This is a genomic window from Jiangella sp. DSM 45060, assembly GCF_900105175.1.
GTDB lineage: Bacteria > Actinomycetota > Actinomycetes > Jiangellales > Jiangellaceae > Jiangella.
In genome coordinates, this window is record NZ_LT629771.1 from 740379 (window position 1) to 797468 (window position 57090).

At 74.3% G+C, this 57090-nt stretch carries 52 protein-coding genes (2 of these 52 running past the window's edge); 31 read left to right on the plus strand and 21 right to left on the minus strand.

Annotated elements, in window-relative coordinates; genetic code table 11:
- The 3 genes in view from dhaM to dhaK are tightly spaced (at most 2 nt apart) and all read right to left on the minus strand, a layout consistent with a single transcriptional unit that may run on beyond the window.
- Positions 1–377: the 5' portion of a dihydroxyacetone kinase phosphoryl donor subunit DhaM gene (dhaM, locus tag BLU82_RS03250; RefSeq protein WP_092615550.1), read on the minus strand. 22 nt of this gene lie to the left of the window's left edge; 377 of the gene's 399 nt are visible here — the first part of the coding sequence; it begins with the start codon at positions 375–377; the stop codon falls past the left edge of the window.
- Complete coding sequence (gene dhaL / locus BLU82_RS03255) at positions 374–1003, minus strand: dihydroxyacetone kinase subunit DhaL (protein ID WP_092615553.1); 630 nt, start codon at positions 1001–1003, stop codon at positions 374–376. The genes dhaM and dhaL overlap by 4 nt, the downstream gene beginning before the upstream one ends.
- 2 nt (positions 1004–1005) lie before the next feature.
- Positions 1006–1998 (minus strand): dihydroxyacetone kinase subunit DhaK, encoded by a 993-nt coding sequence (gene dhaK / locus BLU82_RS03260; RefSeq protein WP_092615556.1) that lies wholly within the window; start codon positions 1996–1998, stop codon positions 1006–1008.
- A 90-nt stretch (positions 1999–2088) separates the two neighbouring features.
- Between dhaK and BLU82_RS03265 the strand changes: the two genes are divergently transcribed.
- Positions 2089–2730, plus strand: a complete 642-nt coding sequence (locus BLU82_RS03265; RefSeq protein ID WP_370246305.1) for an IclR family transcriptional regulator — start codon at positions 2089–2091, stop codon at positions 2728–2730.
- Between the two features lie 6 nt (positions 2731–2736).
- Here the strand turns inward: BLU82_RS03265 and BLU82_RS03270 are convergent, their stop codons facing one another.
- Both BLU82_RS03270 and BLU82_RS03275 read right to left on the minus strand, forming a co-directional pair.
- Positions 2737–4569, minus strand: a complete 1833-nt coding sequence (locus BLU82_RS03270) for a hypothetical protein (protein WP_092615559.1) — start codon at positions 4567–4569, stop codon at positions 2737–2739.
- 37 nt (positions 4570–4606) lie between these two features.
- Positions 4607–5101 (minus strand): hypothetical protein, encoded by a 495-nt coding sequence (locus BLU82_RS03275; RefSeq protein WP_092615562.1) that lies wholly within the window; start codon positions 5099–5101, stop codon positions 4607–4609.
- Between the two features lie 158 nt (positions 5102–5259).
- Between BLU82_RS03275 and BLU82_RS03280 the strand changes: the two genes are divergently transcribed.
- Positions 5260–6723, plus strand: a complete 1464-nt coding sequence (locus BLU82_RS03280) for an FAD-dependent oxidoreductase (protein ID WP_092615565.1) — start codon at positions 5260–5262, stop codon at positions 6721–6723.
- Here BLU82_RS03280 and BLU82_RS03285 read toward each other — a convergent pair.
- Positions 6720–7181, minus strand: a complete 462-nt coding sequence (locus tag BLU82_RS03285; protein WP_092615568.1) for an Lrp/AsnC family transcriptional regulator — start codon at positions 7179–7181, stop codon at positions 6720–6722. The two genes, BLU82_RS03280 and BLU82_RS03285, sit on opposite strands and share 4 nt — an antisense overlap.
- Positions 7182–7303: 122 nt before the next feature.
- Here BLU82_RS03285 and hppD point away from each other — a divergent pair, with 122 nt between their 5' ends.
- Positions 7304–8512, plus strand: a complete 1209-nt coding sequence (hppD, locus tag BLU82_RS03290) for a 4-hydroxyphenylpyruvate dioxygenase (protein ID WP_092615571.1) — start codon at positions 7304–7306, stop codon at positions 8510–8512.
- Here hppD and BLU82_RS03295 read toward each other — a convergent pair.
- Complete coding sequence (locus BLU82_RS03295) at positions 8457–9065, minus strand: hypothetical protein (RefSeq protein ID WP_092625371.1); 609 nt, start codon at positions 9063–9065, stop codon at positions 8457–8459. The genes hppD and BLU82_RS03295 overlap by 56 nt on opposite strands.
- A gap of 91 nt (positions 9066–9156) precedes the next feature.
- On the opposite strand from BLU82_RS03295, the gene BLU82_RS03300 reads away from it, so the two are divergent.
- Complete coding sequence (locus BLU82_RS03300; RefSeq protein ID WP_157740533.1) at positions 9157–11442, plus strand: NB-ARC domain-containing protein; 2286 nt, start codon at positions 9157–9159, stop codon at positions 11440–11442.
- A gap of 7 nt (positions 11443–11449) precedes the next feature.
- Here the strand turns inward: BLU82_RS03300 and BLU82_RS03305 are convergent, their stop codons facing one another.
- Positions 11450–13651 carry a DEAD/DEAH box helicase gene (locus BLU82_RS03305; protein ID WP_197682711.1) on the minus strand — a complete coding sequence of 734 codons (2202 nt, stop codon included), beginning with the start codon at positions 13649–13651 and terminating at the stop codon, positions 11450–11452.
- 103 nt (positions 13652–13754) lie between these two features.
- On the opposite strand from BLU82_RS03305, the gene BLU82_RS03310 reads away from it, so the two are divergent.
- The 4 genes from BLU82_RS03310 (at position 13755) to BLU82_RS03325 (ending at position 17643) form a co-directional block, all read left to right on the plus strand.
- On the plus strand, positions 13755–15170 hold the full coding sequence (locus BLU82_RS03310; RefSeq protein WP_092615577.1) for a M1 family metallopeptidase: 1416 nt from the start codon (positions 13755–13757) through the stop codon (positions 15168–15170).
- 33 nt (positions 15171–15203) lie between these two features.
- Positions 15204–15638 (plus strand): helix-turn-helix transcriptional regulator, encoded by a 435-nt coding sequence (locus BLU82_RS03315; RefSeq protein WP_092615581.1) that lies wholly within the window; start codon positions 15204–15206, stop codon positions 15636–15638.
- Complete coding sequence (locus tag BLU82_RS03320; protein ID WP_092615584.1) at positions 15638–16570, plus strand: cation diffusion facilitator family transporter; 933 nt, start codon at positions 15638–15640, stop codon at positions 16568–16570. Before BLU82_RS03315 ends, BLU82_RS03320 begins: the two co-directional genes overlap by 1 nt.
- Before the next feature lie 122 nt (positions 16571–16692).
- Complete coding sequence (locus BLU82_RS03325; protein ID WP_197682712.1) at positions 16693–17643, plus strand: type IV toxin-antitoxin system AbiEi family antitoxin domain-containing protein; 951 nt, start codon at positions 16693–16695, stop codon at positions 17641–17643.
- Positions 17644–17677: 34 nt separating this feature from the next.
- Here the strand turns inward: BLU82_RS03325 and fahA are convergent, their stop codons facing one another.
- The gene (gene fahA, locus BLU82_RS35445; RefSeq protein WP_231947695.1) at positions 17678–18868 is read right to left on the minus strand and encodes a fumarylacetoacetase; all 1191 of its coding nucleotides are present in this window, start codon (positions 18866–18868) and stop codon (positions 17678–17680) included.
- Positions 18865–19692 (minus strand): hypothetical protein, encoded by an 828-nt coding sequence (locus tag BLU82_RS35450; protein ID WP_231947696.1) that lies wholly within the window; start codon positions 19690–19692, stop codon positions 18865–18867. Before BLU82_RS35450 ends, fahA begins: the two co-directional genes overlap by 4 nt.
- Positions 19693–19797: 105 nt before the next feature.
- On the opposite strand from BLU82_RS35450, the gene BLU82_RS03335 reads away from it, so the two are divergent.
- The 5 genes from BLU82_RS03335 to BLU82_RS03355 all read left to right on the plus strand — a co-directional run bounded on the left by BLU82_RS03335 (position 19798) and on the right by BLU82_RS03355 (position 29064).
- A complete protein-coding gene (locus BLU82_RS03335) occupies positions 19798–21000 on the plus strand; it encodes a homogentisate 1,2-dioxygenase (RefSeq protein ID WP_069113056.1) in 1203 nt (400 codons plus the stop codon).
- Between the two features lie 81 nt (positions 21001–21081).
- Entirely contained in the window at positions 21082–22071 is a 990-nt protein-coding gene (locus BLU82_RS03340; protein WP_092615587.1) for a DUF6263 family protein, read from the plus strand.
- An 88-nt stretch (positions 22072–22159) separates the two neighbouring features.
- Positions 22160–25330: a hypothetical protein gene (locus BLU82_RS03345; RefSeq protein ID WP_092615590.1), complete on the plus strand. Its 3171-nt coding sequence runs from the start codon at positions 22160–22162 to the stop codon at positions 25328–25330.
- Complete coding sequence (locus tag BLU82_RS03350; protein ID WP_092615594.1) at positions 25327–25797, plus strand: hypothetical protein; 471 nt, start codon at positions 25327–25329, stop codon at positions 25795–25797. The genes BLU82_RS03345 and BLU82_RS03350 overlap by 4 nt, the downstream gene beginning before the upstream one ends.
- Positions 25798–25860: 63 nt before the next feature.
- Positions 25861–29064, plus strand: coding sequence for a hypothetical protein (locus BLU82_RS03355; RefSeq protein ID WP_157740535.1), 3204 nt, complete (start codon positions 25861–25863; stop codon positions 29062–29064).
- 51 nt (positions 29065–29115) lie between these two features.
- On the opposite strand, the gene BLU82_RS03360 is transcribed toward BLU82_RS03355, so the two are convergent.
- From BLU82_RS03360 to BLU82_RS03375, 4 genes are all read right to left on the minus strand, one after another.
- Positions 29116–29610 carry a hypothetical protein gene (locus BLU82_RS03360; protein ID WP_092615600.1) on the minus strand — a complete coding sequence of 165 codons (495 nt, stop codon included), beginning with the start codon at positions 29608–29610 and terminating at the stop codon, positions 29116–29118.
- 638 nt (positions 29611–30248) lie between these two features.
- A complete protein-coding gene (locus BLU82_RS03365) occupies positions 30249–33074 on the minus strand; it encodes a BTAD domain-containing putative transcriptional regulator (protein ID WP_092615603.1) in 2826 nt (941 codons plus the stop codon).
- Between the two features lie 373 nt (positions 33075–33447).
- Entirely contained in the window at positions 33448–34371 is a 924-nt protein-coding gene (locus BLU82_RS03370; protein ID WP_231947697.1) for a hypothetical protein, read from the minus strand.
- Complete coding sequence (locus BLU82_RS03375) at positions 34368–35273, minus strand: ATP-binding cassette domain-containing protein (protein WP_092615606.1); 906 nt, start codon at positions 35271–35273, stop codon at positions 34368–34370. Before BLU82_RS03375 ends, BLU82_RS03370 begins: the two co-directional genes overlap by 4 nt.
- A 134-nt stretch (positions 35274–35407) precedes the next feature.
- Here BLU82_RS03375 and BLU82_RS03380 point away from each other — a divergent pair, with 134 nt between their 5' ends.
- The 5 genes from BLU82_RS03380 (at position 35408) to BLU82_RS03400 (ending at position 39048) form a co-directional block, all read left to right on the plus strand.
- Positions 35408–36640: a sensor histidine kinase gene (locus BLU82_RS03380; RefSeq protein ID WP_092615610.1), complete on the plus strand. Its 1233-nt coding sequence runs from the start codon at positions 35408–35410 to the stop codon at positions 36638–36640.
- Positions 36637–37293 (plus strand): response regulator transcription factor, encoded by a 657-nt coding sequence (locus BLU82_RS03385; RefSeq protein ID WP_092615613.1) that lies wholly within the window; start codon positions 36637–36639, stop codon positions 37291–37293. The genes BLU82_RS03380 and BLU82_RS03385 overlap by 4 nt, the downstream gene beginning before the upstream one ends.
- A complete protein-coding gene (locus tag BLU82_RS03390; RefSeq protein ID WP_092615616.1) occupies positions 37290–38072 on the plus strand; it encodes an HAD family hydrolase in 783 nt (260 codons plus the stop codon). Before BLU82_RS03385 ends, BLU82_RS03390 begins: the two co-directional genes overlap by 4 nt.
- Before the next feature lie 92 nt (positions 38073–38164).
- Positions 38165–38560 carry a RidA family protein gene (locus BLU82_RS03395; protein WP_092615620.1) on the plus strand — a complete coding sequence of 132 codons (396 nt, stop codon included), beginning with the start codon at positions 38165–38167 and terminating at the stop codon, positions 38558–38560.
- Positions 38561–38565: 5 nt separating this feature from the next.
- Positions 38566–39048, plus strand: a complete 483-nt coding sequence (locus BLU82_RS03400) for a DUF488 domain-containing protein (protein WP_092625381.1) — start codon at positions 38566–38568, stop codon at positions 39046–39048.
- An 807-nt stretch (positions 39049–39855) separates the two neighbouring features.
- Here the strand turns inward: BLU82_RS03400 and BLU82_RS03405 are convergent.
- A complete protein-coding gene (locus BLU82_RS03405; RefSeq protein WP_197682714.1) occupies positions 39856–40422 on the minus strand; it encodes an AAA family ATPase in 567 nt (188 codons plus the stop codon).
- Positions 40423–40433: 11 nt separating this feature from the next.
- Positions 40434–41063 (minus strand): NAD(P)-dependent oxidoreductase, encoded by a 630-nt coding sequence (locus BLU82_RS03410; RefSeq protein ID WP_092615623.1) that lies wholly within the window; start codon positions 41061–41063, stop codon positions 40434–40436.
- Between the two features lie 65 nt (positions 41064–41128).
- Here BLU82_RS03410 and BLU82_RS03415 point away from each other — a divergent pair, with 65 nt between their 5' ends.
- Positions 41129–41500 (plus strand): helix-turn-helix domain-containing protein, encoded by a 372-nt coding sequence (locus tag BLU82_RS03415; RefSeq protein WP_092615627.1) that lies wholly within the window; start codon positions 41129–41131, stop codon positions 41498–41500.
- Here the strand turns inward: BLU82_RS03415 and BLU82_RS03420 are convergent, their stop codons facing one another.
- Both BLU82_RS03420 and BLU82_RS03425 read right to left on the minus strand, forming a co-directional pair.
- Positions 41501–42094 (minus strand): isochorismatase family protein, encoded by a 594-nt coding sequence (locus BLU82_RS03420; RefSeq protein WP_092615630.1) that lies wholly within the window; start codon positions 42092–42094, stop codon positions 41501–41503.
- Positions 42094–43389 (minus strand): nicotinate phosphoribosyltransferase, encoded by a 1296-nt coding sequence (locus BLU82_RS03425; protein ID WP_092615633.1) that lies wholly within the window; start codon positions 43387–43389, stop codon positions 42094–42096. The genes BLU82_RS03420 and BLU82_RS03425 overlap by 1 nt, the downstream gene beginning before the upstream one ends.
- 156 nt (positions 43390–43545) lie before the next feature.
- Between BLU82_RS03425 and clpS the strand changes: the two genes are divergently transcribed.
- The 9 genes from clpS to BLU82_RS03470 all read left to right on the plus strand — a co-directional run bounded on the left by clpS (position 43546) and on the right by BLU82_RS03470 (position 49798).
- Positions 43546–43854 carry an ATP-dependent Clp protease adapter ClpS gene (gene clpS, locus BLU82_RS34940; RefSeq protein WP_092615636.1) on the plus strand — a complete coding sequence of 103 codons (309 nt, stop codon included), beginning with the start codon at positions 43546–43548 and terminating at the stop codon, positions 43852–43854.
- Positions 43818–44444, plus strand: coding sequence for a DUF2017 domain-containing protein (locus BLU82_RS03435; RefSeq protein WP_197682716.1), 627 nt, complete (start codon positions 43818–43820; stop codon positions 44442–44444). Before clpS ends, BLU82_RS03435 begins: the two co-directional genes overlap by 37 nt.
- Before the next feature lie 562 nt (positions 44445–45006).
- Positions 45007–45420 carry a Mov34/MPN/PAD-1 family protein gene (locus BLU82_RS03440; RefSeq protein ID WP_092615640.1) on the plus strand — a complete coding sequence of 138 codons (414 nt, stop codon included), beginning with the start codon at positions 45007–45009 and terminating at the stop codon, positions 45418–45420.
- A gap of 58 nt (positions 45421–45478) precedes the next feature.
- Complete coding sequence (locus BLU82_RS03445; RefSeq protein ID WP_092615643.1) at positions 45479–45757, plus strand: MoaD/ThiS family protein; 279 nt, start codon at positions 45479–45481, stop codon at positions 45755–45757.
- A gap of 8 nt (positions 45758–45765) precedes the next feature.
- On the plus strand, positions 45766–46713 hold the full coding sequence (locus BLU82_RS03450; protein ID WP_092615646.1) for a PLP-dependent cysteine synthase family protein: 948 nt from the start codon (positions 45766–45768) through the stop codon (positions 46711–46713).
- A gap of 14 nt (positions 46714–46727) precedes the next feature.
- On the plus strand, positions 46728–47303 hold the full coding sequence (locus BLU82_RS03455; RefSeq protein WP_092615649.1) for a dihydrofolate reductase family protein: 576 nt from the start codon (positions 46728–46730) through the stop codon (positions 47301–47303).
- A gap of 127 nt (positions 47304–47430) precedes the next feature.
- Positions 47431–48264 carry a glutamate racemase gene (gene murI, locus BLU82_RS03460; protein WP_092615652.1) on the plus strand — a complete coding sequence of 278 codons (834 nt, stop codon included), beginning with the start codon at positions 47431–47433 and terminating at the stop codon, positions 48262–48264.
- Complete coding sequence (locus BLU82_RS03465) at positions 48261–49013, plus strand: MBL fold metallo-hydrolase (protein WP_092615655.1); 753 nt, start codon at positions 48261–48263, stop codon at positions 49011–49013. Before murI ends, BLU82_RS03465 begins: the two co-directional genes overlap by 4 nt.
- Positions 49013–49798, plus strand: coding sequence for a PIG-L deacetylase family protein (locus tag BLU82_RS03470; protein WP_092615660.1), 786 nt, complete (start codon positions 49013–49015; stop codon positions 49796–49798). The genes BLU82_RS03465 and BLU82_RS03470 overlap by 1 nt, the downstream gene beginning before the upstream one ends.
- Positions 49799–49884: 86 nt before the next feature.
- On the opposite strand, the gene BLU82_RS03475 is transcribed toward BLU82_RS03470, so the two are convergent.
- Positions 49885–50634: a class E sortase gene (locus BLU82_RS03475; RefSeq protein ID WP_157740537.1), complete on the minus strand. Its 750-nt coding sequence runs from the start codon at positions 50632–50634 to the stop codon at positions 49885–49887.
- 100 nt (positions 50635–50734) lie between these two features.
- Between BLU82_RS03475 and rph the strand changes: the two genes are divergently transcribed.
- The 3 genes from rph (at position 50735) to BLU82_RS03490 (ending at position 53699) form a co-directional block, all read left to right on the plus strand.
- Complete coding sequence (rph, locus tag BLU82_RS03480; RefSeq protein WP_092615666.1) at positions 50735–51460, plus strand: ribonuclease PH; 726 nt, start codon at positions 50735–50737, stop codon at positions 51458–51460.
- The gene (gene rdgB / locus BLU82_RS03485) at positions 51457–52062 is read left to right on the plus strand and encodes an RdgB/HAM1 family non-canonical purine NTP pyrophosphatase (RefSeq protein WP_092615669.1); all 606 of its coding nucleotides are present in this window, start codon (positions 51457–51459) and stop codon (positions 52060–52062) included. Before rph ends, rdgB begins: the two co-directional genes overlap by 4 nt.
- A 68-nt stretch (positions 52063–52130) precedes the next feature.
- Positions 52131–53699 carry a molybdopterin-dependent oxidoreductase gene (locus tag BLU82_RS03490; protein WP_197682717.1) on the plus strand — a complete coding sequence of 523 codons (1569 nt, stop codon included), beginning with the start codon at positions 52131–52133 and terminating at the stop codon, positions 53697–53699.
- A gap of 163 nt (positions 53700–53862) precedes the next feature.
- Here the strand turns inward: BLU82_RS03490 and BLU82_RS03495 are convergent, their stop codons facing one another.
- Both BLU82_RS03495 and BLU82_RS03500 read right to left on the minus strand, forming a co-directional pair.
- Entirely contained in the window at positions 53863–54858 is a 996-nt protein-coding gene (locus tag BLU82_RS03495; protein ID WP_172885524.1) for a glycoside hydrolase family 43 protein, read from the minus strand.
- On the minus strand, positions 54855–57090 hold the 3' portion of the coding sequence (locus tag BLU82_RS03500) for a family 43 glycosylhydrolase (RefSeq protein ID WP_092615674.1). 41 nt of this gene lie beyond the right edge of the window; the window shows 2236 of its 2277 coding nt (coding positions 42–2277); its start codon lies off the right edge, out of view; it ends in the stop codon at positions 54855–54857. Before BLU82_RS03500 ends, BLU82_RS03495 begins: the two co-directional genes overlap by 4 nt.

Sequence of the window (57090 nt, forward strand, 5' to 3'; positions counted from 1 at the left end):
GCCTGTTCGGCTGAACCGACCACCGTGTCGAGGTCCTGGCCGGTCGAGGCGAGCACCGCCGCCGCCACCGCGCCCTCGGTGAACGGGGCGTCGGCGAGGCGGACGAGGGGACCGTCGCCGTCGTCCTCGAGGTCTTCGAGCAGGGTCTTCGCCGTCAGCACCGAACTACCCATGTCCATGAGGACGCAGACGCCGTCACCGGTGTCGGCCGCCTTCACGGCCGCCGCGATGAGGTCGATGCTGGTGCCGAACCGCCCGTCGTCGGTGCCGCCGGCGGGGCGGATGGCGACCGACGGGCCGGCGAGCTCCGCCGCCATCTCGGCGACGGAGCCGGCGACCGCAGGACTGTGGGAGACGAGCACGATGCCGACCGTCACGCCACGACCTCCGCCAGTGCCCGCAGGATCAACGCCGTCGACGCGGCGCCGGGGTCCTCGTGGCCGACGCTGCGCGGACCGAGATAGCTGGCCCGGCCCTTGCGCGCCTGCATCGGGACGGTCGCGGCCAGCCCCTGCTCGGCGCCGTCGGCGGCCGCAGCGGCCGCCGCGGCGAGCGGTCCGCCGTCGGCCGCCACCGCCTGGAACGCGGCGACCGCGGGCGCGAGCGCGTCGATCATGGTCTTGTCGCCCTCGTTGGCGCCGCCCAGCTCCTTGATGGCGGTCAGGGCGGCCTCGAGCGCCGCGCCGAGCTCGTCGGCGGAGGCCGAGGCGGTGTCGCCGAGGGCCTTGCCGGCCCGGCGGAACGCGCTGCCGTACAACGGACCGGACGCCCCGCCGGTCTTCGCGACGATGCCACGGCCCGCAGCGACGAGGACGTCGCCCGGGGTGGAGGGTGCGCGTTCGGCGATGTTGGTCAGCGCGGCGGCGAGCCCGCGGGCCATGTTGGCGCCGTGGTCGCCGTCGCCGATGGCGGCGTCGAGGCCGGTCAGCCGTGCCTCGTCGGCCTTGACGGCGGCCTCGGCCGCGGTGATCCAGGCCGTCGCCGTCTGTGCGTCGAACGCCATGCTCACCGTCCCCACCGCAGCGCGGGCGTCTCGACCGGCGCGTCCCACAACCGCAGCAGGTCGTCGTCGAGCGACATGACCGAGATCGAGAAGCCCTGCTGGTCGAGGCTGGTGATGTAGTTGCCGACCAGGCTGCGCGCGACCCGTGCGCCGTGTCCCTCGATCCAGGCGACGGCTTCGGCGAACGCGCCGTACAACTCGATCAGCGGGCTGCCGCCCTGGCCGTTGACCATGACCAGGACGTCGCCGGAGACCGGCCGGTCGGCGTGGATGACGTCGAGCGAGTAGCCGACGAGGTCGTGGATCGGCGCCATCGTGCCGCGCTCGCGGCCCGGTTCGCCGTGGATGCCGACGCCCAGCTCGACCTCGTCGTCGGCGAGGTCGAAGCCCGGCTTGCCGGCGGCCGGGACGGTGCCGGCGTGCAGCGCTATGGCGAACGACCGGGTGACCTCGTTGACGTGGGAGGCGATGCCGGCGACGGTGTCGAGGTCGGCGCCCTCCTCGGCGGCGGCGCCGGCGATCTTCTCGACGAACACCGTGCCGCCGACGCCGCGGCGCCCGGCCGTGAAGGTGGAGTCCTCGACGGCGGCGTCGTCGTTGGTGACGACACTGGCGACGCGGATGTCCTCGTCGTCGGCCAGCTCGGCCGCCATGCGGAAGTTGAGCACGTCGCCGGTGTAGTTCTTGACGATGTGCAGCACGCCGGCACCGCCGTCGGCGGCCTTCGTGGCGGCCAGGATCTGGTCGGGCACGGGTGAGGTGTACACCTCGCCCGGAGCGGCGGCGCTGAGCATGCCGTGGCCGACGTACCCGCCGTGCAGTGGTTCGTGCCCGGAGCCCCCGCCCGAGACCAGTCCCACCCTGCCCTGCGTCGCGCCGCCCGCTCGCGAGATGACCCGGTTCTCCAGGTCGACGGCGAGCGACGGATGGGCGGCGGCCATGCCGCGCAGTGCGTCGGCGATGACCGAGTCGGGGGAGTTGATCAGCTTCTTCATCGACGGACCGACCTTTCCGTGATGCGGATGTCATCTGCGTGCCACAGTACGCGTGAAACCGCCCGCCGGACCGGGGAGCGGCGAACCTCTATCGTTGTCGCCGTGGTGGAGATCTCGCAGACGCTCGATCGCGGCCTTCGCCTGCTCGAGGTGCTGTCCGGGTCCAGCGACGGCCTCACCGTCGCCGAGGCGTCCACCGTCCTCGGCGTCAACCGCACCATCGTCTACCGCCTGCTGGCGACGCTCGAGCAGCACGGCCTGGTGCGCCGGGTCGCGGGCGGCCGGTTCAGCGTCGGGTTCGGGGTGCTGACGCTGGCCGGCAGCGTGCAGCCGTCGCTGCGGCAGGTGGCGCAGCCGGTGCTGCGGGCGCTCGCCGACGACGTCGGGGCCACGGCGCACCTCACCATCGCCGACGGCGCCGAGGCGCTGGCCGTCGCCGTCGTCGAGCCGACCCGCACCGACTACCACGTCGCCTACCGGGTCGGCTCGCGGCACCCGCTGGAGCGCGGCGCCGCCGGGCGGGCCGTCCTCGGCGGCCGGGAGGGGTCGGCGGCGTTCGTGAGCACGGTGGGCGAGCTGCAGACCGGGGCCAGCGGGGTGGCCGCGCCGGTCATCGGGGTGCCGGGGGTCGAGGCCAGCGTCGGCGTCATCGCCCTGTCCGCGCTGGACGACGACACCGTCGGGCCGCGGGTGGTCGCGGCGGCGGCGCAACTGGGCGAGCGGCTCGGCTGAGGGCGCTCAGCCGCTGACCCTGACCTCGATCTCGTTCGAGACCATCTCCGGGTCGTCGACGTTGACCAGGCGGAACAGGTTCGGGCCGGGTGCGTCGGTGGCGACGGAGCCGCTGAACGTGCCGTCGGCGCGGGTGGTCAGTGTGATCGGGCGGCTGGCGGGGTAGTCCTGCCACTCGCCGTCGCCGACCTTGTGCTGCAGCGACACCCGGATACCGCCCTCGACCGGCGCCAGTGTGCCGGTCAGCGCGATGAGGTCGTTCGGCGCGACCTCGGCGGGGTCGGCGGTGAGGCGCAGGCCCTCCTCGGCGGCGGGCTCACCCGGGACCGACGTGCCCGGGTCCTGGCTGGCGGCGTCGTCGGGCTGGCCGTCGTCGCGGGAGCCGACCCAGGCGCCGCCGGCGAACCCGATGACCGCCGCGACGGCGAGGCAGGCGGCCAGCGCGCCGGTCGTGGCCTGGCCGGGCGGGCCGGTGGGGGCGGCAGTACGGGTGGCGGTGCGGGAGCTGGTGCGGCGGGATGCGGTGCGGGTGGTGGTGCGGTCACGGGCGGTGCGGGGGCTGCGTGCGTGGCCCGGCGCGTGGTCCAGGTCGTTCAGGTCGTCGTGGTCGCCCGGGTCGTCCGGTTCGGCGTCGGGAAGTGCGGGGGCGCGCCGGGTCTCGGGAGCGTGCCGGGCCTCGGGCGTACCCGGGCCGAAGGCGGCGGCGAAGCCGGGACCGGGCTCGTACGCCTTGGTCTCCGCCAGCGCGGCGACGGCGGTGGGCGCGGCCTCGGGTTCCGGCTTGGCGCGGCGCGCGGCGGCTCGGCGGCCGCCGGTGGACCGGGACGTGGTCCGCTCCGGCGCGGCAGGCGCTGCGAGCGCGGCAGGCGCCGCGGGCACGGCGGTCGCCTCGGGCGAGGCGACGGTGCCGGCGTCGTCGTTCTCGGCGCCGAAGTCGGCCCAGAACGCGGCGTGGGCGTCCTGGGTGGCGGCGGGCTCTGGGGATGCGCCGGCGGGCTGGTCGCCGGGCGGCGCCGGGTCGGGATCCTGGTGGCCGGAGCCGGCGCCGCGGCCGGCGCTGCGGGTGGACCTGGTCTCCCGGGCGGCGGGTCGGGCGGTGTCGGCGAGGGGGTCCGGTTCGGGTGCGGCGCTGAGACCGAGCGGGTCGTCCGGCTCGATCCGGATGCGCCCCGACGCCGACCGGCGTCCCTCCTGCGGCGCGGACTCGGGCGCGTCGATGTGGCCGGACCGGGATCGGCGGCCGGCCTGCGGCGTGGCCTCGGCGGCCGGCGGATCGGCGGGCGGTGTGGCCGCGGGCGCGGCGGTGTCGATGCGCCCCGATCGCGCCCGGCGGCCGGGCCGCGGCGTGGCCTCGGAGGTGTCGGTGGCCGGGGCGTCGCCGGTGGCCGGAGCGTCGCCGGTGGCCGGAGCGTCGTCGGCGGGCGGTGTCGACGCGGGCGGGGTGGTGTCGATGCGGCCGGACCGGGAGCGGCGGCCGGGTTGAGACGGGCCTGCCGGCGGCACCGTCTCGATGCGACCCGACCGGCGGCCGCGCTGCGGCGTGGCCTTCGCGGTGCCGGACGCGCCGTTCCCCTCCGGCCACAGCGGTGCGCCGAGCTCGGCGCTCAGGGGCGCCAGCAGCGGCCCGGTCTCGTGCGGCGCCACCGTGCCGGACTCGAGCCAGGACGCGATGCCGAGGTCATCCGCGGAAGCGGCCTCGGCGCCGGCGTCGGACGCGGCCTCGGTGCCGGCCTCGGAACCAGCGTCAGACGCAGCGTCGCCGGAGCCGCGGCCCGCGGCTCGGCGGCCGCCGGCGGCGTGCTTGGCGGCTCGCGCGTCGCCTGTGGCTGGTCGGGACATCGTCGCCTATTGAAGCATCCGCCACCGACGTTCCGCCTCAGCCGACCGTGACCTGGACTTCGTTCGACACGACGGAATCGTCGTCCGCACGGACCAGGCGGAAGGCGTTGGTGCCGGTCTGGCTGGTCGAGGCGTAGGTGCTGAAGGCGCCGTCGGCGTTGGTGACGGGCTGGTTGTTCAGCGGGAACGTCTCCCAGTCGCCGCCGTCGACGCTGCGTTCGAGGCGCAGCTGGATGCCCTCTTCGGGCGGGTCGATGGCGCCGGTGAAGTCGATCTGGCCGCCGGGGGCGATGGAGGTCTGGCCGGCGCTCAGGGTGAGCGCGCCGTCGCCGGACGGGGCCTCGGTCTCGGCCGGGGTCTCGTCGCCGGGGGTCTCGCCGACAGGGGTGGTGTCGTCGGGCGCGTTCGTCTCGGACGCGGACGGCGAGTCGCCGCCGGACTGCGAGCCGAAGTAGCCGCCGCCGGCGAACCCGACGATGGCCGCGGTGATGAGGCAGGCGGCGAGCGCGCCGCCCGAGGCTCGACTGGACATCGGAGACATTCAACCCTGACACCCGGGGGGCGAGGCAAGTCGGCAGGACCGCGACGTCGGACATGACCAGGGGTGACGCAGAGTGTGATGAAGCTGGCGGATACGAAACGTGTCCGGGCGGGTACCGTGCCGACAGGCCGACGAGCCGGGAGGGATCGATGAGTGAGACGGACGTCGTCGTGGTCGGGGGCGGCCCGGCCGGGCTGCTGCTGGCCGGCGACCTCGCGGGCGCCGGCATCGGCTGCACACTGCTCGAACGGCGCACCGGCCGCTCGCCGCTGACCCGCGCGTTCGCCGTCCACGCCCGCACCCTGGAGGTGTTCGACGCCCGCGGCATCGCCGACGAGCTCATCGGGACGGGGACGCGAGTGGCCGGGCTCAGCCTGTTCGGCAGCATCGAGGTCGACCTCTCCGACCTGCCGACCCGGTTCCCGTTCGTGCTCGTCACGCCGCAGTACAACGTCGAGGACGTGTTGGCGGCGCGGGCCCGCGAGGCCGGCGCCACGCTCGTCGAGGGCGCCGAGGTGACCGGTCTGGACCAGGACGGCGACGGCGTCACCGTGCGGGTCGACGGCGGGCCGTCGGTCCGCGCGGCGTACGCGGTCGGCGCCGACGGCGTGGGCAGCACGCTCCGCGAGGCGCTCGGGCTGCCGTTCCCCGGCGAGGCGGTCGTGGAGTCGGTGATGCTGGCCGACGTCCGGCTGGCCGATCCGCCCGACGAGGTGCTGGTGGCCAACGCGGGCGACGACGGGTTCGCGTTCGTGGCCCCGTTCGGCGACGGCTGGTTCCGCGTCATCGCGTGGGACCGCAAGGCGCTGCGGCCCGACGACGACCCCGTCGAGCTGGACGAGATCCGCGACGTCGCCACCCGGGTCCTCGGCACCGACTACGGCATGCACGACGCCCGCTGGGTGTCGCGGTTCCACAGCGACGAGCGGCTGGTCCCGAGCTACCGGAAGGGCCGGACGTTCCTCGCCGGCGACGCCGCGCACGTCCACTCGCCGGCCGGCGGCCAGGGCATGAACACCGGTCTGCAGGACTCCGCGAACCTGGGCTGGAAGCTCGCCGCCGCCCTGCACGGCTGGGCCCCGCCCGGGCTGTTGGACAGCTACGACACCGAGCGCCGCGCCGTCGGGGCCAGCGTCGTGCAGGGGAGCGGGACGCTGCTGCGCCTGGCGCTGACGGGGTCGGCGCCGCTGCGCGCCGTCCGCAACGTCGCCGGCGCCGTCGCCGCGAGCATCGGCCCGGTGCAGCGCAAGGCCGGCGAGTTCGTGTCCGGGCTGGCCATCGGCTACAGCCGGTCCCGCGGCGACCACCCGCTGGTCGGCAAGCGGGTGCCGGACGTCTCCGTCGTCACCGAGTCCGGCACGAAGACCCGGCTCTACGAGGCGCTGCGCGGCGGCCGATTCGTGCTGCTGACCGGCCAGGACCACCACGGGCTGGTGAACCCGTGGGCCGGGCGGGTCGACCTCGTCACGACGGTCGACCGCTCGCACGGCCTGACGCTGGTCCGCCCCGACGGCTACGTGGCCTGGGCCACCGACACCCGCCCGATGCTCCGCCGCGACGCCGAGCTGCGGGCCGCGCTGATCGCCTGGTGCGGCGAGCCCGGCGCGGCTTAGGCGACCGCCGACGCGACGAGGGGGAGGATCCGCGGCGCGACGACGGTCGACAGCGCGATCAGCGTGGTGGTGCGGACGATGTCGTCGTCGCCCACGAGGTCGTCGATGACGCGCTGCAGGTCGTCGTTGTCGCGGGCGACGATGCGGCAGAGCAGGTCGCCCTGGCCGGTGATGGTGTGCACTTCCAGCACCTCGGGGATGCGGCTCAGGTGCGCGGCGACGGACTCGCGGGCGCCCTGGCGGATGTCGAGCGAGGCGAACGCCGTGACCCGGAACCCGAGCGCGGCGGGGTCGACCGTCGGCGCGAAGCCGGCGATGACCCCGGTGTCGCGCAGCCGGTCGAGCCGGGCCTGCACCGTGCCGCGGGCCACCTGCAGCCGTCGCGACGCCTCCAGCACGCCGATGCGCGGCTCGCGCGTGAACAACTCCAGGATCCGGGCGTCGAGGGCGTCGATCATGCGAGCTCCTGACTGGACAGTCTGCACAGTGATTCAGCAGAAACAGTGTCCACACCGTACACCCTGATCAGCGCCTCAGTGGCCTCTTGCACACCCGAGAGCGGCCCCGGCAGAGTCCTGTCATGACGGCCACCGACCACACTCTGACGCCCGAAGAACGCGACGCCGACCTCGATCTCGAGCAGCTCAAGCAGCTCGTCGGACTCGTCGAGTACGACGAGAGCAAGGACCCGTTCCCGGTCACGGCGATGGACGCGGTGGTGTTCGTCGCCGGCAACGCCACGCAGGCCGCGCACTTCTACCAGTCGGCCTTCGGCATGGAGCTGGTCGCCTACGCCGGCCCCGAGACCGGTCAGCGCGACCACAAGTCGTTCGTGCTCAAGAGCGGCTCGGCCCGCTTCGTCATCAACGGCGGCGTGGCGCCGGACAGCCCGCTGCTGGACCACCACCGGCGCCACGGCGACGGCGTCGCCGATCTCGCCCTGGAGGTCCCCGACGTCGACAAGTGCGTCGCGCACGCGCGGGCCCAGGGCGCCACCGTCCTGGACGAGCCGCACGACGTCAGCGACGAGCACGGCACCGTCCGCATGGCCGCCATCGCGACGTACGGCGAGACCCGGCACTCGCTGGTCGACCGGTCCCGCTACTCCGGGCCGTACCTTCCCGGCTACGTCGCGCGGACGTCCACCCACGTCAAGCGCGAGGGCGCGCCGAAGCGTATGTTCCAGGCCGTCGACCACTGCGTCGGCAACGTCGAGCTGGGCAGGATGGACTACTGGGTCGACTGGTACCGCAAGGTCATGGGCTTCATGAACATGGCCGAGTTCGTCGGCGACGACATCGCCACCGAGTACTCCGCGCTGATGTCGAAGGTCGTCGCCAACGGCAACCACCGGGTGAAGTTCCCGCTCAACGAGCCGGCCATCGCGAAGAAGAAGTCGCAGATCGACGAGTACCTGGAGTTCTACGGCGAGGCCGGCTGCCAGCACATCGCTCTGGCCACCGGCGACATCCTGCGCACCGTCGACCTCATGCGCGCCGAGGGCGTCGAGTTCCTGGACACCCCCGACGCCTACTACGACGACCCCGAGCTGCGGGCCCGCATCGGCACCGTCCGGGTCCCGGTCGAGGAGCTGAAGAAGCGCGGCATCCTGGTCGACCGCGACGAGGACGGCTACCTGCTGCAGATCTTCACCAAGCCCATCGGCGACCGCCCGACGGTGTTCTACGAGCTGATCGAGCGGCACGGCTCGCTGGGCTTCGGCAAGGGCAACTTCAAGGCGCTGTTCGAGTCGATCGAGCGCGAGCAGGAGAAGCGCGGAAATCTCTGACCTCGGTCGTCTGCACCAGCCCGTACACGAACCGGGCCAGCCGTCCCGAGCCGGTGGGCGTCGTGAACACGACGTGCCACCGGCTCGGCGCGTCGCCCTCCAGATGCTTGACGTCGGCGTAGGTGCGCTCGACGTCGCCGATGACGCACGACCACGGCTCGAGGTCGCCGTCGGCGGGCAGCTCGGGGACCGCGCCGCCCTGCTCGCGGGCCAGCCAGCCGTTGACGACGCTGCCGGTGGCGCTGGTCAGCAGCTCCCAGCGCAGGTCCGGCCAGAGCGGCAGGTACCAGTGGAACAGCCGGCACTTCACGTCGCCGATGCTCACCTCGCTCTCGCCGACCGGCGCGCCGAGCACGACGCGGTAGCGGTCCAGCCCGCGCGGCGCCGTGCGGGACCGCTCGACCGTCTGCCAGAACGCGTTGGCCTTGCGCGCGTCGGAGCGGGTGACGCCGAGCCGCTCCCACGCGGCCTCGACCAGCTCCGGCTGGTAGTCCTGCATGCGCCGCAGCAGGACCAGCTGGAACTCGGTGACGCCGAAGCCGCTCAGTGCCATCGGTCCAGTCTGGCAGCGTGACGCTGGACGTCCGGCGCCGGGATCGGGAAGGATGATCGCCACTCTGCCCGACGGCGAAGGGTGCCGCAGCGTGGATGGTCTGGTCCTCGTCCTCGCACAGGAGCTCGGTCTCACCGCCGGGCGCCGCGCGGTCCGCGCGATCCGCGACCCACCCGAGGTGCGGGCGCTGCGCAAGGTCGTCAAGGCGGCCCTGGACGCGCCCGACCTCGCCGCCCTGGTCGTGCCGGACCAGCGCGACGGGTTCCTGGCAGCACTGCGCGACCGTCTCGGCGACGACCCGCCGGACCGGCCGCGGTACGGACGGCCGGAGGTCAGCGAGGCGACGCTGCGCCGGCTGGTGGGCGACTGGGTGGCGCCGCTGACGCGCCCGGCGCCGCCGTCCGGCGACAGCTTCCTCGCCACCCTCGGTATCGAGCCGGAGCACCTGCGCGAGCTGCTCTACGAGCTGATCCGCTTCGGCATCCGGGCCGACGCGGTGGCCGGCGGGCCGCTCAAGCCGCTGGACGACGTGCTGCGGCACGAGCACACGAGCGGCCGGCTGGCCGCGATCACGCCGCGGGAAGCGATCCCGCCGGGCGCCGTGGTGACGGCCGGCGTCGCGGTGGCCGACGCGTTCACGGGACGCGACGCGGAGCTGGCCGAGTTGGCCGCGCGGCTCACCGGGCCGCCGCCCGGCGTGGTGCCGGTGCTGGCCGTCCACGGCCCGCCCGGTGTCGGGAAGAGCGCACTGGCCGGCACGTTGGGCCGGCAGCCCGACGTCGTGGCGCACTTTCCGGACGGGGTGCTGCTGGTCGACCTGCTCGGCTGGACCGACGGCATGGAGCCGCTGGGCATCGGCCCGGTGCTCGCGCACCTGCTCGGCCGGGCCGGCGTCCCGGCGCCGGATGACGGCGGCGTCGAGGATCTGGTGCAGGCGTGGCGCGGCTGGCTGACCGGCCGCCGCGTCCTCGTCGTCCTCGACAACGCCCGCGACGAGCCCCAGGTGCGGCACCTGGTGCCCGACCAGCCGGGCTGCGCTCTGGTGGTGACCAGCCGGGAACGGCTGGGCCACCTGGCCGGGGCCACCGTGGTCCGGCTGGGCGCCCTGGCCGAGACCGACGCGGCCGAGCTACTGCGCACGCTGGCCGGTCCCGAGCGGCTGGACGACGAGGAGGCGACGGCACGCATCCTGGCGCTGTGCGGTGGCTGGCCGCTGGCGCTCCGGCTGGCCGCCGGGATCTTCCGCAACGAGCCTGACGCCACGGCCGCCGAGGTCGCGCAGGCGCTGGCCGACGCGAGGGCCGTCGAACTGGATCCGATGACGGCCCGGCTGCGGGTGTCGTACGAACGTCTCGACGACGAGCTCCGGCACGCGTTCCGCTGGCTGGCGTCATGGGACGGCCCGGCCCTGACGCCGTTCGTCGCCGGCCTGCTGCTCGGCGATCCCGAGTGGGACGCGGTGGTCGCGCTGCGGCGGCTGGCGCGGGCCGAGCTGTTGCTGAGCGCCGGGCCCTCGCGCTGGCGGCCGCACGACCTCGTCCGGTCGTTCGCCGGCGGGCTCAACGGCGACGACCCGTGGGAGGAGCACTACCGCACGTCGCACCGGCTGCTCGACGGGTACCTCGCCAAGATCGAGGACGAGGATCAGGCCTGGGATCGGCTGGCCGACGAGGGCGAGAACGTCGCGATCGCCGCCCGCGGCGCCGTCATCGCGGCACTGGTGGTACTCGGCGACCCGCCGGACGAGACGGCCCGGGCCGAGCAGAACGCCCGGCTCGCCCGCCGGCTGGGGCTCGACGACGCGGGTGCGCTCGCCGATGACGCCGTCCGGCTGCACGCGGGCGGCGTCCGGCTGGCCGAGGAAGGCAGCCGCCTGCTGGGCCTGATCGGTCACACGAGCGCCGCCCTGAACTGCGCCGCGCTGCTCAACTACGCGGTGCCGGACGGCTCCGACCGGTTCGGCCGGCTCCTGGAGCGCGACGTCGTCTACCCGCAGTTCACCGCGCTGTTGCGCCAGCAGATCGCCGAGCTGCGGGAGGCCGGCGACGAGCGGAACGCGGGCCGGATGCTGCTCGCCCTCGCCGCCATGCAGGCCGACCGCGGCGACACCGAGCAGGCGGAGTCGTCCCTGCGGGCCGGGCTGCGCAGCGCGCGGATGGCCGGCGACCCGTGGGCGGAGGCCCGCGGCTTGGCGGCGCTCGCGCGGCTGGAGGCCGGCCGAGGCGCGGTGAATGACGCACGCGAGCACCTGACCCGGTCGCTGGACCGCTACGAGGAGCTCGGGCCGTCCTACGTCGACCCGGTCACCGGCAACCCGCTCGCTCCGGCGGACGCCGACGACGTGCGGGAGCGGTTGCGCGCGCTCGACGACGGCTGAGGGGTGGTCAGCCGGCGGCCGGGCGGTCGTCGGCGCCAGGGCGGCCGCGGCGGAGGATGCCGCGCAGGAAGCGGTCCAGGGGCGAGCCGAACGGGTCGTCGCGGACGACGTAGGTCCAGGTGGCCGACGGGCGGCCGAGGCCCAGCTCGGCGGCGTCGGTGAGGTCCGGGTGGGCGGCCAGGAACGCGTCGGCGTCACGCTCAGCGTCCTGGAGCAGCGGCTCGAAGGCGCGGACGGCCTCGGCGTTGAACTCCACCACCGGCGCCTTCCCGGACAGCGACCGCAGCGGCGTGGCCTCGCGCACCTGCGCCAGGTGGGCGAGGTGGTCGGCCCACGCGCGGTCCAGGAAATGCAGCCGCACGCCGCGCTCGGGCTCGGGCCGGGCCAGCAGCTCCTCGCGGCGGGCCAGGACGTGCTCGCGCTGGCGGCGCGGCACTTCGGCGTAGGAGTGGGTGTTGGCGTAGATCCGCAGCGCGAGGCCCTCGGCGACGCGTTGCGCGTGCTCGGCCTGTGCGCGGGCACCGGCCGCGGCGACGCGGCCGTCGGCGTCGGACGAGGCGCGCAGCCGGGCGTGCCGTGCGACGAGATCGTCCTCGAGGCTGGCGAAGAACGCCGAGCCGCCGGGGTCGCCCTGGCGGCCGGCGCGCCCGCGCAGCTGGTCGTCCAGCCGCGCCGCCACGTTGAGCTCCGTCCCGACGACCAGCAGCCCGCCCAGTGCGGCGATCTCGTCGCGGCTCCCGGTGCTGCCGCCCAGCCTGATGTCGACGCCGCGGCCGGCCAGCTGGGTCGAGACGGTGACGGCGCCGCGCCGACCGGCCTCGGCGATGACCGCGGCCTCGGCCTCGTCGTTCTTCGCGTTCAGCACGACGCACGGGACGTCCGCCTCGGCGAGCAGCGCGGCCAGCTCCTCGCTGTCGGCGACGCTGGGGGTGCCGGCGAGGACCGGCCGCCCGGACGCGTGCGCGGCGGCGATGCGCTCGACGATGGCGCGCAGCTTGTCGGCCCGCGTGGCGTAGAGCGCGAGCGGCTCGTCGTCGCGGACGCACGGCACGTTCGGCGCGACGACCTCGACGCGGCGGCGGTACATGCGGTCGAACTGCTCGGCCGCCGACGCCGCCGTGCCGGTCATGCCGCACAGCAGGCCGAACTCCTCGACCAGCTCGGCCGCCGTGACGGTGTCGAGGACCTCGCCGGCCTGGCTCGGCGCCAGCCCCTCCTTCGCCTCGACGGCCGCCTGCAGGCCGTCGGGCCAGCGCTGCAGGTGCGCGACGCGGCCCTTGGAGGCGTCGACGAGCTGGACGGCGCCGTCGCGGACGATGTAGTCGACGTCGCGGGTCAGCAGCGCCTCGGCGTGGACGGCGAGGTTGGCCAGCGTGAGCGTGCGCCCGCCGTCGGCCTCGGAGTAGAGGTCGACGCCGAACGTCCGCTCGATCAGCTCCTCGCCCGCCGGGGTGAAGCCGGCGCCGTAGCCGTCGGCGCTCACCGTGTAGTGCGTGTCCGCCTCCATCGACGCGACCAGCTCGGCCATCGCGGTGTCGGCATCGGCGTCGTCGACGGCGCCGGCGAGGACGAGCGGCAGCCGGGCCTGGTCGACGAGCACGGAGTCGGCTTCGTCGACGATGACGACCTCGCGGCGGCCGCGCACCCGCTCGGACTCGTCGTGCACCAGGCGGTCGCGCAGGGTGTCGAAGCCCAGCTCGTTCGCCGCCACGTACACGACGTCGGCGGCGTAGGCCGCGCGCCGTTCCTCGGGCGCCGACGTGGCGCCGACCCAGGCCACCCCGACGCCGGCGGCGTCGTACAGCGGGCGCATCCACTCGGCGTCGCGGCGGGCCAGGTAGTCGTTGGCGGCCAGGATCGTGATGTGCCGGCCGCGGGCGCTGGACACCGTGGCCGCGAGCGCTCCCACCAGGGTCTTGCCCTCGCCGGTGTCGAGCTGCACGATGCGCCCGGCGAGCAGCCCGAGCACGGCGGCCAGCTGGTTGTCGTGGGCCCGCTCGCCGAGCGCGCGCCGTCCCAGTTCACGGACGACGGCGAGCGCGTCGTCGTCGTCGCCGGCGGCGCGCAACCGACGGCTCAGCTCGCCGGTGGGGACGTCCGCCAGCGCGGCCTCGGCCTCCCCGGCACGGCGCACCGTGCGTTGGCCGGCGGCGTCCGGGGCCAGCGGCCGGACACCGAGAAAACCCGCGAGACGCGCGCGCACACCCACGAGACGTCAGCCTATGTCGTCCGATCGGGGCGTTCCCTTTTGTCCGGATCTCCGGCAGGCTGCGGTGATCACACCGTCGCCTACTCCCCAGGGAGCGTCCTCGATGAGATCTCGTGTCAGGTCCGGCGCCGTCGCGATGGCCGCCGTGGCGCTGCTGGCGGGCGCCGTCCTCCCCGCGAGCGCGCAGTCCTCCCGTCCGTCCCCGGGCGAGTCCGGCGCGGGCGACGCCTACTTCCCGTTCGCCGGGAACGGCGGCTACGACGCCGTGCACTACGACCTCGACCTGCGCTACCAGCCGCCGGCGGCCGCGCCCGCGCCACTGACCGGCCGGCTGGACGCCGTCGCGACGGTGACGATCGTGCCGACGCGGCACCTCACCAGCTTCGACCTGGACCTGCGCGGGATGGACGTGGAGTCCGTCGTGGTGCGCGACCGGCCGGCGCCGTTCACCCGCGAGGGCGACGAGCTGATCGTCACGCCGAAGACGATCCTGCCCCGCGGCAAGGCCGTCGACGTCGTCGTGACGTACGGCGGCGCGACCGGGCGGCCGACCGACATCGAGGGCGCGCTGTACGGCTGGGTCACGACCCGCGACGGCGCGATGGTGGCCAGCGAGCCGGACGGGTCGATGACGTGGTACCCGGTCAGCGACCACCCGACGGACAAGGCCACCTACGACGTCGCCGTGACGGTGCCGGAAGGGCTGGTCGCGGTCGGCAACGGCGACCTCGTCGGCTCCGCCACCGCCGGTGGGTGGACGACCTGGGAGTGGTCGTCGCGCGAGCCGATGGCCAGCTACCTGGTGACGGCGTCGGTCGGCAACTACGAGCTGCGGCAGACGACGACGCCGGGCGGGCTGCCGCTGATCGACGCGATCGACCGTGACCTCGCGCCCGCGGCGTCCGCCGGCCTCGCGCAGACCGCCGAGATGATCGCCCTCTTCGAGTCGGAGTTCGGCCCGTACCCGTTCTCGTCCTACGGCGCGATCGTCGACGACGACAGCGTCGGCTACGCGCTGGAGACGCAGACCCGGCCGATCTACTCCACGCGCGCGTCCGAGGGGACCGTCGCGCACGAGCTGGCGCACCAGTGGATGGGCAACTCCGTCAGCCCGGCGCGCTGGCAGGACATCTGGCTGAACGAGGGCTGGGCCAGCTACGCGGAGTGGCTGTGGTCCGAGCACGACGGCCGCACCACCGCGGCGGAGAACTTCGCCGACGTCATGGCGATCCCCGCCGACAACGCGTTCTGGCAGACCGTCGTCGCCGACCCGGGCCCGCTCGGGCTGTTCGCGGGCGCCGTCTACGACCGGGGCGCGGCGACGCTGTACGCGCTGCGGCAGGAGATCGGCGCCGACGCGTTCGGCGCGCTGTCGCGGGAGTGGCCGGCCCGGTACAAGGACTCGGCCGCGACGACCGACGACTTCCAGGCGCTGGCCGAGGAGCTGTCCGGCCAGGACCTGGAGGAGTTCTTCGACGTCTGGGTGTGGACGGCGGGCAAGCCGGCCACGGTCTCTTGACCGTTCATCGGCGCTACCCGCTATCATCGTCGCATGGCGATGAATCGGGTGTCCGTCGACGCGGCGGCGGTGCAGCTGTTCCACAGCCTCGCCGACCCCGCGCGGCTGGAGATCGTGCGGCTGCTGGGCCACGGCGAGCGGCGGGTGGTCGATCTCACCGGTGAGCTGGGCCTGGCCCAGTCGACGGTCTCCGGCCACCTGTCCTGCCTGCGCAACGCCGGACTGGTCGAGCCGCACCCGCACGGCCGGTCCACCTTCTACGCGCTGGTCCGGCCCGAGCTGTGGGCGCTGCTGGCCGCCGCCGAGGACGTCCTCGCGGCGACCGGCTCGCCCGCCCGGTTGTGCCCCGACGGCGTCGGCGCCGGGCACGCGCCGCACGCCGACGCCGTCGCGCACGCCTCCGAGGCCGGGCACCGGGCCCGTCCCGACACGTCCGCGCCCGCCACCCGGCCGGGGCAGGTGCACTGATGGGCGCCGGGCACGGTCACGGGCACGGCCTGCCGCAGGGCGCCACCGCGTCGTACGCGCACCGGCGCCGCATGCAGCAGGTGCTGGTGCTCATCGGCGTCGTCATGCTGGTGCAGATCGTCGGCGCCTACCTCTCCGGCTCGCTGGCGCTACTGGCCGACGCCGGTCACATGCTGGCCGACGGTCTCGGCGTCACGCTGGCGCTGGTGGCCACGGCCATCGCGGCCAAGCCGGCGAACACCACGCGGACGTTCGGCTGGCAGCGGGCGGAGATCCTGGCGGCGCTCACCAACGGCGTCGTCGTCGGCGTCATCGGGGTGCTGGCCATCGTCGGCGGCGTCCGGCGGCTCGGCGACCCGGGCGAGATCGAGACCGGCATCATGCTGGTCGTCTCCATCGTCGGCCTGCTGGCGAACGTCGTCGCGCTGTTCCTGCTGCGCTCGGGCCAGCGCGAGAGCCTGAACGTGCGCGGCGCCTACCTCGAGGTCATGGGCGACACCCTGGGCTCGCTGGCGGTCGTCAGCGCGGCCATCGTCATCATGGCGACCGGCTGGGTCCGCGCCGACGCGCTGGCGTCGATGCTGATCGGCGTGCTCATCCTGCCGCGCGCCTGGATGCTGCTGCGCGAGGTGCTCGACGTCCTCCTCGAGGCCACCCCCAAGGGCGTCGACCTCGGGGAGGTCCGCCACCACATCATGGACCTCCCCGGCGTCGTCGACGTGCACGATCTCCACGCCTGGACGATCACCAGCGGCGTCCCGGTGCTGTCCGCTCACGTCGTCATCACCGACTCCGCCGAGCCCGGCTGCGGCGCCGACTCCGTCCTCGACGGCCTGCACGAATGCCTGGCCGGCCACTTCGACATCGAGCACAGCACGTTCCAGATCGAGCCCCAGGGCCACGTCGAGCACGAGCACGCCGGCCACGCCTGACCCTCCCCATGATCATCAATGATCCAACCACCTATGAGGGGTTGGATCGTTGATGATCATGGCTGTCCACAGATCGCGAATCGGGGGTGGTGGGACGGCGCCGGGTCGCGCAGGCTGGCGGGGTGGATCTGGACGGGCTCATGGCGACGCAGCACGGGATGATCAGCCGTGCCCAGGCCATCGCGTGCGGGCTGAGCACGCGGCGCATCGAGTGGCTGGTGACGTCGGGACGCTGGCGGCGTGTCCACACCGGCGTGTTCGCCACGTTCACCGGGCCGCTGCCGTTCGAGGCGCGGGTGTGGGCGGCGGTCCTGCGAGCGGGCCGGGGCGCGGTGGCCAGTCATCGGACGGCGGCGTTCCTGGACGGCTTGTGCGACGAGCCCGGCCCGGTCGTCCACGTCACCGTCCCGGCCGATCGCTACGTGCAGTGCAAGATCGAGGGTGTGCGAGTGCACTACGCGCACCGGCTGCCGCGCACCCGGCACCCGTCGAAGAGCCCGCCGCGTACCCGGCTGGACGAGACCGTCCTGGATCTGGTCGACATCGCGCCGCATCCACGTGACGCCGAGGGCTGGGTCACGGCGGCCTGCCAGCGTCGTCTGTCCACCCCGGAGCGGCTGGCCGATGCGTTGAGGCGGCGAAAGAAGATCCGCTGGCGTCCGATGGTGGAGGCGATGCTCGGTGAGGTCGTCGAGGGCGCGGAGTCGCCGCTGGAGCTGCGGCATCTGCGCCGGGTCGAACGCGCCCACGGCCTGCCGGCGGGGTGCCGTCAGCGCCGTGTCGCAGGGCGCCGGGTGATCTGGGTCGACGTCGACTACGAGCGGTATCGCCTGCGGGTCGAGTTGGACGGGCGAGTCGGCCACGTCGGCGAGGGACGCTTCCGCGACCGGCGTCGGGACAACCGCGCCACCGTCGACGGGCATGCCACGCTGCGCTACGGCCATGCCGACGTGTTCGGTGACCCGTGCGCCGTGGCCGCCGAACAGGCTCGCGTGTTGACCGCACGCGGCTGGACCGGGCGCCCGCGGTCGTGCGGCATCTCCTGCCGCATCCCCACCCATGATCATCAATGATCCAACCACCTATGAGGGGTTGGATCATTGATGATCATGGGGAGGGGTGGACGGTGCCGGTGACCTCGCCCAGCGCGATGCGACCGCCCGCCGGGCCGGGGGCGGTGGCGCGGATGGTGACGGTGTCGCCGTCCTCCAGGAAGGTGCGGGACGAACCGTCGGCCAGGGTCACGGGCTCGGCGCCGTTCCAGGTCAGTTCCAGGAAGCAGCCGCTGCCGCCGGGACGGGGGCCGCTGATGGTGCCGGAGGCGTAGAGGTCGCCCGTGCGCAGGGACGCGCCGTTGACGGTGAGGTGGGCCAGCATCTGCGCCGGCGTCCAGTACAGCGAGCTCAGCGGCGGCCGCGACACCACCGTGCCGTTCCACTCCACCTCGAACGACAGATCCAGCCCCCACGGCTCGGCGTCGCGCAGGTAGGACGCGACGGCGGGCGACCGCGACGGCGGCGGCACCCGGGCGTGCTCGAGCGCCGCCAGCGGCACCACCCACGCCGACACCGACGTGGCGAAGGACTTGCCGAGGAACGGGCCGAGCGGGACGTACTCGAAGGCCTGGACGTCGCGCGCCGACCAGTCGTTGACCAGCACCATGCCGAACACGTGGTCCTCGAACGCCCCGACCGGCACCCGCGACCCGAGCACCGACGGCGTCCCGACGACGAAGCCCGCCTCGGCCTCGATGTCCAGCCGCAGCGACGGACCGAACTCGACCGGCGAGCCGGGCCCGCCGGCCCGGCGCAGCCCGGACGGCCGTGCCACCGGTGTCCCCGAGACGACGACGGTGCCGGCCCGGCCGTGGTAGCCGATCGGCAGCTGCCGCCACGCCGCCGGCAGCGCCGGGTTGTCGGGACGGAACAGCCGGCCGACGTTCTCGGCGTGCGTCTGCGAGGCGTAGAAGTCGACGTAGTCGGCCACCTCGAACGGCAGCCGCAGCGTGACGTCACTCGCCGGGACGAGGCGCGGCGTGACGAGATCGCGGTGCCGCGGATCGGTGACCAGCGACAGCAGCCGTGCGCGCACCGCGTCCCACACCGGCCGTCCGGCGGCGAGGAACGGGTTCAGCGTGGGGTGGGCGAACAGGTCGGCGCCGGCCAGCGGTGCGAGGTCGAGCACCCACGAGCCGACGGCGACGCCCACCCGGGGCGGGCCGCCGGCCACCGAGAAGACGCCGTACGGCAGCGTCCACGCGTCGAACGGATCGTCGTCGCGCAACGCCAGCCAGGTCACGGCGCCACCAGCCCGAGCTCGCCCAGCTCGGCCAGCGGCTCGGCGATGCTGCACGAGCCGTACGACGCGAACCAGCGGCGCACCGGCCCGGCGTCCAGCTCGCCGACCTCGGCCGCCAGCGCGGCGCCGTCGTCGACCGACAGCGCCGCCGCTACCTCGGCCGCGGAACCGCCGCCCGCCGCCCGCCCCACCGCCAGCAGCAGGTTGAGGAACCCGTGCTCGGACGGACGGCGCACGGCGTGGTGCAGCCCGGCGGTGAACTTGAACGCCACCCCGCGGTCGAGGCACGCGACGACGAACGCCGCCACCTCGTCGTCGGACGGGACGGCGTCGTCGGCGGGCCCGCCGGTGCGCAGCTTGGCGCGGTAGCCGGAGTCGGCGATGACGTCGAGGGCGGCCTCCCACCCGAACGCGCGCGGCACCTCGACGTAGGCCGGCTCGTCGTCGTCGGGCCCGCCGAGCGCGGCGTCGAGCGCGGCCACCGTGCGGCGCGCGTTCTCGCCCAGCGGCGACCCGCGCAGCGGCACCTCGACGCCGCGCAGCACCAGGCCGGCGTGCTGCGCGACGGTGTCGGCGGCGGCCAGCACGCCGGCCGTCCCGGTGTCGACGACGACGGCCACGTCCAGCGGCGCCGGCGCCTCGCGCACCAGCCCGGCCAGCGCCTCCAGCGACGAGGCGGGGCACAGCAGCGGCCCGACCAGCGCGGAGTACCAGGCCGAACGGTGCGCGACGTGTGCCGGGACGGCCTCGGGCAGCGGCAGCGAGCCGGGCGGGAACACGGCGGCGTCGTCGATCAGCCGCTCGAACATCGGGGGAATGGGCATGGCCGGTCTCGTCCTCCTTGACACCTGTCGGACCCATCCTCGACCCTGGTCGATATACGGGCAAGTGCGTCCGATATCCGAACAATTGCCGAGAAGGTGACGGAGATGTTCTACCGCAGCGTCGGCCAGGTCCCGCCCAAGCGGCACACCCAGTTCCGCAAGCCCGACGGCGGTCTCTACTACGAGGAGCTGATGGGCGAAGAGGGGTTCTCCTCCGACTCGTCGCTGCTCTACCACGAGGGCGTCCCGTCGGCCATCGTCGACTCCCGCATCTGGGAGCTGCCCGACGCCCGCACCGTCGCCAACCACCCGCTCAAGCCGCTGCACCTCAAGCCGCACGACCTCTTCCCCGGCAAGGACTGGAAGGCGTTCGACGTCGTGACGGGGCGGCGGCTGCTGCTCGGCAACGGCGACGTCCGCATCGCCTACGTCGCCGCCGGCGAGTCGTCGCCGCTCTACCGCAACGCCATCGGCGACGAGTGCGTCTACGTCGAGGACGGCGAGGCCACGCTCGAGACGATGTTCGGCCTGCTGCGCGTGCGCAAGGGCGACTACGCGATCATCCCCCGGGCCACGGTGCACCGCTGGGTCCCGACGGGCGACGGCCCGCTGCGCGCGTACGTCGTCGAGGCCAACTCGCACATCACCCCGCCGAAGCGGTACCTGTCGCGATTCGGCCAGTTCCTCGAGCACGCCCCATACTGCGAGCGCGACCTGACGGCCCCGGCCGAGCCGTACGTGACGGTGGGCGAGGACGTCGAGGTGTACACCAAGCACCGCGGCCACGGGCCGTCCGGGCTGGTCGGCAGCATCGTCACCTACCCGACGCACCCGTTCGACGTGGTCGGCTGGGACGGCTGCCTTTACCCGTACACGTTCAACGTCGACGACTTCGAGCCGATCACCGGGCGCATCCACCAGCCGCCGCCGGTGCACCAGGTGTTCGAGGGCTACAACTTCGTCATCTGCAACTTCGTGCCGCGCAAGGTCGACTACCACCCGCTGGCCGTGCCGGTGCCGTACTTCCACTCCAACGTCGACTCCGACGAGGTCATGTTCTACTGCGGCGGCGACTACGAGGCGCGCAAGGGCTCCGGCATCGGCCAAGGCTCGATCACGCTGCACCCGGGCGGCCACTCGCACGGGCCGCAGCCGGCCGCCATCGAGCGGGCGCTGGGCAAGGACTACTTCGACGAGCTGGCGGTCATGGTCGACACCTTCCGGCCGCTGGAGATCGGCGAGGCGGGCCAGCAGAGCGACGACGGCGCATACGCGTGGAGCTGGAGCGGACGCGGTCCGACCGGCTGAGATCCGTCGTCCTGACGCTGGTCGTCGGCGCAAGCGGCTAGAGTGCGGGCGATCCATCCCGAACCCTTTGAGGAGTCCCACGTGCGCCGCATCACCGGCTGCCTGCCCTTGGCCGCTGCCCTGCTCGTCCTCGCCGGTTGCGGCGACGACTCCGGCGGCGGCTCGGAGGAGACCGCGGCGCCGTCCGCGGCCGCGTCCGACGAGACCGAGCCCGAGAACGAGGGCGAGGGCGAAGGCGAAGGCGAAGGCGAGGAGGAGCCGGTCGCCGACGTCGCCTGCGCCGACGGCCCGCCGCAGGCCGTGGTCGCCGACGCCGGCGACGAGCCGCGCGCGCTGATGGAGCTCACGCCCACGGCCGGCGACTCCGCCGCCACCACCATGACCATGACGACGACCACCAGCACCACCATCGACGGCGAGGCGCTGCCGGCCGCGCCGGTGCCGCCGATGACCATGGGCATGGTCATCACCGTCGACGACGTCGCCGACGACGAGATCACCATGTCCGTCGTCTACGACAGCGCCGAGATCGAGGGCGGCGACCCCACCGCGCAGGGGCTGCTCGACACCATGGTCGGCCTCACGGCCACCGTCACGTCCACCCGCAGCGGCGCGTTCATCGACGGCGGCTACGACACCGAGGGCCTCGACCCGACCCTCGTCCCGCTGCTCGAGCAGTTCGAGTCGCAGCTGTCCAGCCTCACCGTCCCGCTGCCCACCGAGCCGGTGGGCGTCGGTGCCACCTGGGACGTCGCCACCAGCGCCGAGCTCCTGGGCGGCACGCTCTGCAACGTCTACACCTACACGCTGACGTCGTTCGACGGCGACTCCTACGAGATGACGGCCGAGATCGCGCAGCAGGCGCAGCCGGGGCCGCTCGAGATGGGCGGGGCCACGGCGGAGCTGGAAGAGCTGACCGGCTCGGGCAGCGGCACTACCGGTGGCCGGCTGAGCTTCCCGGTCGCCGTCTCGGGCAGCAGCGACATCACCACGTCGACCGTCATCTCGGCCGACGGGCAGACGATGGAGCAGGAGTCCAAGGTCCAGATGGAGCTCACTCCGCGCGACTGACGTGCCGAAAGGCGCGTGAAAGTCAGAGGAAAGCGGCCCCTGACACGATCTCCGGCGGTATCTGATCCGCCGGAGGGGGACGTCCTTGGTGTTCCGAGCACTGCTGCCCGGACTGCTGGTCGCGACGGGGGCGGCGGCCGCGGGGGAGCCGTCGCCCCAGCCGCCGGAGCCGCTGCCCGGTGAGGTCGTCCTCGTCGCCGGCAGCGGCGACGAGGGCTACTCCGGCGACGGCGGACCGGCGGTCGAGGCGCGGCTCAACCACCACCTGCGGCTGGCCACCGCCCCCGGCGGCACGCTCTACATCGCCGACCGGACGAACGGCCGGCTGCGGTTCGTCGACGGCGACGGCGTCATCGACACCGTTCCGGGCACGCGCTCCGTGGGCGGGGCCGACCCCGACGCGGCCAACCCGCCGATCGCCGCCGCCGTCGGCCCCGACGGCGGCATCTACGTGGCCGGCGAGACGGACGTGCGCCGCATCGCACCCGACGGCACCGTCACCGTGCTGGCCGGCGCCGGCGACGACGACATCGAGCACGGCGACGCCGACGGCGGCGCGGCCCTCGACGCGCGCATCCGGCTGCCCGAGGACATCGTCGTCGACGCGGCCGGCGACGTCATCCTGGCCGACAGCGGCAACGGCCGGATCCGCCGCATCGGCGCCGACGGCGTCATCACCACCATCGCCGGCGGTGGCGAGGAGCAGGTCGAGGACGCCGTGGACGGCCCGGCCACGCAGGCCGCGCTGTACACGCCGGTCAGCGTCGCCGCCGACAGCACCGGCACGGTGTACTTCACCCTCCTGATGAGCCCCGACCTGTACGAGGTCGGCCCCGACGGCGTGCTCGGCGTCATCGAGGGCGAGAAGCTCTCCATGCTCGACCAGCGCGAGGAGCTGGCCGGCACGGCCGACCCCGGCGGCCGCCGGCTGGCGGTGGGACCGGACGACGAGCTGTACGTCACCGACGCCGCCAACGGCCGGCTGCGAGTGCTGCGCGACGGCATGATCGAGGTCGCGGGCGCGCTGCCGGCCACCGCGGGCGACATCACGGTCGCCGCCGACGGCACGGTCCACTACGTCGACGGCACCCAGGTGTGGCGGCTCCCGCAGGGCATCGACGAGCCGGCCGATGCCGTGGCGCCGGCCGGGTCGTCCTGGCCCGACCGCGGCCCCGGCGACGTCGTCACGGTGGCGGGCGCCGTCACGAGCCGCGAGGACGCGCTGCCGCCGCTGCTCCTGCCCGACCCGTACCTCGGCCCGCTCTCCGTCGCCGCCGGCCCGGACGGCGTCAGCTACGTCGCCGACCCGTCGCAGCACGTCGTCCACCGCGTCGGCGCCGGCGGCGCGGTGAGCGTCGCGGCCGGCACCGGCGAACAGGGCAGCGGCGGCGACGACGGGCCGGCCGACGAGGCCCTGCTGGATCACCCGGTCGGTGTCGCCGTCGATGCCGACGGCACCCTCTACATCGCCGACTCGTCCGCGCGCACCGTCCGCCGGGTCGGCCGCGACGGCGTCATCAGCACCGTCGCCGGCAGCGGGGCCGACCCCGGTGACGAGCCGCCGCCCGTCTGCGTGGGCGAGCCCGCGGCCGAGGCGGTCCTCGGTGCACCGTCCGACGTCGCGATCGGCCCGGACGGCGCCCTGTACCTGGCCGACTCCGCCCTCGCCGTGATCTGCCGCGTCGGCCCCGACGGCGTGCTCACCCGGGTGGCCGGCGGCGGCGAGCTGTGGGCGAAGGACGCCGACGGCCGGCCGGCGCTCGAAGCCGGTCTCTGGGGGCCCGGCGCGATCGACGTCGACGACGACGGCAACGTCTACGTCGTCGAGGACGGACGCCCGCACGTGCGCATGATCCGGCCCGACGGCACGCTCGTCGCGTTCGCCGGCGACAGCCTCTTCGGCCTGGACGAGGGCGGCTTCGCGGGCGACGGCGGGCCGGCCGTGGCGGCGGAGCTGAACACGCCGGGCGACGTCGTCGCCGGTCCCGACGGCGTCTACATCGCCGACGCGTTCAACAACCGCATCCGCCGGGTCGGCCCCGACGGCGTCATCGAGACGGTCGCGGGCACCGGCGCGCGGGAGGACTCCGGCGACGGCGGGCCGGCCACCGAGGCGGGCCTGAGCGAGCCGGTCACCGTCGACGTCGCACCCGACGGCGCCCTCGTCGTCGCCGGCACCCGCGAGGACGACGTCCGGCGCATCGGCCCCGACGGCGTCATCGAGACCGTCGCCGACCTCACCGTCGACGACGGCACGTCGCCGGAGCCGGCCGACGCCGCCACGCTGACCACGCCCATGGCCATCGCCGTCGGGCCCGACGGGACTCTGCTGGTCGCCGAGCCGCAGCGGCAGCGGCTGCGCCGCCTCGACGGCGCCGACCTCGTGGGCGTGGGCCCGGCCGACCGGCGGCTGGGAGACGTCGGGCGGATCGCCACCGGCCCCGGCGGCGAGATCTACGCCACGCTGGGCGACTCCGTGGCGCGGGTGTACCCCGACGGCCGGCGGGTCACCGTCGCCGGCGGCGGGCGTACGGAGCAGGCGGCGGTGGCGGACGCCCAGGCGGTCGGTCAGCCGCTGCGCCCGGGTGACGTCGCCGTGGGCCCGGACGGCCGGGTCCACCTGTTCGACCTCGCGACCCAGCGGGTCTACTGGGTCGACCACGAGGGCGCGCTCAGGGCGATGTCCGAGTTCGACGACGTCACCTTCGAGCTGCCGTCCGGGCTCGCCGTCGGCCCCGACGGCACCGTCTACGTCAACGACGAGGGCGGCAACGTGGTGTACGCCGCGAGATCCGGTGAACCGGCCGAGGTGTTCGCGGGCACCGGCGAGAGCACCATCACCAACGGCGACGCCGGTGACGGCGGGCCGGCCGAGGACGCGATCCTGCAGTCGCCGGTCGACGTCGAGACCGACGCCGACGGCAACGTCTACGTGGCCGACTTCGTCGGCATCCGCCGGGTCGACGCCGAGGGCACCATCAGCACCATCCTCGACGCCGCGCCGGACGAGGAGACCGACCGCTGGATCACCACCCTGGCGGCCGGCCCCGGCGGCGACCTCTACGCGGTCGACAGCGAGACCCGGCAGGTCATCGCACTGGTCCGGGCCGGCGAGATCTCCGGCGGCTTCCCCTGGTGGACCGCCGGCGCCGGCGCGGGCGCGCTGCTGGCCGCCGGCGGCGCCGTCGTGCTGATCCGGCGTCGCCGCGCGAGCACCACCCACCCCGACGACACGACGGAAGGAAACGCGACCCCATGAACAGCGACGACGACGGCAAGGTGTTCGACGGGTACGCCCGTCTCTACGGCCCGCTGACGGTGGCCGGGCTCGGCCTCATCTTCAAGCCGATGTTCGACGACCTCCGGGTCGACGTCGAGACCGGCGGCGTCGACAGCCGGTTCGGCAACCTCTGGGAGACCGCCGCCAACAACAACGGCGACCCGGCGGTGCTCGGCATCATGCTGGCGCTGATCCTGATGTCGATGACGCTGGTGGCGACGTTCCGGCCGCGGTCCGGCGGGCTGCCGGTCGGCATCTCCGTCGTGTGCCTGTTGATCATCATCATGCTGATCACCAAGCCCGGCACCGGTGATCCCGCGCCAGACCTCAGCCCGGACGGCCTCTCGTCGATGGCCGTCGCGGTGTTCGCCCTGGTCCTGGGGGTGGTGCACGCCGTGCACCTCGCCCGCTGGAGCCGGGGACGGACGCGAACCGGATTGCGCTGACCGAATCCGCCGGCGTCGCCGGCCACTCGATCGACCCATGGGGGACATGTGCTCAACCGGGCGTTGCTACCTGCCCTTCTGCTCACCGGCGGCCTGCTGGCCGCCGCCGTTCCGGCCGCCGGCGAGACACCGCCGCCGGAGGAGATCCCCGGCCTGCCGGTCGTCGTCGCGGGCACCGGTGAACTGGGCTACTCCGGCGACGGCGGCCCGGCCGTGGACGCCCGGCTGAACGACCGGCTCCGCTTCGCCGCCGGGCCCGACGGCACCCTCTACGTCGCCGACCGCTTCAACGGGCGGGTGCGGGTGGTCACGCCCGACGGCGGCATCGACACCCTGCCCGGCTCGCTGGCCCGGCGCTCGCCGGAGACCGACGGCATCGAGGTCCCCGGCCTGGGCACCTACAGCCCCAGCAACCGGCCCATCGCCACCGCCGTCGGGCCGGACGGCAGCGTCTACGTGGCCGGGCGGCAGGACATCCGCCGGTTCGCCCCCGACGGTACCGCCACGGTGATCGCCGGCGGCGGCGACGAGCGGCCGCCGGACGGCGTCGACCCCGGCGGCGACGCGCTCGACGCCTACCTCCACGAGCCCGCCGACATCGCCGTGGACGCCCACGGCATGGTCTACGTCGCCGACACCGACAACAACCGCATCCGCCGCATCGGCCCCGACGACATCATCACGACCATCGCCGGCGGCGGCGAGGACCACCCGGCCTCGGCCGAGGGACAGCCGGGCTCGAGCCTCAACACCTACGCCCCGACCAGCGTCGCGGTCGACTCCACGGGCAGCGTCTTCTTCACCATCGAGATGGACGGCTCGGTCTACGAGATCGACCCGGCCGGGAACCTGCACGTCATCGCGGGCGAGGACATCGCCCGGCGAGTGGAGGGCGAGTCCGCGGGCGACGCCGCGCTCACCGGCGGCCGGCAGCTGGCCGTCGACGCCGACGACAACCTCTACATCACCGACCTCGGCAACGGCCGGCTGCGGATGCTCGGCGCCGAGGACGGCCTGCTCACGACCGTGGCGCCGCTGCCGTCCGACGCCGGGGACATCGTGATCGGCCGCGACGGCACGCTCTACTACGGCCTGGGGAGCCAGGTCGTCAGGGTGAGCGACCCGGGTGCGCCGGTGCCGGCCGCCGAGCCGGTGGAACCGTCCGGGTCGCCCTGGCCGGACGCGGAACCCGGCGACCTCGTGCCCGTCGCCGGTGCCCGCGGCGATGCCGACGTGTTGCCCGAGAATGCGCGCCCGGTCGACCCGGCGGCGGGCCCGACGACCGTCGCGACCGGCCCCGACGGCGTCAGCTACGTCGCGGACGCCAGGCGCAACGTCGTCCACCGGGTCGACGCCGACGGCGCCGTGTCGGCCCTGGCCGGGACCGGTGAGAGCGGCTTCGCCGGCGACGGCGGACCCGCCACCGCCGCCCAGCTGTCCGGCCCGGCCGGCCTGGACGTCGACGCCGCGGGCAACGTGTACGTCGCCGACGCCGGCAACGCCAGGATCCGCCGCATCGGCGCCGACGGGCGCATCGAGACCATCGCGGGCGCGGGCCGGCCCGATGACGACGGCGAGACCGTCGCGACGTGCGACGGCGAGCCGGCCACCGACGCCGTGCTCTCCTACCCGGTCGACGTCGCCGCCGCACCGGACGGCACCGTCTACCTGGCCGACCGCGACCTCGGCATGATCTGCCGCATCGGCACGGACGGCCTGCTCACGCGGGTGGGTGGCGGCGGCGAGCTGTGGTCGGACGACGCCGACGACGAGCCCGCCGTCGAGGCGAGCCTGTGGGCGCCGAGCGCGATCGACGTCGACGCGGCGGGCAACCTCTACGTCATCGAGCGCGGCCGTCCGTACGTGCGGATGATCCGGCCCGACGGCGTGCTCGTCCCGCTGATCGGCGACAGCTACTACGGCCAGGACGAGGGCGGCTTCTCCGGCGACGGCGGCCCGGCCGCCGAGGCGGAGCTGAACACGCCGCTCGACCTCGCCGTCGCGCCCGGCGGCGTGTACGTCGCCGACACCTACAACGGCCGGGTCCGGCACGTCGACGCCGACGGCGTCATCACGACGGTGGCCGGTACCGGGTCGGCGGAGGCGAGTGGCGACGGCGGCCCGGCGGCGCAGGCCGGCCTGGGCGAGCCCACCGGCATCGACGTCGGTCCCGGCGGCGAAGTCGTCGTCGCCAGCCCGAGCACCGACCTCGTCCGGCGGATCGGCGCCGACGGCGGCATCGAGACGCTGGCCGACCTCAGCGAGGCAGCGGCTTCGGACGAGCCGGTCGGCGAGGCGGAGCTGTCGTCGAGCATGAGTATCGCCGTCGGCCCGGACGGGACGCTGGCGATCGCCGAGCCGTCCGCCCTGCGGCTGCGCACCACCGACGGCGACACCCTCACCGACCTGGTGGCCAGCGGCACGGCGGAGCTGGCCCGGGCCGGGGAGCTTGCCGCCGGCCCGGGCGGTGAGCTGTACGCGGTCCTCGGGCAGACGGTCGTCCGGGTCTACCCGGACGGGCGCAGCGTCGTCATCGCCGGCGGCGGCCCGTCGAGCGACGCGCCGATCGTCGACGGCACCCTCGCGACCGCGCAGTCGCTGACGCCGCGCGACATCGCCGTCGGCCCCGAGGGCACGGTGTTCGTGCTCGACAACGTCCGCATGGCTGTGTACGAGATCGGCGCCGACGGCACGATCGTAGTGGTGCCTGGGTACGCCGACGTGCTGTTCGGCGAGCCGGCCGGGCTGGCCGTGGGCGCCGACGGCACCGTCTACGTCACCGACGCCTCGTACCACCTGGTGTACGCCGCGGCGCCGGGCGAGGACGCGCGCACGATCGGCGGCAACGGCGACGACTCGGTCGACGGGGACGAGAACGGCGACGGCGGCCCGGCCACCGACACGGCGATCGTCTACCCGGGCGACATCGTCGTCGACGCCGGTGACAACGTGTTCGTCGAGTCCAGCGAGGGGGTGCGGCGGATCGCGCCGGACGGCACCGTCAACACCGCGCTGACCCCACCGGAGGAGGAGGGCGAGCGGTTCGTCCCCTCCGGGCTGGCGCTCGGTCCCGGCGGCGACGTCTACGTCGTGGAGAGCACCCACCGGCAGGTGTTCGCGCTGGTCCGGCCCGGTGACGTCACCGACGGGTTCCCGTGGTTCCGGGCCGGCCTCGGCGCCGCGGCCGCGGTACTGCTGGCCGGCGTGGCGGTGCTTTTGGTGCGCAGGCGACGGGAGCGGACGCCCCCCGAACGTCCGCTCCCGTGAGGTGTGCGGTCCGGGTCACGCGTGGGGCGTGACCCGGGCCGCGGTACTGCGTCAGCCGCACTCCGACTGGACGCTCTCGCCCAGCCGCTGGCTGATCTCGGTGAGGTCGCCGAGCTGCTCGAGCTCCTCGAGCGCCTCGGGGTCGGCCGGGTCGATGTTCGCCAGCGACTCCATGGCGTCGGCCATCGCCGTCCAGTCCGCGGCGACGTCCTCCGGCGCGGCGGCCGCGAGGTCGCGGTACACGTCGACCAAGCCGGACGCGGCGTCGGGGTCGGTGGCCGCGCTGCCGCTGAGCAGGTCGGTGCCCATCGACTCGAGCAGCCCGCAGTAGTCGCCGTCACCGGCGGCCGCGGCGTCGTCGCCCGCGTCGTCGGCCTCGGCGTCGGCGCCCTCGGAGGGCGGCGGCTCGGTCATGGTCAGCTCGAGCTCGTCGGCGCTCGGCGGCTCGGGCGCCGGCGGGTCGTCGGACCCACAGGCGGCGGTGGCGAAGATCAGGGCTATGCCGGCCAGCGGAACGATGGCTCGGGAACGGATCGTCGATTTCACGCACTATCTCCGGTACGTCAGTGTGATCTGGCTCGGATGAACCGAGCCGACCATCCCAGGTGCCGCTACACGGGCACTACACGCGCGCTGACCAGCGGTCAGGCGGGATGGCGGGCGGTTCACGCTTGGTTCACGCGGCCCGCCCGTAGGGTGGGTGCCCTCCCGGCGGGGAGGGGCCCGACTCCCCTCGCAAGCCGCCGGACGCTCCGCGATGTCGGGCGGGGTGGCGGGCGGTTCACGCCTGGTTCACGCGGCCCGCCCGTAGGGTGGGTGCCCTCCCGGCCGGGAGGGGCCCGACTCCCCTCGCAAGCCGCCGGACGCTCCGCGATGTCGGGCGGGGTGGCGGGCGGTTCACGCCTGGTTCACGCGGCCCGCCCGTAGGGTGGGTGCCCTCCCGGCCGGGAGGGGCCCGACCCGCCGCAAGGCGCTGGACGCTCCGGGAGAGTCACAGGTGGGGTGGCGGGCGGTTCACGCCTGGTTCACGCGGCCCGCCCGTAGGGTGGGTGCCCTCCCGGCGGGGAGGGGCCCGACCCCCTCGCAAGCCGCTGGACGCTCAACGGAAGTCGGGCGGGGTGGCGGGTGGTTCGCGCCTGGTTCACGCGGCCCGCCCCCGCAAGCCGCTGGACGCTCCGCGGGAGTCAGGCGGGGTGGCGGGTGTCGCGGCCGCGGCGCAGCACGTCGGGCATGCGCGGCACCGGAGCGCCCAGCAGGTCGCCGGCTTCGTCGCTGGTGAGGCTGCGCATCTCGCGCAGGAGGTCGGCCGAGCGGAGCCAGCTGTGCCGGGCGTCGCCGTCGCGGCCGAGCAGCCGCAGGATGTCGCCGCGCAGCCACCGCGCCAGCGCCTCGTCGACGCTGGAGCCGCAGGCCTGGAACGCCTCGATGGCCTGCTCGAGGCAGCCGAGGGCGCGCTCGGGCCGTCCGGCGTCGAGGTGGGCGTCGCCGAGGCGGAACAGCGCGATGCCGGTGAGGTGCGGGCTGTCGTCCAGCCGCAGCGCCCGCTCCTGGCAGGCGACGGCGTCGTCGAGCCGGCCGGCCAAGTGGTGTCCGACGCCGAGCCGGGTGAGCGTGAGCGCCTCGCCCCGGGCGTCGGCGATCTCGCGCTGCAGCTCCAGCGCCCGGCGGTAGTGCTCGAACGCCTCGTCGGTGCGGCCGCGGTGGTGCAGGACGAAGCCGAGCGCGCTGCGGGCGTCGGCCTCGCCGTGGTGGTCGCCGCCCTCGTGCGCCGCGCGGACCGCCTCGAGGCCGTGTTCGTGCGCCTCCGGCAGCCGGTTCAGCATGAAGTAGCCGTCGCTGAGGCTCTGGTGCAGCTTCGAGCGCCACCGTGCCTGCCCGGTGTCGCCGAGCGCCGCCAGCGCCAGCCGGCCGATGGCGACGAGGTCGGCCCACCGGTCCTGGCTGCGCAGCGGGTGCGCCATGGCCGCGGCCAGCCCGGCCAGGATCGCCGGGCCGTCGCCGTCGAGCGCGGCGGCGTGGATGGCGGCGGCGGTGATGTTGTCGGACTCGGCCCGCACCCAGGCCGAGATGGCCGGGCCGTCGGGGAGATCGGCGCCGGGCTGCGTGCGGCCGGTCTGCGTCGTCTCGGGCCCGATGGCCGCGTGCTGGTCGGACCACGCGACGCTCATGCGCGAGGCCTGCCGCGCGGTGGCGAGGTAGTGGTGCAGCGCCCGGCGCAGTGCGTCGTCGCGGGCCGCCGGGGTCAGCGTCCGCTCGGCCCGTTCGCGCGCGTAGAGGCGGACGAGGTCGTGCAGGGTGAAGCGGTCGCCCGGCGCCGCGATCAGCAGCTGTGTCTCGGCCAGCTGGTCCAGCGCCCGGCGCGTGGCGGCCAGCGTCCGTCCGGACAGCGCGGCCGCCGTGTGGACGGTGAAGTCGGCGAACCCGGCCAGGCCCAGGCTGGTGAAGACCGCCGCGGGCGTCTCGTCGAGCACCGTGAACGCGACGTCGCAGCTGGCCCGCACCGCGAGATCGTCGTGCTCCAGCTCGTCGAGGCGGTGCTGGGCGTCGTCGAGGCGGTCTCGCAGCGACGACAGCGTCCAGTCGGGCCGGGCCAGCAGCCGCGCCCCGGCCACCCGGACGGCCAGCGGGAGCAGCCCGCACAACGCCACGACCTCGGCGGCGACCGCGGGCTCGGCGGCCACGCGGCCTGGCCCGGCGACCGCGGCGAGCAGTTCGGCGGCCTCGTCGGGGGTCAGCGTGTCCAGCGCCAGCCGCCGCGCACCGGCGATGGTCGAGAGCACCCGGCGGCCGGTGACCAGCAGCGCCGGTCCGCTGCCGGGCTCGGGCAGCAGCGGCCGGACCTGCGCGGCGGAGTCGGCGTCGTCGAGCACCATCAGCAGCCGCCGCCCGGCCGTCGTCGAGCGGAACAGCGCCGCCGCGGCGGACACGTCGGCCGGGACGTCGCGCTCCTCGACCCCGAGCGACCCGAGCAGCCTGACCAGCACGTCGTGCGGGCTCAGCGGCCGCACCCCGGGCGTCGCGCCGTGCAGGTTCACGTACAGCCGGCCGTCCGGGAAGCCGGCGGCGGCCGCGTGCGCCGCACGCAGCGCCAGGGCGGACTTGCCGACGCCGCCCGGCCCGCTGATCGTCACGACGGCGCCGGCGGTCAGCCAGCCGGCCACCCGCCGGACCTCGTCGCGCCGCCCGGTGAACGCGGGGTCGGCGGGTGGCAGCTCGGCGGGTCGGCGTGGGTGCGCGGGCCGCGCCGGCCCTGCTGGCCCTGCCGGCCGCGGTGCTGCCAGCGCGGGGTCGTCGGTCAGGATCGCCTGCTCGAGCTCGCGCAGTTCCGGGCCCGGCTCCAGGCCCAGCTCCTCGACCAGCACGGCCCGGGCCCGGTGGTACACCTCGAGCGCGTCGGCCGTGCGGCCGGACCTGTGCAGCGCGAGCATGAGCTGGCGGTACAGCCGCTGCCGCAGCGGGTGCGCGGCCGTCAGCGCCGTCAGCTCCGCGACCAACAGGTCGTGTTCGCCACGCCCCAGGTCGGCGTCGACGCGCCACTCCACGACGGCGAGCCGCAGCTCGTCCAGCCGGGCCGCCTCGGCGCTCGACCCGGGCAGCTCCGCGTAGGCCGGGCGCCCGCGCCAGAGGGCGGGGGCCCGGCGGAGCAGGTCGGCCGCGCGGTCGAGGTCGCCGTCCGCCAGCGCGTCCCTTCCGGCGCCCGCCAGCCGCTCGAACTCCTCGTCGTCGGCCTCGCCGGGCCGCACCTCGAGCTGGTAACCGGACCGGTCGTGCACGATGCGGTCGTCGCCCAGCAGGCGCCGCAGCCGGTGCACGTAACTCTGCAGGTTCGCCCGCGCCGACGGCGGCGGACGCCCGTCCCACAACGCCTCCGTCAGTGCGTCGGCCGAGACCCGCGTGTTGCGGCGCGCCAGCAGGACCGCCAGCAGCAGCCGCTGCTTCGCCGACGTGACCGGCACGGCCGCCCCGAGGTCGTCGTGGACCGTCAAGGGGCCCAGGACGCCGAACCTCATGGCACCTCCTGGTCTGCGGCCGCCGCGCCTCGGTAGCGTACTTCACCAGCGAACGACCGCCGGGTGCAAAGCCCGCCCGGCTGGGAGGGAGTCCCACCCTACGGGCGGGCACCGACACACTCGCGCGCGAACGCCCGCACCGACTCGCTCCGCCCGCACCGACTCGCTCCGCCACGCCGACTCGCTCCGCCACGCCCGCTGCACCGACTGGTCCGCGGCGCCGACTCGCTCCGCCACGCCGACTCGCTCCGCCACGCCCGCTGCACCGACTGGTCCGCGGCGCCGACTCGCTCCGCCACGCCGGCTCGCCCGCTGCGCCATGTCGGCGGCAGCGGGCGAGGGGAGCGCGACGGCCGGTGGGCCGGCGCGTCGGTCAGGTGACGTCGCGGTGTCGCATCAGCAGCGCCCCCACCACCGCGAAGACCACCAGGTACGCGGCCACCAGCAGCGCCGCCGGCCGGCCGTCGAGAACCGTCAGGACGCCGGGCGCGCCGTCGGGGTCGTCCGAGCCGCCGGCGCCCAGCGCGCCGGCCAGCGACCCCGCCGCCGTCCCCGGCAGCACGTCGGTCACGTACTCGATGCCGCTGAGCAGGTTGCCGACGCCGCGCAGCAGGTTCTCGATCACCAGCGACCACACCAGCCCGAGGCCGACCGCCAGCGCCGGGCTGCGGGTCAGCACACCGACCAGCACGCCGGCCATGGCCCACATCCCGAAGATCAGCAGCCCGCCGCCGACCGCCTCGGCCAGCGCGCCGAGCTCCGGCCACACCAAGCTCTGCCCCTCGGTGACGGCGATCAGCGTCGACGCCGCGAAGTCCAGCACGAGCGTCGCCGCGATCACGCCGACGACGGCGATGGCGACGGCGGCGACGGTCCCGCCGAACGTCGACAGCCGGCCCGGGCCCTGTGTGAGCGCCGTCTTCCAGGTGCCCCAGCCGTAGCCGCTGCCGGCCGCCAGCGCGCCGAGGATGAACATGATCGCGCCGCCGAACATCGGCATGCCGCCGGTGAGCACCGACGGGATCGCGGCCGGCAGCAGGTCCGGCAGCAGCGCCGACGGCGGGACGCCCTCGTTGGAGAAGCCGGACGAGCCGGTCGAGTACGCGATGTAGTTGAACAGGTACGCGAAGGTGAGGTTGAGCAGCAGCCACACCGTCGCGAGGATCCAGACCGCCGGCCACTTCCGCAGCCGCAGCAGCTCGGCCTTCGTGCTGGCGACCAGTCCGCCGACCATGGTGGGGACGGCGCGGGCCTCGCCGCGCGCGGTGGCCCGGCCGGTCATCGTCGCGGTGCTCATCGGTTCTCCTCCTCGTCGGTCGTCATCTCGAAGAACACGTCCTCCAGCGACCGCTCGGCCGTCCGGATCTCGTGGATGTCGGCGCCGGCCGCGACCAGCGCGCGGGCCAGCTCGGGCGCCCGCTCGTCGGACAGCTCCAGCCGGACGCCCGCGTCGGTGAGCTGGACGGCGTCGTCGCCGGCCACCTGCATCGAGACCGAGAGCGCCACCTCCACCGGCTCCGCGCGGACCAGCAGGGTGCTGGCGCCGCGCAGCTCGGCGACGGTGCTCTCCGCCAGCAGCCGGCCGTGCGCGATGACGCCGACGCGGTCGCAGATCTCCTGCACCTCGGCCAGCAGGTGGCTGGACAGCAGCACCGTCTGGCCCTGCTCGGCGAGGTCGACGACGAGCTTGCGCATGTCGGCCATGCCGGCGGGGTCCAGCCCGTTGGTGGGCTCGTCCAGGACCAGCAGGTCCGGCTCGCCGAGCAGTGCGGACGCGACGCCGAGACGCTGCTTCATGCCCAGCGAGTACGACTTGAACGCGTCGCCGCCGCGCTCGGCGAGGTCCACGCGGTGCAGCGCGTCCTCGACCGCCTGGTCGGAGACGCCCTGGTAGCGGGCCATCACGCGCAGGTTGTCGCGGCCGGAGAGGTAGGGGTAGAAGCCGGGACCCTCGACCAGCGCGCCGACTCGTGCCGTCGCGCCGGGCTCGCCGGGCGCGTGGCCCAGGATCGTCGCGCTCCCGCTGGTGGGACGGACCAGGCCGAGCAGCATGCGCAGCGTGGTCGTCTTGCCGGCTCCGTTCGGTCCGAGGAAGCCGTAGACCTCACCGCGGCGGACGGTGAGGCTCACGTCGTTGACGGCGAGCCGGTCGCCGTAACGCTTGGTCAGCCGTTCGGTGACCACGATGGTGTTCGTCATGGCTCCACGCTCCCGCGCAGCCGCCGTCGCCCGCGTCGTCCACAGAGCGGCATCGGGCGTACGCAGATTCGCGTAGTGCGGTTACGCCGCGTCGCCGACGCCGCGCGGCCGCCGCCCGTCCTAGGGTCGAGAGCATGGAACGGGTGCGGACCTGGCTGATCGACGCGGGCATCACGCTGGCGCTGGTGGTGCTGGGCGTCGGCGGCACGCACGGCGCGTCCCAGGGACAGGCGTGGGCGCGCGACCCCGGCGTGTTCGCCTACACGCTGGTGGTCGTCGCCGCGCTGTCGTTGCTGCTGCGTAGGGCGTATCCGCGCACGACGCTGCTGATCAACGCCGCGGCCCTGGTGACGTACCTGGCCGCCGACTACGCCTACGGCCCGATCATGATCACCGTCCCGGTCGTCATGTACACGCTCGGCCACCAGCTGCCGCTGCGTTCGGCGGTGCGCTGGGGCGGCGGCTACTACGCGGTGTTCTTCGCGGTGTCGACGGTGCGGCTGCTCGACGACTCCGGCAACGACGTGTGGCGGCAGGGCGCCGCGTGGGCCATCGCGTCGCTGGCGCTCTTCGGCGCGCCGCTGGCCATCGGGGCCGCGCTGAAGACCCGGCGCGAGTCGCAGGCCGACGTGCGCGCGGCGCTGGCCCGGCGCGCGGTGTCGGAGGAGCGGCTGCGCATGGCGCAGGAGCTGCACGACTCCGTCGGGCACGGCCTCGCCGTCATCGCCATGCAGGCCGGCGTCGCGCTGCACGTCCTCGACCGCAACCCCGAGAAGGTGCGGGCCGCGCTGGAGGCGATCCGCGACACCAGCCGGTCCTCCCTCGACGGCCTGCGGGCCGAGCTGCAGGTGCTGCGCAGCCCGGTCACCGACGCCGCGCCGCGCAGCCCCGGCGCCGGGCTGGCCGGGGTCGGCGTCCTGCTCGACCGCATCCGCGCCGGCGGCGTCGAGGTGGTGGCCGACCTCGACGGCGCGTCCGGCGGCGACCTCCCGCCCGACGTCGACGTCGCGGCATACCGCATCGTGCAGGAGTCGCTCACCAACGTGCTGCGGCACGCGGCCGCTACCCGGGCCGAGGTCCGCATCCGCCGCGCCGGCGGCGAGCTGCTGGTGGACGTCAGCGACAACGGGGTGGGCGGGGGCGCGCCACCCCCGCCGCCGGGCCCGGCCGGCCCCGCCGGGTCGCCGTCCGAGCTGGGCGAGGACGACGGGTCGGGCACCGGGATCGCCGGCATGCGGGCCCGGGCCGAGGCGGTCGGCGGCCGGTTGCAGGCCGGTCCGCGCACCGGTGGCGGGTTCGCCGTCCACGCCCGGCTGCCCCTCGCCGGCGCCGACCGGGAGCCGGACATGTCAGGATCGACGTCATGATTCGCGTTGCGGTGATCGACGACCAGGCTCTGGTGCGCATGGGCCTGTCCACACTGCTCGAGACCGAGGACGACACCGAGCTGGCCGGCGAGGCCTCCGACGGCCGGGCCGGCGTCGACCTCGTCCGGCGCACCAAGCCCGACGTCGTGCTGATGGACATCCGCATGCCGGTGCTCGACGGTCTCGCGGCGCTGCGCGAGATCACCGCCGACGCCGCGCTGGCCGACGTCAAGGTCATCGTGCTGACCACGTTCGAGCTGGACGAGTACGTGTTCGAGGCGCTGCGCGGCGGCGCCAGCGGGTTCGTCCTCAAGGACTCGCCGCCCGACGAGCTGCTGCACGCCATCCGCGTCGTCGCCGACGGCGGCAGCCTGCTCTCCCCGTCCGTCACCCGCCGCGTCATCGAGCAGTTCAGCGGCCGTGACGTGCCGGCCAGCACACCGCACCCCGAACTCGACCGCCTCACCGAGCGCGAGCGCGAGATCGTCGCCTGGGTGGCGACCGGCCGTTCCAACGACGAGATCGCCGCCGAGCTCGTCGTCAGCCCCGCGACCGTCCGCACGCACGTCAGCCGCGCCATGGTGAAGCTGCACGCCCGCGACCGCGCCCAGCTGGTGGTCTTCGCCGTCCAGTCCGGGCTCACGCAGCCGTGAAGGTCGTCGCCACCGACCTCGACGGCACCCTGCTCCGCGGTGACGGGACGGTGTCGCCGCGCACCCGGGCGGCGCTGGACCGCGCCGAGGCCGCCGGCGCGACCGTCGTGTTCGTGTCGGGGCGGCCGCCGCGCTGGATCGACGTGCTCGCCGAGGAGGTCGGCGAGCACGGGCTGGCGATCTGCGCGAACGGCGCCCTCGTCTACGACGTGCGCCGCCGCGAGATCGTCGAGGAGCACGGCCTGCCCGGCGACGTCGCGCTGGAGGTGGCGCGGGCGATCCGGGCCAACGTGCCGGGCGCGACGTTCGCCATCGAGCGGCGGCTGACGTTCGGCCAGGAGCCGTCCTTCCGCGGGACGTGGCCGGTGCCCGACGGGACGGTCATCGCGTCGCTGGAGGAGCTGCTGGCCGAGCCGGTGTCGAAGCTGGTCGTCACGCACCCGTCGCTGTCCGCCGCCGAGTTCGTCTCTCGCGCCGCGGCCGTGGTGGGGTCGCTGGCCGCCGCGACCTACTCCGGCCACGCGGCCGTCCTGGAGGTCAGCCGCGCGGGCGTCTCGAAGGCGTCCGCGCTGGCCGCGCTCTGCGGCTCCCTGGGCGTCGACGCACACGACGTGGTCGCGTTCGGCGACATGCCCAACGACGTCCCCATGCTCGCCTGGGCCGGCACGTCCTACGCCGTCCGCAACGCCCACCCCGACGCCGTCGCCGCCGCGTCCGCCCGCTGCCCGTCCAACGACGAGGACGGGGTCGCGCAGGTGCTGGAGGAGATCTTCGCCTGACCGCTTCCAATACGTGACAAGAGATGTCGTGATTCGCCGGGAGGCTGATGGGCGTACCGATTCTCGATGACTCGAATGGAGTCGATGTGACGATGGAACGAACGGCCGTCAACCCGGTGACGTGGTCGGCGCCGATGGGATTTCACCAGGGTGAGGTCGTGTCCGGGCACACCCGGACCCTGTACTGCTCGGGGCAGACCGCGATGAGCCGCGACGGCGAGCCGCTGCACCCCGGCGACATGGCGGCGCAGCTGGCGCTGAGCCTCGACAACCTGGAGGCCGTGCTCGGCGAGGCCGGCATGTCGCTGGCGAACCTCGTCCGCCTCAACGTCTACACCACCGACGTCGACCTGCTGTTTCAGCACTACGGCGTGCTGGCGTCGCGGCTGGGCGCCGCCGGGGTCGCGCCGCCCACCACCATGCTCGGGGTGACGCGGCTGGCGATCCCCGTCCTCATGGTGGAGCTCGAGGGAACCGCCGTCGGGTGAGCCGCGTGCTCAGGGTGGTGACGATCGGCGTCTACGGCTTCGACGGCGCGTCCTTCCTGCGCCGGCTGCGGCACTCGGACGTCCGCCTCCTGCTCGACGTCCGCCAGCGCCGCGGCGTGCGCGGACCCGAGTACGCCTGGGCGAACTCGCGCCGATTGCAGGGGGCGCTCGCCGAGGCCGGGATCGGCTACCGGCACCACCCTGAGCTCGCGCCCACCACCGAACTGCGCCACGTGCAGTACGCCGAGGACCACCTCCGCGGTGTCGGCCGGCGCTCCCGCCGCGAACTCGCCCCCGCGTACGTCCGCCGGTACACGGCCGAGGTGCTCGACCGGGCGGATCTCGCGCCGGTGGTGACGGCCCTGCCGACCACCGGAGCCGCCGCCCTCCTCTGCGTCGAGCGCGACCCCGAGGCATGTCACCGCTCGCTGATCGCCGAGCGGTTGGCCGGCCGGTTCGGCGTGGTGGTCGAGCACGCGATGTCCTGACCCGCGGACGTCGGCCGGGCGCTCCGGGTTTCGCGTGGGCCTGCCGCTGGCGGCGGACGGCCCGGCGTGGCCGGCCGGCTGCCGTCGCTGCGTTTGGCCGCGGTTCGCCGGGTGGTAGGTATAGCCCGCCCGGCCCGGGTGGGGCCCACCCTACGGGCGGGCACCGACAACGTCGCGGCGCGGAGATCACGCGCGGCGCGGCGAACGGAGCGGCCCGGGCGGTCAGGGCGTGGCGACCACCGCGGCGAGTTGGTCGTTCAGGGACGGTGCGGCGAGCGAGGGTGCGCGGTTGTCGGGTGGCGCGGCGCGTGGGTGCGGTGTCCTGCCGGTCGCTGTCGCTGCGTTTGCGCGCGTTCGCCGGGTGGTAGGTATGGCCCGCCCGGCCCGGGTGGGGCCCACCCTACGGGCGGGCACCGACAACGTCGCGGCGCGGCGAACGGGGGCACGCGGGTGGCGCGGCGAACGGGGGCGCGCGGATGGCGCGGCGGACGGGGTGGTGCGGCGGACAGACCGATCGTGCTGGTCGAGGGTCCACCCCGGCGTGGTCGGACGGGCGCTCGCGGCCGACGTCCAGCAGGGGCGCCGACATCGGCCGGCCGTCGTCGCTGCGTTTGCGCGCGTTCGCCGGGTGGTAGGTATGGCCCGCCCGGCCCGGGTGGGGCCCACCCTATGGGCGGGCGCCGACAACGTCGCGGCGCGGCGAACGGGATGGCCTGGGTCGGCGGTGGCGCAGCCGTCGGGCGGCGCGGTGATCGCGAAGATCACGCGCGGCGCGGGCGAACGGAGTGGAACGCAGCGGCCCGGCGGTCAGGACGTGGCGACCACCGCGGCGAGTTGCTCGTCCAGGGGCGGCGCGCCGCGGCGGTTGTCGATCTCGAGATGCGGCGCAGGTGGGGGCACGTCGGGGAGGGTGGCGGCGGTGAAGGCGGCGAAGTCGGCGAGTTTCTGGCCGTCGCGGTCGTGGCCGCGGCCGATGATCCGCTCCCGCAGGGTGGAACCGTCCGACCGGACCCACAGCAGCCGCACCGGGTCGCCGCCGAGCTGGTCGACGTAGGCGGACCAGCCGGACAAAGACCGGATCTGCCCGGTGAACGGCGCGACGAGGATGGCGGGGCAGCCGGCCGAGCGGACCTCACGCGCGGTGTCGGCCAGCCCCGCGTACTCGTGCACCTTGATGTGCTCGTCGTACCAGGGCCCCTCCCGCTCGCCGAACGGCCGCCCGTTCGCCGCCAGCGTCGCCACCACGAACGGCGCGTAGACGGTGTCCTTGTCCAGCAGCGCGGGGACGGGGTCGAGCAGGGCGGCGAGCTTCCGGGCGACGGTGGTCTTGCCGGCGCCGGGCGCACCGGCGATCATCCAGACGGCGGGGGTCACGTCTGCCGACCCTATCCAGCCGCCACCCCCATCAGCAGCCGGTGGTGCCGCGGCCGCGCGATCTCGTCCGCGACGGCGACGGCGAGGTCCGCGTACGTGATGAGCGCCGACGCGGCACCCGGCACGAAGCGGTACCCGCCGGACTGGGCGCCGCCGTGGTCGAAGTCGCCGGCCGGGGCGATGACCAGCCAGTCCACCGGCGTCGACGCACGACGGAACACGGACAGTCCGGCGCCGTGGCCGAGCATGAAGTCGCGGTGCTCCGACGGGTACCCGGGAGTGTCGATCAGCGGCACCCCCGTCACGTCCGGCAGCTGCGACGCCAGCCCGACGGCGACCAGCCGCGGCACCCGCGCCGCCGCCAGCCCCGTGAGCAGCGCCGACGCCGCGGCGGGGAAGAACTCGGCGGCCGGGACGGTGAGCGTGGCGGCCGCGTGGACGGCGGCGTCGTGCCCCTCCGACAGCGACGCGACCTCGTCCGCGGAGGTCACGTCTCCCGCCACCACCGCGGCGCGGCCCAACCCAGAATGTCGCCCGGGGTCGCGCACGACCGCCGTCACCTCCCAGTCCCGCCGAGCCGCCTCGGCCAGCACCGCCCGCCCGGCCCGTCCGCCGGCTCCGAACACCACGATTCTCGTCATGCCGCGGACGCTAGGCGACGCTCCGGTCAGCCCGAGGTGACCACGCAGGTCAGTACGGTGGAGGCATGCCGACGCCGCTCGATCCCGACATGTTCGACCCGGTCTGCCCGTCGACGCTGATGCCGTTGCGGTTCTCGGACAAGTGGGCCGGCCTGGTCATCCGCTGCCTCGAGCACGGCCCGCGCCGGTTCTCCGAACTGCGGGTGCCGCTGCGCTCCGTCAGCGCGCAATCGCTGACGACGTCGCTGCGGAACCTGCGCCGCGACGGCCTGGTCGAGCGCACCGAGCGACCCGGCGCGGAACGCCACGTCGAGTACGCGCTGACGCCGCTCGGCCGAAGCATGCTGCCCGTCATCGCGGCGCTGTGCGCGTGGGGCGAGGCGCACTGGGACGAGCTGCTGGACGCCCGCGAGGCGGCGACCGCGCGAACGGCGTGATCAGCGCACGATCGGCGCGCCCTCCAGCCGGACGCCGGCCGACCGCAGCGCGTCCAGCGCCGCCGCCGTGGTGCCCGCCGCGACCCCGGCGGTGAGCCCGAGCAGCACCGTGGTGTCCAGGCCGGCGTGGGCGGCGTCGAGGGCGGTCGCTCGGACGCAGTGGTCGGTGGCGATGCCGACGACCTCGACGGTGCCGACCTCGTGCGCGCGCAGCCAGTCGGCCAGCCCGGCGCCGTCGTGCGTCTTCCCCTCGAAGCCGGAGTAGGCGGCCGCGTACTCGCCCTTGTCGAAGACGGCGTCGAACGGCTGTGGGTCGAGGTTGGGGTGGAACGCGACGCCGTCGGTGCCGGCGACGCAGTGCGGCGGCCAGCTGTCGACGAAGTCGGGGTTCTCGGAGAAGTGGCCGCCGGGGTCGATGTGGTGGTCGCGGGTGGCGACGACGTAGTCGTAGCGGCGGTCCCACGGGTCGGCGTCGGTCCAGCGCTTGAGTACCTCGGCGATGCCGAACGCGACGTCCGCGCCGCCGGCGACCGCGAGGCTGCCGCCCTCGCAGAAGTCGTTCTGGACGTCGACGACGATGAGTGCGCGCTTCATCAGCGATCCTCCCAGCGGGTCGGGATGGCGGGCTCACCGCGCGACAGCTGCAACGCGGTGCGGGGCAGTTCGGCGCGGGCCCGCTCGTGCCGTTCGCGGGCGGCGGCCAGCGGTTCGCGGCCGACGGTCTCGCCGTCGCGCACCAGCGGGACCAGCAGGCGTCGGTCGTCGCCGTCGTCGGCGGGCTCGTGGCCGACGCCGATGACCTCGGCCTCGGCGACACCGCTGGCGTTGCGGCGGCGCAGCGCGTACTTGCGGCCACCGTGGCTGACCTTGCCGGCGCTCTTCTTCTCGACGGAGACCATGGCGCCGTCGTCGTCGGTCCTGGCCACGAGCTTGTAGACCATGCCGGCGGTGGGGGAGCCGGCGCCGGTGACCAGCTGGGTGCCGACGCCGTACGCGTCGACCGGCGCGGCCGCCAGCGCGGCGATGGCGTGCTCGTCGAGGTCGCTGGTGACGACGATGCGGGTGGCGCGCGCGCCCAGGGAGTCGAGCAGTGCGCGGACCTCCTTCGCCTGCGGCAGCAGGTCGCCGGAGTCGAGGCGGACGGCGCCCAGCTCGGGCCCGGCGATCTCGACGCCCAGCCGCACGGCCTCCTCGACGTCGTAGGTGTCGACCAGCAAGGTCGTGCCCTTGCCCAGGGAGTCGACCTGGGCGGTGAACGCGTCGCGCTCGGAGTCGTGCAGCAGCGTGAACGAGTGCGCGCTGGTGCCCGCCGTCGGGACGCCGTAGCTGCGGCCGGCCTCGAGGTTGCTGGTGGTGCTGAACCCGGCGATGTACGCGGCCCGCGCGGCGGCGACGGCGGCCCGCTCCTGGGTGCGCCGCGAGCCCATCTCGATGCACGGACGATCGCCGGCGGCGGTCGTCATGCGGGAGGCGGCCGTCGCGATGGCGGAGTCGAAGTTCAGCACCGACAACGCCAGCGTCTCGAGCACGACCGCCTCGGCGAACGACGCCTCGACGATCAGCAGCGGCGAGTTCGGGAAGTACGCCTCGCCCTCGCCGTAGCCCCAGACGTCGCCGGTGAACCGGTACCCGGCCAGCCACTCCAGCGTCGGATCGTCGACGATGCCGCCGCGCCGCAGGAAGTCGAGCGCGTCGTCGTCGAACCGGAACGTCTCGAGTGCGTCGAGGAACCGTCCGGTGCCGCCCACGACCCCGTATCGGCGTCCACCGGGTAAGCGTCTGGCGAACACCTCGAACACCGAGCGCCGCGTGGCCGTGCCCCGGGCCAGCGCCGCCTGGAGCATGGTGAGCTCATACTGGTCGGTGAGCAGGGCCGTCGTAGCCGACACATGCACCAGAGTATGCGGCTGCGCCACGAATGGCCCGGATCCCGCGCAGACTGGCGAAGCCGTGGCGCGGGGTGGATGATGAGATGTCGTGGACCGGCGGGAACAACGCGGGTCCTGAGCACGGTTGCGCGGGGTGATGGCCGGAAGATGACACCATTGGGGGCCGTGATGACCGCACCCGTCGAGATCGAGCGCCCCGAGGCCGCTGAGGTCCCGGTGGCGGACGTCCCGTGGGTCACGATCGTCTGGAACGACCCGGTCAACCTCATGTCGTACGTCACCTACGTCTTTCAGGCATACTTCGCCTATCCGAAGACGAAGGCCGAGAAGCTGATGCTCGACGTCCACGAGAAGGGGAAGGCCGTCGTGTCCTCCGGCACGCGTGAAGAGATGGAGCGCGACGTCGAGGCCATGCACTCCTACGGCCTGTGGGCCACGCTGCAGAAGGCGGGGGACCGAGTCTGAGCACCGCGTTCCGTCGGGCCCGCGGGGGCGTCGTCGCCGCGTCGTTCCACGTCGTCGAGGTCGAGCTGCTGCGCTCTCTGGTGGGCCAGCTGCTCGAGCTCGTGCGCGAGGAGCCGGCCGACCTCTCCGGCGGCGACGGCTGGGCCGCCGAGCTCGGCCTCGCCGACGACGCGACCTCACGGCCGACCGACCCGGTGCTGCTGCGCCTGTTCCCCGACGGCTACCGCGAGGACGCCGAGGCCGCGTCCGACTTCCGCCGCTTCACCGAGCGCGGCCTGCGCGACCGCAAGGCCGCCACCGCGGCGACGGTGCTCGCCTCCCTGGCCACGGCCGACGCCGCCGGGATGCCGGCGAAGAGCCGCGAGAAGCTGCGCATCGAACTGGACGCCGACGAGTCCGAGGCCTGGCTGCGCACCCTGACCGACCTCCGCCTGGCCCTCGGGACCCGCCTCGGCGTGACGGACGCCGACGAGGACGACTGGCTCGCGCTGGACGAGAACGACCCCCGGCGGCATGTGCACGACGTGTACGACTGGCTCGGCTGGGTCCAGGAGACGCTGGTCCGCACGCTCTCGTCCGCCTTCGACTGACCCGCCGGCAACGCGCGCCCACGCGGACCCTCTCGGCGCGCTCCAGCGTCGTCTTGGCACGCCGGAGGTCACCTTTCGCGCCGGAAATGTGGCATTTGTGGAACGCGTCAGCGTGCCAAGGCAAGGAGCGAAGGGGCGGCGTCGGGGCGACCGGCGGCGGGGCGACTGGTGACGGGGCGATTGGTGGCGGGGCGACTGGCGGCGGGCGCCGGGGCGACTGGTGGCGGGCGGCACCGACCACCACGGCGAACTGTGCACCGGCGGGCTGTGCCCGCACTTCCCCCGTCCCCCTGATAGGTGCCCGTTCTTAGGCCGGGCGCGTGCGGGTCAAGCGGTCATCGCCGCGCGAAGCGCCGAACAGTCCGCTTGAGGCGCGCGTGGCCGGCTAAGAGAATGGGCGCCAGGGGGACGGCCCACGTGGCAGACCGGCGCACGAGAGGCCGGCCCACGAGAACCCCGGCGCACGAGAACCCCGGCGCACGAGAACCCCGGCCAACCAGAACGGCATCCGCAAGGTGGACGGGTCCGGCAGGGCGCTGACCAGGCTCAGTATCCTTCAACCGTGCTGAGCATCCGCCGTGACATCGTCGACGCCATCGTGGAGCATGCCCGCAAGGACCACCCGGACGAAGCCTGCGGCGTGGTCGCGGGGCCGGTGGGCAGCGACCGCCCGGAGCGGTTCGTCCCGATGCTCAACGCGGCAAGGTCGCCCACGTTCTACGAGTTCGACTCGATGGACCTGCTGCGCCTCTACCGCGAGATGGACGACAACGACGAGGAGCCGGTCGTCATCTACCACTCGCACACCGCTACCGAGGCGTACCCATCGCGCACCGACGTCTCGCTGGCGAACGAGCCGGGCGCCCACTACGTCCTCGTGTCGACCCGCGACGACGACACGCACGACTTCCGTTCGTTCCGGATCGTGGACGGCGAGGTGACCGAGGAGGAAGTCCAGGTCATCGATGGGGAATGATGGGTCCCGAACCGCCGTTGCCCTCAATGACACAGTCCGAGAGTCCAGGAGCAGTCCGATGGCCGTCGAGGTCCGCATCCCCACGATCCTGCGCCAGTACACCGGTGGCGCGAAGACCGTCGAGGGCAGCGGCGACACGCTGGCCGCGCTGATCGACGACCTCGAGAGCAAGCACCCGGGGCTGCGCGACCGGCTGGTCGAGAACGGCTCGCTGCGCCGGTTCGTCAACGTGTACGTCAACGACGAGGACGTCCGGTTCCTCGGCGCCGAGAAGACGGCGCTCAACGACGGCGACAGCGTGACGGTGCTGCCGGCGGTCGCCGGCGGCGGCCGCTAGAACCACCCATGCGCTACGAGTCCCTGCTCGACTCGCTCGGCCGGACGCCGCTGGTCGGGCTGCCGAGGCTGTCGCCGTCGCCCGAGGTGCGGCTGTGGGCGAAGCTGGAGGACCGCAACCCCACCGGCTCGGTGAAGGACCGCCCGGCGCTGCGCATGATCGAGGCCGCCGAGGCCGACGGACGGCTCACGCCGGCGGCGACGCTGCTGGAGCCGACGTCGGGCAACACCGGCATCTCGCTGGCCATGGCGGCGAAGCTCAAGGGCTACCGCATGATCTGCGTCATGCCCGAGAACACGTCCGAGGAGCGGCGCCAGCTGCTGCGCATGTGGGGCGCCGAGATCATCCCGTCGCCGGCGGCGGGCGGCTCCAACGAGGCGGTCCGGGTCGCCAAGGAACTGGCAACACAGAACCCCGACTGGGTCATGCTCTACCAGTACGGAAACCCGGGCAACGCTCTCGCGCACTACGAGACCACCGGCCCCGAACTGCTCGAGGATCTCCCCGAGATCACCCACTTCGTCGCCGGCCTGGGCACGACGGGGACGCTGATGGGCGTCGGCCGCTACCTGCGCGAGAAGCTGCCCGACGTGCGCGTCGTCGCCGCCGAGCCGCGGTACGGCGAGCTGGTGTACGGGCTGCGCAACCTCGACGAGGGGTTCGTGCCGGAGCTGTACGACGAGTCGGTGCTGACGTCGCGGTTCTCGGTCGGCCCGCGCGACGCCGTGCGGCGCACCCGTGAGCTGCTCGAGCAGGAGGGCATCTTCGCCGGCATCTCGACCGGCGCCGTCCTGCACGCCGCACTCGGACTCGCCGCGAAGGCCGTACGGGCCGGCGAACGCGCCGACATCGCGTTCATCGTCGCCGACGGCGGCTGGAAGTACCTGTCGACCGGCGCATACGAGGGCACGCTCGACGAGGCCGAGGACCACCTCGACGGCCAGCTCTGGGCCTGACGTACGGTGCACTGATGCGCCAGCTGGTCTACTACATCGCTCAAACCATCGACGGCTTCATCGCCGGCCCGGACGACGAGGTCGACTTCTTCCCGGTGCCCGACGAGTACTCGACCTGGATGTTCTCCCAGTTCGGCGACGCGCTGCCGAGCCACGCCCGGAAGTTCGGCCGCATCGACGACGTCCCGCTGTCGCGGTTCGACACCATCGTCATGGGCCGCCGCACCTACCAGCCCGCGCTCGACGTCGGCGTCACCAGCCCGTACGCCCACCTGCGGCAGTACGTCGTGTCGTCGACGATGACGGAGTCGCCGGACCCCGCCGTGACGATCATCGGCGGCGACCCCGTGGCCGCCGTCCAGGCGCTCAAGGCCGAGGACTCCCCGCTGGACGTCTACCTCGCCGGCGGCGCGGCGCTGGCCGGCGCGCTGCTGCCCGAGATCGACCGCATGGTGGTCAAGCAGTACCCGGTGGTCGCCGGGGCCGGGGTGCCGCTGTTCTCCGCGGAGTTCGCGCCGACGGCGTTCGAGCTGACCGACGTGCAGACGTTCGGCAGCGGCCACGTGGTGCTCGACTACAAGCGGGCGTGACCTCGGGTGTGTCTCCCGGGTCCGTGGCCTACTGCGCTACGGCCGAGACCCGGGAGACACACCCTTGGCGTGGCGTTCGCCACGTCCAGGCCTCGGGACCGCCGCGGCGGCGTACGCTCTTGCACCGATGAACGACGCACCGATCGGGATCTTCGACAGCGGAGTGGGCGGTCTGACGGTCGCCCGCTCCGTGCTCGACCAGCTCCCGCACGAGCCCGTCCTGTACGTCGGCGACACCGCGCGCGGCCCGTACGGGCCACGGCCCATCGCGCAGGTGCGTGAGTTCGCCCTCGACGTCATGGACACCCTCGTCGCCGAGGGCGTGAAGATGCTGGTCATCGCGTGCAACTCGGCCAGCAGCGCGGTGCTGCGCGACGCCCGCGAACGCTACGACATCCCCGTCGTCGAGGTCATCCAGCCGGCTGTGCGCCGCGCGGTCGCCGCCACGCGCAGCAACGCCGTCGGCGTCATCGCCACCCGCGCCACCGTCACGTCGCGCGCCTACGAGGACTCCTTCGCCGCCGCGCCGCACCTCACCATCACCACGCAGGCCTGCCCGCGGTTCGTCGAGTTCGTCGAGGCCGGCATCACCCACGGGCCGGAGCTGGAGTCCGTCGCCCGCGAGTACCTGCAGCCGGTCAAGGACGCCGGCGTCGACACGCTGGTGCTGGGCTGCACCCACTACCCGCTGCTCACGGGCGTCGTCTCGTACGTCATGGGCGAGGCGGTCACGCTGGTCAGCAGCGCCGAGGAGACCGCGAAGGACGTCTACCGCACGCTGGTCGACCACCGGCTGATGCGCGACGACGCGCTGCCGCCGCCGCGGCACCAGTTCCGCTCCACCGGCGACGCGCGGCCGTTCCGCGAACTGGGGCGGCGCTTCCTCGGCCCGGAGATCGCGTCGGTCGAGGAGACGTCCGAGCTGCCGGTCGTCGGCCGCGACGTGGCGGTCGGCTCTTGAGGCTCACGGTGCTGGGCTGCTCCGGGTCGATGCCCGGGCCCGGCTCGCCCGCGTCCGGCTACCTGATCGAGGCGGACGGCGTCCGGCTGGTGCTGGACCTCGGCAACGGCGCGCTCAGCCCACTGCAGGACGTCGTCGGCGTGGCCGGGCTGGCCGAGCTGGACGCGATCGTCCTCAGCCACCTGCACCCGGACCACTGCATGGACCTGTGCGGGCTGTACGTGGCGCTGCGCTACGGGGTGCCGTCGCGGCGGCGGATCCCGGTGTACGGACCGGGCGGGACGGCCGACCGCATGGCCGCGGCGTACGGCAAGGAGCCCGACCCTGGGCTGTCCGGCGAGTTCGACTTCCACGAGCACCCGGTGGACGGGTTCCGCGTCGGCCCGCTGACGGTGCGGGTCGCGCCGGTCGTGCACCCCGTCGCCGCGTACGCCGTCCGCGTCGAGCACGACGGCCGGTCGCTGGTGTACTCCGGCGACACCGCGGCGACGCCGGCGCTGGTCGAGCTGGCCCGCGACACCGACCTGTTCCTCTGCGAGGCCGCCTACGCCGACGGCGACGACAACCCGCCGGGCATCCACCTGACCGGGCGCGAGGCCGGGGAGCACGCGGCCGCCGCCGGAGCCCGTCGACTGGTCGTCACGCACGTGCCACCATGGGGCGATCCGCAGCGTGCGGCCGAGCACGCGAGCGCGGTGTACGACGGCCCGGTGGAGCTCGCCGTGCCTGGGGGCCACTGGGAGGTCTGATGACGACGGAGCACGACGACACGGCCGAGCAGGCAGGGCCGCCGTTCCCGCTGCCGACGACGCCGCTGCAGCCGCTGCCCGAGGACTGGGAGCGGGCGCTGGTCATCGCCGCGCACCCCGACGACGTCGAGTACGGCGCCGCCGCGGCCATCGCGCGGTGGACGGCGCAGGGCAAGCAGGTCGTGTACTGCATGGTCACCAGCGGCGAGGCGGGCATCGACACCATGCCGCCGGAGCAGACCGGCCCGCTGCGCGAGAAGGAGGAACGCGACGCCGCCGCCGTGGTGGGCGTCGACGAGGTCGAGTTCCTCGGCTACGCCGACGGCGTCGTCGAGTACGGCCTGCCGCTGCGCCGCGACGTCGCCCGGGCCATCCGCCGGTACCGTCCCGACGTCGTCATCACCGGCAACTTCCACGAGACGTTCGGCGGTGTCATGCTCAACCAGGCCGACCACATCGCCGTCGGCAGGGCCGTGCTCGACGGCGCCCGCGACGCCGGCAACCGGTGGGTCTTCACCGAGTTGCTGGACGAAGGCCTGGAGCCGTGGAACAAGGTGCGCGCCATCTGGGCGGCGGGGTCGCCCGAGGCCGCGCACGGCGTCGACATCACCGCCACGTTCGAGCTGGGCGTCCGTTCGCTCGAGGCGCACGCCGGGTACCTCGCCGCGCTGCCCGGCCACCCGGAGCCGGCCGACTTCCTCGGCATGTTCGCCCGTCAGACCGGCCCTCGCCTGGGCGTCGAGTACGCAACGGTCTTCGAGGTCTACCCGCTGATGCTCTACTGAACCCGCTCGACGCTTTGCAATGAGCACCGATACGCATCACCCCGCCGGTGATGCGTAATGGTGCTCATTGCAAGCGTCCAGCCCGGTCAGCCGGCGTCGTCGTCGCGCGGCCGCTCGTCGACGAGCACGCCGGTCGCGTACATCCGCTTCTCCGAGCCCCACCGCGGCCAGCACGTCGTCAGCGTCAGCCTGGCCTCGGCGGGCTCGGTACCGGCGGGCTCACCGGGCACCGGGTCGACCACCCACAGCTCGGTCGCCTCGATGACGTTGCCGTCGTTGTCGCCGTCGGGCGCGTCGTCCAGCTCGTACCGGAACACCCCGTCGACGGTCTCGATCTCGACGACGTCGCCCTCGCGCAACTCGGCGAACCGGGCGAACGGCTCGCCGTGCCCGGACCGGTGCGCGGCGACGGCGACGTTGCCCAGACCGCCGGGGTCGGCGCTGTCGGCGTAGTGGCCGGGCCCGTCCTCGAGGTCCTCGGGGTCGGTGCCCTCGACGACGATGCGCTCCCAGTCGTCGCCGAAGCGGGGGATGCGCAGGATCGCGTACGCGTCGCCCAGTTCCAGCGGCTCCGGCTCCGGTGCGTCCGTCTCGGAGGGCGCCGGGGTGGCGGAGCGGCTGAGCAGGTGCTGCTGGAACTGGTCGCGCAGGTCGTCCTGCGCGGCCGCCGTCTGCAGCCCCGTGCCCCAGAACGTGTAGACGACGAACAGCAGCACCAGCGCGCCGGCGGTCAGCAGCAGCTCGCCGGCGATCCCGGCGGCCGCGACCACGCGCCCCCGGCCGGCCCCCGCCGTCGACGAGGCGCGGCGATGCTTCGGCGCCACCCTGCGCTGCACGGTCCCGAAGGTAACGCGGGCGGCCCTCGGTGCGCAGGCGTTCCGGACGTTCCGAGGGGGCCGGCGCCGCGGCGGCCGTCGAGGCGATAGCTTGGGCGGCATGACCACCCGTATCGACGGCCGCAGTGCCGATCAGCTCCGCACCGTCCGGCTCACCCGGGGCTGGCTCGACCACGCCGAGGGCTCGGTACTCGTCGAGTTCGGCAAGACCCGCGTGCTGTGCGCGGCGTCGGTCACCGAGGGCGTGCCGCGCTGGCGCAAGGGCTCCGGCCTGGGCTGGGTCACGGCCGAGTACGCCATGCTGCCGCGGTCCACGAACACCCGCTCCGACCGCGAGTCGGTGAAGGGCCGCATCGGCGGGCGCACGCACGAGATCTCCCGGCTCATCGGCCGGTCGCTCCGCGGCGTCATCGACACCAAGGCGCTGGGCGAGAACACGCTGGTCATCGACTGCGACGTGCTCCAGGCCGACGGCGGCACGCGGACCGCGGCGATCACCGGCGCGTACGTCGCGCTGCGCGACGCCGTCGAGTGGATGCGGTCGCAGAAGCTGTTGTCGGCGGAGCAGGTGCTGACCGACTCCGTCTCGGCCATCTCCGTCGGCGTCGTCGACGGCGAGGCGCTGCTCGACCTCTGCTACGAAGAAGACGTGCGCGCCGAGACCGACATGAACGTCGTCATGACCGGCGACGGCCGGTTCATCGAGGTGCAAGGCACCGCCGAGGGCGCGCCGTTCGACCGTCAGGAGCTCGACTCCCTGCTCGCGCTGGCCGGCGCCGGCTGCAAGGAGCTGACCGACCTGCAGAACGCGGCGCTGGTCGGGTGAGTTCCGCGCCGAAGGTCGTCCTGGCCACGCGCAACGCGCACAAGGTCCCGGAGATCGCCCGCATCCTGTCCGCCGCCGGCACGCCGGTGTCGCTGGTCTCCGTCGCCGACTTCCCCGGCGTCGACGACGTCGAGGAGACCGGGCTGACGTTCGAGGAGAACGCGCTGCTCAAGGCGCACGCGGTGGCTGCGGCGACGGGGCTGCCGGCGCTGGCCGACGACTCCGGGCTGTCCGTCGCGGCGCTCGGCGGCATGCCGGGCGTGTTCTCGGCCCGCTGGGCCGGCGTCCACGGCGACGACGCCGCCAACCTGCGGCTGGTGCTGGCGCAGCTGACCACCGTGCCCGACTCCGCGCGGCAGGCGGCGTTCGTCTGCGTCGCCGCGCTGGCGCTGCCCGACGGCACGGCGTGGACCGAGGAGGGCCGCGTCGACGGCGTCGTCGTGCGGGCGCCTCGAGGGAGCAACGGGTTCGGCTACGACCCGATCTTCGTGCCGTCCGGCTCGTCGCGGACCACAGCCGAGCTGACGCCCGACGAGAAGGACGCCATCTCGCACCGCGGCCGCGCGTTCCGGGCCATCGCCGCGCACCTCGCCACGCTGTGATCCTGAACAAACGCTGACGATCATGCTCCGCGGTGGGCGCGGGCGCCGTCCGGGAGGATGATCGGAGGGTGACGTCTACCGAGTCCGGCGCCGGGTCCGGCGCGGGGTCCGTGCGCTCGTGGTGGCCGCCGGCATTGGCCGGGGTCGTCGCGCTGGGCCTCGGGCTGGCCGTGGCCGAGATCGTGGCCGGTGCGCTGGGCCGGGCCGAGACGCCGGTCGTGGCGGTCGGTGAGGAGTTCATCGACCACACGCCCGGCTGGCTGAAGGACTTCGCCGTCGAGACCTTCGGCGTCCACGACAAGTCCGTGCTGCTGGCCGGCATGGGCGTGGTGCTGGCGCTGCTCGGCGCGCTGATCGGGCTGCTCACCGCCCGAAGCAGGGGCCTCGGGTTGCTGGCCGCCACCGTCCTCCTGGTCGTCGCCGGGCTGGCCGTCAACGCCCGGCCCGACACCACCATGGCCGACCTCCTCCCGACGCTCGCCGCCGGGCTGGTCGCGCTGCCGGCGCTGGCGTGGCTGGTGGGGAAGGCGGCGCCGGTCGAGGCGCCGGCCGGTGCTGCGGTCGTGCCGGCACCCAGTCGCCGCGCGTTCCTCACGGCCGCCGGCGTCACCGCCGGTCTGGCCGTCGCCGGCGCCGGGCTCGGCCAGTTGCTCGGCGCCCGCCGGGCCGGCGTCGAGACCTCCCGCGACGACATCGCCGCCAGCCTCGACCTCCCGCGCGCCGACGTCCCTCCGGGCGTCGACCTCGTCGTCCCCGACGCCGACCCGTGGCGCACCCCGAACCAGCACTTCTACCGCATCGACACCGCGCTGTCCGAGCCGCTGGTCCGGGCCGAGGACTGGTCGCTGCGGGTGCACGGCATGGTCGAGACCGAGGTGGAGCTGAGCTACGACCAGCTGGTCGCCATGGGCCTGGAGGACCGCTGGCTGACGCTGAACTGCGTCTCCAACGAGGTCGGCGGCCACCTCATCGGCAACGCGTTGTGGTCGGGCGTGCCGATCGCGGACGTGCTCGCGCTGGCCCGCCCGCGGGACGGCGCCGACGCCGTCCGGTCCCGCTCGCAGGACGGCTGGACCGCCGGCACCCCGCTCGACGTCCTCACCGACGGCCGCGACGCGCTGCTGGCGGTCGGTATGAACGGCGACCCGCTGCCGCTGGCGCACGGGTTCCCGGTGCGGATGATCGTGCCCGGCCTGTACGGCTACGTCAGCGCCACGAAGTGGGTGGTCGAGCTGGAGGTCACCCGGTTCGCCGACTTCGAGGCCTACTGGACGACGCGCGGCTGGGCCGAGAAGGGCCCGGTCAAGGTCGCGTCCCGCATCGACGTCCCCAGCAGCCGCGCCCACGTCGCCGCCGGTTCCGTCGCCGTCGCGGGGGTCGCGTGGGCGCAGCATCGCGGCATCGCGGCCGTCCAGGTCCGCGTCGACGACGGCGACTGGAACGACGCCCGGCTGGCCGCCGTCCCGAGCACCGACACCTGGCGGCAGTGGGTGTGGGAGTGGGACGCCGAGCCCGGCGACCACCGGCTGCAGGTCCGCGCCACCACCATGGACGGCGAGGTGCAGACGTCCGACCAGGCCCCGCCCGCCCCCGACGGCGCCTCCGGCTGGCACACCATCGACGTCACCGTCGACTGAGTGCGCCGAGCCGCGGTTTCGCGGTAGTCAGACCCCGCCCGGCCCGGGTGGTGCCCACCCTACGGGCGGGCACCGACAACGTCCGCGCGCAGCCGGGCCTGCGACACCGGCAGCACCCCCCCGTGCGCTGCCGGCCGAGCGCGCGTACGACGAACGGCATGACCTACGGCAGGGCGGCCACCGAGGCGCGCGGCCCGTCCAGCACCGGGACGCCGTCGTCCCACCGCACCTCCGTCAGCCACATCGTGCGGCCGGGCAGCGCCGAGCCGACGGAGTCGGGCGGCCAGGCGTGGTGGACCATCCAGGTGCGGCCGTCCTTCTCGATCAGCACGCAGTGCCCCGGCCCGGCCGCGTCCTCCGTCGACGCCAGGAGAGGCGCCTCGGCCGGCTTGCGACACGGCCCGAGCGGGCCCTCGCAGACGGCGTACCCGACGGCGTACTCGGCGCGGTCGTACGCGTTGGCCGAGTAGAACAGGTAGTACGTGCCGTCGCGCAGCCAGAGGAACGGCGCCTCGACGACCGTGCCCTCCCACGGCTGGTCCTGCTTGATCAGCTGCACAGGCGCACCCTCGAGCGTCAGCCCGTCCGGAGAGAGCGGCTGGGCGTAGATCCAGGTGTCGACGCCGATCGCGTTGCCGTCGTTCTTCCACAGCAGGTAGCGGGCGCCGTCGGCGTCGGTGAACGGGCTGGCGTCGATGGAGCCGCCCGCGTCGGTCTGGCAGATCATCGGCTCGGCCGACTCGTCGACGAACGGGCCGGCGGGCGACGTCGCGACGGCCCGGCCCACGCATTGCCGCCCCGACGCCGTCCCCAGCGCCGTGTAGTAGAGGACGTACCGGGCCGGCCCGTGCACCGCGATCTCCGGCGCCCACGTCCGCCCGCCGGTCACCCACGGCGCCAGCACCGGCATCGCGTCGCCGGCCGACTCCCACGTCACCAGGTCCGGCGACGTCATGACCGGCACGTTCCCGGCCCGCGAGTTCGTCGCGTACGCCCACCATTGGCCGTCGGCCTCGATGACGGCGGGGTCGGGGAAGTCGCGGTCGACGACGGGGTTGGTGAAGCCCACGGGCTGCTCCTCTTCGACGGGGTCGGGCTCGGCGCCGCCGCAGGCGGCCAGGACGACGAGCGCCGTCCCGGCCGCCAGCAGCAGCCTCATCGCACCTCGGACAGGCGGAACCAGTCGAACGTGGCGACGGTCGCGGGCGCGGCGCCGCCGCCGGCGTACAGGCCGATCTGCGGCGACGTGTCCGCCGGCAGCGTCCACGTGGCGCCCCACCGCCACGCGACCCCGTCGCGCGACGACGCCGAGCGGTAGCGGTGCTCGCCGGTCTCCGGGTCGGTCGTGTGGTGGATCCGCAGCCACATCGTCTCCGCCACCGGCCCGCCGAGGTGGGCGCCCCAGCGCAGCGCGCCGTTCTCGGTCAGCTCCTTGCCGAACTCGACCTGCCGGGTGCCCCAGATCGCGACGTCGCCCAGCCGCAGCAGGTTGTCGTCGTCGACGCGGACGATCAGCCCGGCCTGCTGGTAGTTGCGGATGGTGCCGGAGCCGAGGTCGAGGTGCAGCTTCGTCTCGGCGATCCAGTCGCCCTCCGGCGGCGTGCGCAGCAGCAGCGGCCCGGTGTTCCCGGCGCCGACGACGTCGACGGAGGCCAGCGGCCAGGTCAGCGCGCCGTCGCCCGCGGTCACCGACGACGACGGCCGCACCCACGACCAGCCCTCGCCCAGCGCCGGGTCGTCGAACTCCTCGGTGAACACGGCGTCGCCGGCCGCGGGCTCGTCCACCCGCGACGTCACGGGCTCGTGCGCCGCGACGACGGTGAGGTTGTCGACCTGCGCCTCGTCTGACGCGGCCAGCGTGACGGGGCGCGGCTTGGCCACGCCACGGGGCAGGTCGACGGCGACCTCGGCGTCGGCGTCACCGAGCCGGCTCTCCGCCAGCCGGGCGATCGCGCGCCCGTCGCGGACCTCGACCGACAGCGCCGTCCACTCGTCGCCGTCGTACCGGGACGGCAGCGGCGCGGAGTCGGACTCCACGCCGCGGCCCAGCGTCGACGTCACGGTCAGCGTCCGCGCGGCGGCGTCGACGGTGACGCTGACGCCGTTGCGCCCGGACCGCGCGACCCCGACCGTGAGGTCGCCGGACACCCGCACGTCCGCCTCGACCCGCACCTCCCGCGGCGCCGGCTGCGCCGTCCGCACCTCGCCGGACAGCACCGCGACGTCGCCGCCGTCGCCGGTCGCGTCCGTGCCGGCCGTCCAGGAACCGCGCACCGCCGTCAGCGCGCCGTTCGACGCGGGCGCCGACGCGTCGATCCCCAGCGACGACGCCGTCACCGGCGCGGGCTGTGGGGTGTCGGACGGGCCCGCGCCGGCCCGCGCGACCGGCCAGCCGTCGATCCAGTCCAGCCGGTCGACCAGGGTCGGGCGCTCGTTGATGCCGCCGGGCGCGTCCAGCCAGGCGTCGTTCCGGTCGATCGCGTGGTAGACGATGTGGTCCTGCCCGGACACGTCGGTGACGATCGTGTGGTGGCCGACGCCGATCCAGCGGTTGCCGTTCTGCGCCAGCACCTGGGTGCCGCCGACCCGCGAGTCGAGCATCGAGACGCCCTCGTGGTCGACGAACGGGCCGAGCGGGCTCTTCGAGCGTCCGGCGTACACGCTGTACCCGGTCACCGGTCCCGCGCAGCAGTTCGCCGACGACGCCGTCAGGTAGTACCAGCCGTCGCGCTCGACCACGAACGACCCCTCGTACCGGTCGCCGACCGTGACCTGCGTGGGCGAACCGACCGCCCGCAGCCCGGACTCGTCCAGCTCGGTGACCCACAGGCCGCCGTGGAAGCCGCCGAAGTACAGGTACCGCTTGCCGTCCGACGCGGACAGCAGCGCCGGGTCGATGGTGTTGAAGTAGTTGCCGTCGCCGGTCGGCCGCGGCGCCACGACGGGCCCGCCCGAGTCGGTCCACGGCCCGGCCGGCGTCGGCGCCGTCGCGGCCCCGATCGCGTAGTTCCACTGGCCGGGCTCGGCGACCGTGTCGGTGACGGTGTAGTACATGACGTACTGGCCGTCGACGTAGCGGATGTCCGGTGCCCAGTAGAACGAGGTGCTGGTGCTCCAGGCCGGCCGGTCCGCCTCCTCGAACACCGTGCCGAGGTACTCCCAGTCGACGAAGTCGCGCGAGCGGGCGATGTGCATGAGCCCGAACTCGCTCGGCGCCTCGTGCAGCGGGTCGCTGGTCGCGTACAGGTACCACCAGCCGTCCTTGCCGCGGATCACGGCCGGGTCGGCGTAGGTGTCGGAGAATTCGCTCGAGATCGGGTTCTGGGTGACGGGGCCTGCGGACGGTTCGGCGGTGGCGGCCGGAGCCGTGGCCGGCAACGCCAGCACGACG

Excerpts from the sequence above, each read along its gene's own strand:
- BLU82_RS03310 (WP_092615577.1), top strand. The coding sequence starts at position 13,755 with ATGAGATCTCGTGTCAGGTCCGGCGCCGTCGCGATGGCCGCCGTGGCG.
- rph (WP_092615666.1), top strand. The coding sequence starts at position 50,735 with ATGACCACCCGTATCGACGGCCGCAGTGCCGATCAGCTCCGCACCGTC.
- BLU82_RS03450 (WP_092615646.1), top strand. The coding sequence starts at position 45,766 with ATGCGCTACGAGTCCCTGCTCGACTCGCTCGGCCGGACGCCGCTGGTC.
- BLU82_RS35450 (WP_231947696.1), bottom strand. The coding sequence starts at position 19,692 with ATGCCCATTCCCCCGATGTTCGAGCGGCTGATCGACGACGCCGCCGTG.
- BLU82_RS03280 (WP_092615565.1), top strand. The coding sequence starts at position 5,260 with ATGAGTGAGACGGACGTCGTCGTGGTCGGGGGCGGCCCGGCCGGGCTG.
- BLU82_RS03470 (WP_092615660.1), top strand. The coding sequence starts at position 49,013 with ATGACGACGGAGCACGACGACACGGCCGAGCAGGCAGGGCCGCCGTTC.
- BLU82_RS03380 (WP_092615610.1), top strand. The coding sequence starts at position 35,408 with ATGGAACGGGTGCGGACCTGGCTGATCGACGCGGGCATCACGCTGGCG.
- BLU82_RS03350 (WP_092615594.1), top strand. The coding sequence starts at position 25,327 with ATGAACAGCGACGACGACGGCAAGGTGTTCGACGGGTACGCCCGTCTC.
- BLU82_RS03370 (WP_231947697.1), bottom strand. The coding sequence starts at position 34,371 with ATGAGCACCGCGACGATGACCGGCCGGGCCACCGCGCGCGGCGAGGCC.
- BLU82_RS03375 (WP_092615606.1), bottom strand. The coding sequence starts at position 35,273 with ATGACGAACACCATCGTGGTCACCGAACGGCTGACCAAGCGTTACGGC.
- BLU82_RS03365 (WP_092615603.1), bottom strand. The coding sequence starts at position 33,074 with ATGAGGTTCGGCGTCCTGGGCCCCTTGACGGTCCACGACGACCTCGGG.
- murI (WP_092615652.1), top strand. The coding sequence starts at position 47,431 with ATGAACGACGCACCGATCGGGATCTTCGACAGCGGAGTGGGCGGTCTG.
- hppD (WP_092615571.1), top strand. The coding sequence starts at position 7,304 with ATGACGGCCACCGACCACACTCTGACGCCCGAAGAACGCGACGCCGAC.
- BLU82_RS03495 (WP_172885524.1), bottom strand. The coding sequence starts at position 54,858 with ATGAGGCTGCTGCTGGCGGCCGGGACGGCGCTCGTCGTCCTGGCCGCC.
- dhaK (WP_092615556.1), bottom strand. The coding sequence starts at position 1,998 with ATGAAGAAGCTGATCAACTCCCCCGACTCGGTCATCGCCGACGCACTG.
- BLU82_RS03270 (WP_092615559.1), bottom strand. The coding sequence starts at position 4,569 with ATGTCCCGACCAGCCACAGGCGACGCGCGAGCCGCCAAGCACGCCGCC.
- BLU82_RS03445 (WP_092615643.1), top strand. The coding sequence starts at position 45,479 with ATGGCCGTCGAGGTCCGCATCCCCACGATCCTGCGCCAGTACACCGGT.
- BLU82_RS03275 (WP_092615562.1), bottom strand. The coding sequence starts at position 5,101 with ATGTCCAGTCGAGCCTCGGGCGGCGCGCTCGCCGCCTGCCTCATCACC.
- BLU82_RS03315 (WP_092615581.1), top strand. The coding sequence starts at position 15,204 with ATGGCGATGAATCGGGTGTCCGTCGACGCGGCGGCGGTGCAGCTGTTC.
- BLU82_RS03295 (WP_092625371.1), bottom strand. The coding sequence starts at position 9,065 with ATGGCACTGAGCGGCTTCGGCGTCACCGAGTTCCAGCTGGTCCTGCTG.
- BLU82_RS03455 (WP_092615649.1), top strand. The coding sequence starts at position 46,728 with ATGCGCCAGCTGGTCTACTACATCGCTCAAACCATCGACGGCTTCATC.
- BLU82_RS03395 (WP_092615620.1), top strand. The coding sequence starts at position 38,165 with ATGGAACGAACGGCCGTCAACCCGGTGACGTGGTCGGCGCCGATGGGA.
- BLU82_RS03285 (WP_092615568.1), bottom strand. The coding sequence starts at position 7,181 with ATGATCGACGCCCTCGACGCCCGGATCCTGGAGTTGTTCACGCGCGAG.
- BLU82_RS03385 (WP_092615613.1), top strand. The coding sequence starts at position 36,637 with ATGATTCGCGTTGCGGTGATCGACGACCAGGCTCTGGTGCGCATGGGC.
- BLU82_RS03320 (WP_092615584.1), top strand. The coding sequence starts at position 15,638 with ATGGGCGCCGGGCACGGTCACGGGCACGGCCTGCCGCAGGGCGCCACC.
- BLU82_RS03335 (WP_069113056.1), top strand. The coding sequence starts at position 19,798 with ATGTTCTACCGCAGCGTCGGCCAGGTCCCGCCCAAGCGGCACACCCAG.
- BLU82_RS03410 (WP_092615623.1), bottom strand. The coding sequence starts at position 41,063 with ATGACGAGAATCGTGGTGTTCGGAGCCGGCGGACGGGCCGGGCGGGCG.
- BLU82_RS03420 (WP_092615630.1), bottom strand. The coding sequence starts at position 42,094 with ATGAAGCGCGCACTCATCGTCGTCGACGTCCAGAACGACTTCTGCGAG.
- dhaL (WP_092615553.1), bottom strand. The coding sequence starts at position 1,003 with ATGGCGTTCGACGCACAGACGGCGACGGCCTGGATCACCGCGGCCGAG.
- BLU82_RS03415 (WP_092615627.1), top strand. The coding sequence starts at position 41,129 with ATGCCGACGCCGCTCGATCCCGACATGTTCGACCCGGTCTGCCCGTCG.